Source organism: Maribacter sp. (assembly GCA_020629415.1).
In the GTDB taxonomy this organism is placed as follows: domain Bacteria; phylum Bacteroidota; class Bacteroidia; order Flavobacteriales; family Flavobacteriaceae; genus Maribacter; species Maribacter huludaoensis.
This window is the reverse complement of the sequence record JAHDDL010000012.1, coordinates 1-57,671: the sequence shown is the minus strand read 5'-3', so window position 1 is coordinate 57,671 and position 57,671 is coordinate 1. Positions and strand designations below refer to the sequence as shown.

Here is a 57,671-nt window from a genome sequence, read left to right as displayed (position 1 = left end):
CAATAACAGTTTTAGATCTATCACTGGCAGAGATACCTGTGGTTACACCATTTCCTCTTAAATCTACTGAAACCGTAAATGCCGTTTCAAGGGGGTCGGTATTGGTGCTGACCATCATATGTAATCCAAGATCTTTACAGCGGCCCTCTGTTAAAGGTGCACAAATAAGACCTCTTCCGTGCGTTGCCATAAAATTGACCGTTTCTGGCGTAGCAAGTTCTGCCGCGGCCAAGAAATCTCCTTCATTTTCACGATTTTCATCATCTACAACGATAATTACCTTACCGGCGCGTATATCTTCAATCGCTTCCTCTATCGTATTCAATTGTATAGTATTAAGATCTGTCATTTCTATGAATCAGCTTTATCTTTTTTCTTAAACATTTTTTTAAAGAAATCGGCTATAAAACCAAAATCCATCATTCCTTTATCCTCGGTTGCCCGTTTGGTCAATAAGATACCTAACGGCAACATGATCAGCGTAGAAAGCCACGCTCCTAATATTGGGTGAATATTACCCTCTTTAGCATAGTTTCCTGCAAAAACACCTATAAAGTAATAGATTAAGAACAGTACTATGGCAATAACCATTGGTAATCCTAAACCACCTTTTCTAATAATGGCGCCTAAAGGGGCTCCAACAAAGAATAGAATAATACATGAGAACGCTAATGCGTACTTATTGTGAAGTGAAAGAATATGCATATTGTAGATTTTATATCTTTTTTGCATTTCTTCCTTTTTGCCGCTTACTGTTCCTAAAATACTGGAAGTAGCGTTCTTGGCGCTGCTTAAAATTTGTATTTGTTGCCAATCTGGAAACAATACCAAAAAATTATCCTTTATTGAATCTTGAAGGGCTATATTATTTTTTGCCAAAAGTGCCTTTGATGCTATGATGGAATCTTTCTTGGAAAGCCTTTTGGAAGTGGTAGAATCTTTATTTTTTGCAATTAACGGGGTAAACATACCGGTTCTGCCTTCAATATTTTTGGAGAACGCACGGACTATTCGATAGTTGTCCCCACGCAAAGAATCAATATCTTTAGTTAACCGAGATATGTTCTTCATTTTGTCCGTACTAATGTCTCTTTCTTCCTCAAGTTCGTCATTATTGATTTCAGGAATTTCAATATTCATGGTGTACGTATCAAAATCTGCCTGAGCAAATGGAAACTTCATTTTATTGTCATTGCTCTTGGTCTCAACATCTTGGTACATATGTCCATCTTTAAGTACCAATTGAATGATGTCAGATTCTTCACTACTAATAAGTTCGCCTGTGTTAGATTTAATAACACGAGTATTGATGTTATTGGCAGATTTCGTATGGATTATTACATTTTTGAGAAAGCGATCATTTTCACCGTACTTTTCATCTACTTTAATGTTCATTCCTTCAAAATCACTAAAAACACCTTCAGATACTACGGCTGCAGGTTTAACCTTGGCAATATTTCTGCGCAGGTTGTAAATTTTACGTTGAGAAAGGGGGATTACGTTATTGGCAAAAAAGAAGGTAACACCACCAAGAATAGTAACAAATATGATCAAACTCAGCATAGACCTTTGCAGGGAAATGCCCGAAGCTTTCATTGCCGCGAATTCATAATTTTCTGCAATAGAGCCAAACGTTAATATGGACGACAAAAGAACCGTTAGGGGCAGAACTTTTTCGGTAAGATCTGGCATTAAATAAAATAGGAACTTTCCAATAATTACGATATCTAGACCTTTACCGGCCAAATCATCAATAAAAAGCCAAATCGTTTGAAATATGAAGATAAACATCAATATTACAAACGAACTGACAAAATTAAAGACGAACCTTGATAGAATATATCGGTCTAGTATTCTCAATAGTCCTAATTTCTTATGATGAAATAACCCTCATCCTTATATTTAGCTTCGTCAAAAGTAAATAAGGTTTTGGACAAAGTTTGATCTGTTTTAAAAGAATTAACAGTGATGGTGGTTTTTGTGCCGTTCTTCCCTGTTTCAATTAAGTTGTAAATGTGCTTTGTGCCCATGTCTATACCCAATAATCTTGATTTTATTTCGGTATCTGAATCAATAGGGGTCAACTTTATATACTGTATTTTTCTACCTTGAACATTTTGTAATATATCCCACGCATAATTATGTCCTTCCTGATAAAACGTCAACATTTTTGAAGGGGTCATCGCATTTTCGTCTTCAGACTTGTCCTCAATTGTTACCTCTTCGTTCTCTGGAACGATAGTGTACACCTTATTACCGTCAAATATTTGTTTTGATCCCAGGTAATTGAACATGTATTTATTTCCCGCAAGGGTAACATCTCCTCTTGTCTCCTGGTTTATGCCCGCATCTGCGTTCTTTAGATCAAATTTAAAATCTACGAAGATGTTGTCATAACTTTGAACTTTGTTATAAACTTCGTCAAGCAGGGCTTTTGCTTTATCGGAACTTTGTGCATTTGCAATAGTTGCCGTAAGCATAATCGTCAATACAAAAATAATTTTCTTCATCTTTTTTTACTATTATTCGTTATCCAATATTTGTTGAAGGGCTACCATATCGGCCACGTACACTTGTCTGGCTTTACTACCTTCAAATGGACCTACAATTCCTGCAGCTTCCAGTTGGTCTATAATTCTACCCGCTCTGTTATAGCCTAATTTCAATTTTCGTTGAATCAATGAGGCAGAACCTTGTTGTGCAATTACAATTACTTCAGCAGCTTCGCGGAATTTGGAATCCCTTTCAGACACGTTATTATCAAGACTCGTGCCAGAATCTTCACCAACATATTCCGGCAGTTCATGCGCTTCAGGATAAGCTCGTTGGCTACCAATAAATTCTGTTATTTTGGCAACCTCAGGTGTGTCTACAAAGGCGCATTGAATACGGGTAACATCATTACCTTGTGTAAATAACATATCTCCTCTACCGATCAACTGATCGGCACCTGCAGTATCTAAAATGGTTCTGGAATCTATTTTAGAGGTAACCCTAAATGCTAATCTTGCTGGGAAATTGGCTTTAATGATACCAGTAATAACGTTAACCGATGGTCTTTGTGTTGCAATGATCAAATGTATACCAATAGCCCTTGCTAATTGAGCTAATCTGGCTACCGGTGTTTCTACCTCTTTACCGGCGGTCATGATCAAATCTGCAAATTCATCAATCACCAACACAATATATGGTAAGAACTTATGTCCATCATTAGGGTTAAGTTTTCTAGCCTTAAACTTGGTGTTGTACTCTTTTAAGTTACGAACCATTGCCAATTTCAGTAACTCATATCTATTATCCATTTCAATACAAAGTGAATTCAATGTGTGAATTACTTTGGTATTGTCCGTAATAATGGCTTCCTCTGAATCTGGAAGCTTTGCCAAGAAATGACGTTCAATTTTGTTGTAAAGTGTAAGCTCAACTTTCTTGGGATCTACCAAAATGAATTTTACTTCTGCCGGATGCCTTTTATAAAGCAATGAGGTCAAGACCGCATTTAAACCTACGGATTTACCTTGTCCTGTAGCACCTGCCATTAATAAGTGCGGCATTTTAGCTAAATCTACTACAAAGGTTTCGTTACTAATAGTTTTACCAAAAGCTATGGGTAGTTCCATTTCAGCTTTTTGAAACTTGCTTGAAGCAATAACGGAACGCATGGAAACTATTGATGAATTCTTGTTAGGTACTTCTATACCGATAGTACCTTTACCAGGAATAGGGGCTATGATACGTATGCCTAGAGCTGCCAATGAAAGTGCAATATCATCTTCTAGGTTTTTAATTTTTGAAATTCGTACACCTGCTTCCGGTACAATCTCGTATAAGGTTACTGTAGGACCAATGGTTGCTTTGATCTGGGCAATTCCAATTTTGTAGTTCTTAAGTGTGTCTACAATTCTGTTTTTGTTTTCCTCTAATTCTTCCTGATTGATTGTTATACCACCGGTTGCTCCATGTTGGTCCAAAAGGTCTATGTGCGGAAATTTATAATTTCCTAACTCTAAGGTAGGGTCAAATTCACCAAAATCATCCACTAGTTTGTTGGCTAAAACATCTACTTCTTCTGGTTCTTCTATAACAGATTCTACTTCCATGGCCAAGGTTTCTTCTGGCTCAGGTTCTGGTACGGTTACCTCAAAATCATTTGTTTGTTCCTCTTTTTCTAGATGTGGAATCTCTGCTTTGTGGGTGTAGGTGTCTAGAATTACAGGGGCTTCATCTTCAAGGGAAGTTGTAAGAATCTCCTCTTGTTCTTTATCTGCTCTTTTTTTACTTGCCTTACGTTCTTGGTTGGCCTTAAATTCTGTAGAAATGGCGTCTTTTCTTGATTTAAAAAAAGATGAAATACCTTCTGGGGTTACATTGAACAATCTTACAAGAATGAATATAAGCCCAAATATTAATAATAAAAGTACGCCGATCTTGCCTGCATAGTCTTGAAGGAAATCATTCATTTCAAACCCTATCAATCCTCCTAACAAAGGGCTGGTGGTGGCAAAAAAACCTAGGGCAATGGATATCCAAATAACAAATAGTAATCCCCAAATCCATTTTTTCAATAACTCCTTTAAAGAAAGGCCTAGGAAAAGATATATACCGGTTATGCAAACTAGGAAAGGAAAAATCAATGATGCTACACCAAAGCCTTTATACATGAAAAAGTGGCTAATGCTTGCACCAAATTTGTTCAATAAGTTTTTGGCTAATTCATTACGGTCCTTAAATTCTGTCAAAAGACTTTGGTCATCTTGCCAGTTAAAATAGAATGATATAAACGAAAAGAACAACGCAATACTAAAAAGCATAAGTAAACTACCCAAAATGATCTTATTCTGTTTGGATAATTTAAACGGTGCTCGTTTTTTAGTAGGTTTTGGCTTTGATTTAGTTGCCTTTTTTGCCATTAAAACTTTATTCTGATGCTAAATTACAAATTTACGATGAGCTACGAAGAACTGTATAGACTATCCTATAAAACCTTTGGCAGGTAAATAATAAGACCAATGATTGTAGATGCTATAGAAACCAACATTACGGCTCCGGCGGATATATCCTTTATAAAACCGATTTTAACATCAAATTCTGGCTGAATATAATCTGCAATTTTTTCTACTGCCGTATTCATGCCTTCAATACCTAAAACAAGTGCTATCGCAAATATTTGAAGAATCCATTCGGTACTTGAAATGTCATAATAGAAACCGGCAGCGGTCATTACAATAGCAATGAAAACTTGAATTTTTATACTTGCTTCGGTTCGTATTAAAAGGAAGGCGCCTTTAAGGGCAAAGCCCACACTTTTAATACGATTTACCAAAAAGGATTCTTTAGGCATAAGTGTCCTTTTATTTTTAGTTCATTAAGGCCTCTAGAGCCGCTTTATAATTTGGCTCTTCTGTAGTTTCGGAAACTTGTTCTGTATACAAAACGTTGCCTTTTTCATCAATTACTACAACCGCTCTTGAAAGTAACGGTGCCAACGGTCCGTCTGAAAAAGCTACGTTATAACCTTTTCCAAAATTACCATCTCTAAAGTCTGAAAGCATTTCCACGTTCTCTAATCCTTCTGCACCACAAAACCTTGCTTGTGCAAACGGTAGGTCTTTTGAAATACAAAGTACAATAGTGTTGTCCAATTCTGCGGCTTCTTGGTTGAATTGGCGTACAGATTGTGCACAAGTACCTGTGTCAACACTTGGAAAAATATTTAAAACTACTCTAGAACCTTCGTAGTCCGAAAGTTTTACGGTAGATAAGTCATTCTTAGTTAATTGAAATTCCGGAGCTTTTTCACCATTTGCCGGTAATGTTCCTAATGTGTGTATTTCGTTTCCTTTTAATGTAACCGAAGCCATAACTTTTATCTTTTAAAATTGAGATTGTGAAATTATAAAATATAAAGTTGAAACGGGAGGGAATATGACAAAAAAAAGTCCTTTCATATTTGAGAGGACTTTTTAAATTCTTGTTTTATTATTTGTCAATAGAGCCTAAAACGCGCTGCATAAACTGATTCATGGCATCTTTTTTTGGTGTGCCCTGTTCTATGCTATTGGCTACTTCTATGGCTCCGTACATGTTAGAAATAAGTTCGCCTATTACATCAAGCTCCTCATCTTTTAGTGAAGGCAGCTCAGTGAGTGCTTCTAAAGTCTCGATAGTTTCTAGAACAAAATCGCTATCTTTTTCCTCAATGAACTCTGTCAGTAATTTAATTATGGGTAATCTCACTGATCAAATCTTTTAATAGGTCGTACTTGTTTGTTTGAACCTGATTTTTAATTTTCCCTTTTTCAAAAGAAGCGAAGGTAGGTAGGTTGCTTACATCTGCTAGTTTTCTAGATTCAGGGAATTTTTCTGCATCTGCCAATACAAATGTAATATTCTCATTTTGTGAAGCTTCTTTTTTAAATTTTGGCTTCATAATTCTACAGTTACCACACCATGTTGCAGAATATTGAACTACAACGTTTGGATTGTTATCTATGATTTCCTGTAAATTATCTTGTTCTAATTCTAATAACATAATTAAGGTTGTTTAATGTTAATAAAAATGAACATGAAGTTTTGATACTCCATGTTCATTTAAAATAATATTTTTAGTTAGCGTGCGCAGAAAGGTAACTAGCTACACCATCTCTGTTTGCGGACATGGCTTCTTTGCCTTCTTCCCAGTTAGCTGGGCAAACTTCACCTTTTTCCTGTACATGGGTCAGTGCGTCTATTAAGCGTAAGTATTCGCCAACATTTCTACCTAAAGGCATATTGTTTATGCTCTCATGTTGTACAACACCTTCTTCATCAATAATATATGTTGCTCTGTAAGTAACATTATCACCTTCCACTTGTACAGTTTCTGTTTCTTCGTCATAAACTTCGTTTTGGATATCAAGAATACCTAAAACGCTTGATAGGTTGCGGTTACTATCTGCCAAAATTGGGTAAGTAACACCTTCAATACCACCGTTGTCCTTATCTGTGCTCAACCATGCAAAATGTACTTCAGGAGTGTCACAAGATGCACCGATTACCAATGTGTTTCTTTTTTCGAACTCACCAATGGCAGCTTGGAATGCATGAAGTTCTGTAGGGCAAACAAAAGTAAAGTCTTTTGGATACCAGAAAAGAACTACTTTCTTATTATTTTTTTGAGCTTCTTCTAAAACATTAAGTTTAAAAGTGTCGCCCATGTCGTTCATTGCGTTAACACTAATATTTGGGAATTTCTTTCCTACAAATGCCATAATATGTTTTCGTTTTATAATTAATTTATAAAGCAAAATTAACACTTGAAAGAAGGTTTACAGACTTTCTAAATTAGAATTTTCAATGCTAGAATAACTATTTTGAATAGCTAAAGAAATAATAGAGTTTCAATGAGAATCAAATAATTTTTAGACCGTTAAATTATCAGATCAATAGTTAAAAGTGCTATTGGGTATAAATAGTAGTACCTAAGATTTTTTTATTTAGGCTACCAATTTTTTAATCTTAATATTTAAACCGGCGAATATAAAGGTCATTATAGGGCTTAGCCAATTGAAAATAGCATATACAAAATACTCGGCTACACCCACGCCCAATACTCCGCTATGATAAGCTCCGCAAGTATTGTAAGGTATTAATACAGATGTTACGGTACCTGTATCTTCTAAGGTTCTACTTAAATTTTCTGGTGCTAAACCTCTATCTTTAAAAGCTTTTGAAAACATTTTGCCCGGAACAACGATCGCCAAGTATTGGTCAGATGCCGTACCGTTTAAAACAATACAACTTATACCGGTGCTAAAGAATAGCCCGAAAGTAGATTTTGCCATTTTAAGCAGAGACTTTGTAATTCTTGATAAGGCACCTATGCCATCCATAATTCCGCCAAAAAACATAGCGCAGATAATTAACCAAATGGTGCCTAACATACCTGTCATTCCTTTTGAGGAGAATAAATCGCTCAACGCCTTATTTTCGGTGGGAACATCTGTGCTTACGGTAATGGCCTTTAATATGCCCTGATATCCTGATTGAAACGTAAGTTCTGTTGCTCCCGTAATGCCCGCAACTACATTAGGTTGAAAAATTACGGCAAAAAGCGCGGCTAATAGGGTACCGATCAATAATGCGGCCAACGGAGGCGTTTTTTTAACGATGAGACCAATAACGGCAATAGGTACAAGAAACAACCAACCATTAATATCAAAAGAAGCGTCTATGGAAGCCAGAATAGCGTCAACATCCGCCTCTCCATTAGTTTCTATGCTAAACCCGATTATTAAAAATACGATGAGCGTTACCGATATGGTGGGTACGGTAGTCCATAACATATATTTAATATGTGAAAACAATTCTCCGCCTGCCATTGCTGGAGCCAAATTTGTGGTGTCGCTCAAAGGGGAAAGCTTGTCTCCAAAATATGCTCCTGACAAAACTGCTCCGGCGGTCATACCTAAAGATATCCCTAATGCTTCGCCAATACCTATTAAGGCAATACCTACGGTGGCAGAAGTTGTCCAGCTGCTACCGGTTGCTACAGAAATAATGGCGCATATGATTACACACGCCGCTAAAAATATGGTAGGATTAAGTATCTGAAGGCCATAATAGATCATTGCCGGTATAATACCACTGACCAGCCATGTTCCTGCCAATGCGCCAACCATTAATAAAATCAATAAGGCACCCGTGGTAGATTTAATGTTTTCCTCCACTTCTGCAATCATTTGCTTGTAGGAAACCTTGTTTACAAACCCGACTATTGCTGCAACTGCACCGCCCAATAATAGTATGAACTGATTTGAACCACTTAATGCGTCATCGCCAAATACATATACATTATATGCCAACATGGCCACAAGGGCTATAACGGGTATTAAAGCGGCAAAAATGCTTAATTCCTTATTATCGACGATATGCTCGTTTTCCCTGTGATCATTGGTATTTTGGTAAGACATTAAATGTGAGTTTGGTTTCTAGGTAATATTACGATTTCTGTTACGGATGTGCAAACCCATTTTGCATTTGTAAGGTTAGGCTTTTATGCTTTTGACATCCAGTATATTAAGGTCTTCCAGGCATTTTTTCATTAAGATGTAAGTTCTTTGTATGTCATCGTCCAATCCTATAGAAAATCTAATTAATCCGTTGCCTAGTCCCATTTCTTGTTGTTCTTCTATTGGAATTTCTGATGATGTAGAGCTCCCGGGTGCGCTGAACAATGTTTTGTAAAATCCTAGGCTTACTGCCAAATAACCTAACTTTCTTTCTTGCATTAATTCCATAAGTGCATTGGCATTTTCTAAACTGCCCACATCCAAGGTTATCAATCCGCCAAAGCCGTATTCAGGATTCATTTGATCTTTCATAACTAAATGTCCGGGGTGGGACGGTAGTCCCGGATATACAACCCGTAATCCGTCTTTTTCAAAATTCTCTGCCAAGAATTGGGCATTTTCACTATGTTTTTTCATTCGAATGTGCAGGGTGCGCATATTTTTTAAAATGGATGCAGCGCGCATACTGTCCAGAGTGCTGCCCAGTAACATTCCAGCTCCGTTATTTACATCTTTAAGACCCAAGCAAAATTCTGAAGTACCGCAAACTACACCTGCAACGCAATCACTGGTGCCATTTATAAATTTTGTAAGACTGTGTATAATAATATCCGCACCCAATTTTGCGGGTGATACGGTGAGCGGGGAGAATGTATTGTCTACTACTAAGGGTAGATCATTTTTCTTGGCAATGCCGGATAGAGCAGATATGTCGGCAACTTCTAAAAGTGGATTACTGACACTTTCGCAATAAATCATCTTAGTGTTAGGTGTAATAGCTGCCGCCACCGCATTAAGATCTGTAATGTCCAAAAAGGTAGTTTTAATTCCGAATTTTATCAGGAAATTTTTCATAAAAGCATACGTTCCTCCATAAATGGTTCTGCTACTAATAATATGGTCGCCAGCATTACAAAGTTGCAAGATAACCGCTGTAATTGCTCCCATGCCACTTGCAGTAACGTTGGCACTTTCGGTACCTTCTAAAGCTGCCAATGCTTCGCCCAAATATAAATTTGAAGGTGAGGAGTGTCGGCTATACAAATAGCAACCTTCTGTATTTCCTTCAAATGTATCGAACATGGTTTTTGCCGATATAAAGGTATAGGTAGAAGAATCGGAAATTGAAGGATTTACTCCGCCATATTCTCCAAAATATTGTAAATCTTGTAAGTCGTTACTGTTTTTGTGGCTCATGTGTTGTTGTTTTCAGTAAAAATATTGTTTTGGTGTAAAATTGTCAATACAAAATCATTTTGTTAGTTTATTAATCTATTTTTATTTTTATAATAGATTAATATTCTATTAATGTGTAACTTGTGAGAACTTTACGGAATAATAATCATGATAAAACTTGATCAGATAGATAATAAACTGCTGGAATTGTTACAGGCAGATAGTAAAAAAACAACTAAGGAGTATGCTCTTAAATTGGGGCTTTCAACCACCGCTATATATGAACGTATTAAAAGGCTAGAAAGAACTGGAGCCATTAGAAGTTATGTAGCTTTAGTTGACAAAGCTGTTGTAGATAGGGATTTTACGGTATTTTGTCATGTTAAATTGGTACAGCATGTAAAAGATAACATTGCCCAATTTGAGGCGCAAGTTATGCGTTTGCAAGAGGTAGTTGAATGCCATCATTTAAGCGGTGATTATGACTACCTGTTAAAAATACACGTTCAAAATATGGATGCTTACCGAAACTTTATGGTCAATAAATTGACCGCAATGAGTCATATAGGTAGTACACAAAGTTCGTTTACCATTAAAGAGGTAAAACATTCTACCGCAATACCGCTTTGAGTTTGCGGACTCTTTTTGCAAAAAATCAACGATATATTTGTTGTAAGCGAATTGGAATTTTTAGGGCGTTTTTATATTTAAAGGATTAAAAATGTCGTTAAACTGTTGAAAAAGCTAACATTTTCGCTTCTAAACAATATATTAAAATGAGTTTAGAAAGTAAAAATAGTATTAATTTTGTAAGACATTAGAAAATAAAATTTATGAATCAATATGATGTAGCCGTTATTGGCTCAGGACCTGGAGGATACGTAGCCGCAATACGTTGTGCTCAATTAGGAATGAAAACTGCAATAATTGAGAAATATTCCACTTTGGGTGGAACATGTTTAAATGTTGGGTGTATTCCTTCTAAGGCAATGTTAGATTCTTCGCATCATTATGAAGATGCCATTAAACATTTTGATGAGCACGGTATTGAAATACCAGGAGAAATAAAAGTGAATTTGGAAAAAATGATTGCCCGTAAGCAGGGTGTTGTTGACCAGACCACTAAAGGAATTGAGTTCTTGATGGATAAGAACAAAATTACCGTTTACGAAGGTGTAGGTAGTTTCAAAGATGCCACTCATGTAAACATCAAAAAGAACGATGGTAAAACTGAAGAGATAGAAGCTAAAAATATCATTATTGCAACTGGTTCAAAACCATCAACTTTGCCTTTTATTAAATTGGATAAAGAACGTATTATAACATCTACAGAAGCTTTGGAACTTAAAGAAGTGCCAAAACATATGATCGTTATTGGTGGTGGTGTAATTGGTCTAGAACTTGGTCAGGTATATAAAAGACTTGGTGCAGAGGTTACTGTGGTTGAGTTTATGGATCGCATTATACCGGGAATGGATGCTGCACTTTCTAAAGAGCTTACCAAGGTTTTAAAGAAGCAAAAAGTAAAGTTTGCATTATCGCACAAAGTAAAATCCGTTGAAAGAAAAGGTGATCAGGTAATTGTAAAAGCCGATAATAAAAAAGGAGAAGAGGTCGTGTTTGAAGGTGACTACTGTTTAGTTGCCGTTGGTAGAAAACCATACACCGACGGTTTAAATGCCGATGCTGCCGGAGTTAAACTTGACGAAAGAGGTAAGGTGATCGTTGACGAGCATTTAAAAACAAATGTTGACAACATATACGCCATAGGTGACGTAATCAAAGGTGCCATGTTAGCTCATAAAGCGGAGGAAGAAGGTACGTTGGTAGCAGAAATATTAGCGGGTCAGAAACCACATATTGATTATAACTTAATTCCTGGTGTGGTCTATACATGGCCAGAGGTTGCCGCTGTTGGTAAAACGGAAGAGGAACTTAAGGAAGCAGGTGTGGAATATAAGGTAGGTCAATTTCCAATGCGTGCCTTAGGCCGTGCTAGAGCGAGTATGGATACTGACGGATTTGTTAAGATCCTTGCCGATAAAAAGACCGATGAAGTCTTAGGTGTTCATATGGTAGGTGCGCGTTGTGCAGATTTAATTGCCGAAGCGGTTACCGCTATGGAATTTAGAGCTTCTGCAGAAGATATATCTAGAATGAGCCATGCTCACCCAACATATGCCGAAGCGGTTAAAGAAGCTGCATTGGCGGCTACTGATGATCGTGCATTGCATGTTTAAGTAGATAGAATAATATAGTAATGAAAAAGGCAGCCATTTGGCTGCCTTTTTTTGTGTTGTATAAGCTTCATTTGAGGCTGTTAGTTCTTGGTCAGGCCTAATAAGCGTAATACCTTTTCTGTACCACTTCTTAGCATTTCAAAAACTATGATCGCAAACTGTTCTAAATAAATTCTTGTAGTTGATAGAATGGAACGTACGTTAAATTTAATCTGTGCTTTGTGGTCTTCATATTTTAAGGCTAAATATGTACTTGCAATCATAAATAAAATGGCGCCCGGTACTACAACGTAAGGATTTAATGAGTGATGAAAAAATCGGTACAAACCTAATCCGGTAAAACTACCATATAGGATTATAAAATGTATAATGTATATGGATAGGGTGCTTTGACCTATTCTAAGCCATGTCGCATTCATTAAATATTTTCTTAGGAGAATGAAAATGGAAAAAACAATAAGTACATCTCCTAAGCGTATGAACAAGTAATTATTATTGAAAATAGCTTGAAACAATGTTATACCCGTAGCATCATAAATGGCAAGGAAAAAATCTGAAGAAAGAAATAGTAATGATAGTCCGGTTACTATATATGCTGGTACAATGTAGTTATAAAGGTTTTTGCTGTATTGATATTTGGAAAATATAACCGACATAAAACTACCTATTGTTGCATAGCCTAGCCATGGTATAATGGTGAATACCGAGCCATTGGCCTTTGTTAAGTAGTTTGCTAGTGCTTGCGGCAAAAATTCAAAGCTAGATGTTTTATAAACCGGTTCAAAGACAAATAGCAAAAGTGTTGTGACCATCAGTATGGTGGGGAAAATCCATTTTTGCTTGGCAAAAGTTAAAATGTAAAATCCTATAATGAATAGTAATGAAAGTCCTATGCAATGCAGAACGTCTACCAAATAGAAAGAATCATAAATTTCACCTTTGAACAAACCAAAAATGTTCATTCTTAAAAGGTATGCAATGACCAATAATTCAAATCCACGTTTAATACCCTTTTTAACTCTTGGGTTAGACCAACCCGTTTCTTTTGATCGAATGAGCAAATATGTAAATATGAATCCAGATACGGTAAAGAATACAGGTGCGGTAATTCCTCTAAAATATTTCCAAGTAGAGAACAACATATTAGAGTCGTCTCTAAATACATTATCTAGTAGACCATCAATGAAATGGCCTTGTAACATCATTAAAATGGCCCACGCTCTTATAGCGTCTAGAAAAAACAATCTTGATTTAGAGTTGTTCATTATAACAATTATATCCTATATACTTATAAAACAGTAAGTTTGGATGTTTAAAGCCGTAAAATTAGATAAAATATTCTAAGGATTGCCGTAATTGGGTTAAATTAGCGATCACACATAAAAATAGGTCTATGAGTTACATTTTGGCATTTGCGGGGAGCAATTCTTCAGTATCCATTAATTATAAATTGGTGAAGTATACCGCTAGTCTAATTAAAGGGCAGGAAGTAAAGTTGAGAGATATGTCAAAGTATCCATTTCCAATGTACAGTCAAGATTTGGAAAATGAAAGTAGATTCTCAAATTCACTCGTAGAATTTAAGAATGAAATTACCAATGCAGAAGGATTGATCATTGCCGTAAACGAACACAATAGTTTTCCTTCGGCATATTTTAAAAACACGTTAGACTGGTTATCTCGTTTAGATGTAAAGTTTTTGTCAGATAAGAAAATACTGTTAATGGCTACTTCTAATGGTGGTCGTGGTGCTATTGGTGCGTTGGAAATTACAGAAAAATTACTTGCAAGGTTTCAAGGAACGGTGGTTGCATCTTTTTCGTTACCTAAATATGGAGAAAATTTTGATGAAGTCAACGGTATTACCAATGAAGAGTTGGCCAAGGTTCACGCAGATAAGGTAGCCTCTTTTGTAAAGGCTATTTCATAATTTAATTCAATTTTTTACAAGTTAAATTAATCTTAGGCTTTCCTATTAAATTAAGGGACTTCGTTACCTTTGTCTTGTGTTAAAGGCTTTTAAAAAACATATTGAAGATTCTTTTCCGGAATTGCTGGATAATCATTTCATAATTGCATGTAGCGGTGGTCTGGATAGTTCGGTGCTCGTAGAATTATGCCAGCTGTTAAAATTAAATTTTTCTATTGCACATTGTAATTTTAGACTGCGGGGAAAAGCTAGTGATGGTGATGAAGTTTTTGTGCGAAATATTGCACGGGAAATTGGTAATGAAATTTTTGTAACCCATTTTGATACGCTTGGCTATGTAAATCAGCACAAGGTATCTGTACAAATGGCAGCAAGGGAATTACGTTATACTTGGTTTGCCCAGTTAATGAAAGAACATAATATTTCTTATTTGTTAACGGCGCATCATGCCAGCGATAATTTAGAAACTTTTTTAATCAATTTATCTAGAGGAACTGGTATTGAAGGTTTAACGGGGATTCCCGCTAAAATAAATAATATCAGAAGGCCTTTGTTACCTTTTAGTAGGCAAGAATTAGAGGTATTTGCAAAAGGGCAAAGGTTGAAATGGCGAGAAGATGCCAGTAATGCCGATGCTAAATATTTGCGAAATAAAATTAGATTAGAGATTATACCCAAATTAAAAGAACTGCATCCTACTTTTACGGAAAATTTTAAAAGTACTTTAGATTATTTAGGGCAAACCGAAGTTATTGCATCGGCATATCTACAAAACCTTAAAGATGAACTCTTTGTTAAAAAAGGCGAAAGGGTAGAAGTGAAAATTTCAAAGTTGAAGGAATTAAAGCCTTTGTCTACCTATTTATTTGGTTTGTTCAGTTCATACGGATTTAAGGAGATGAAAAACCTAGAGGCTTTGTTAGATGGGCTTTCGGGTAAACAATTGGTATCTAGTTCTCATGTGCTGGTAAAAAATCGTGACGTATTAATTTTGTCATCCATAGACGAAAGTAAATTAGATAGGCAGGAATATTTTATTACTGAAGAAGAAGTACCTTTGAACTTACCGTTGAATTTAAAATTTATGTCTGTTTTTGAGCGTTTTGATAATACGAATAGTGAAATATTTGTTCAAAAGAATGCTATAAGGTATCCGCTGAGCGTAAGAAAATGGAAATCTGGCGACTACTTTTATCCATTAGGATTAAACAGGAAAAAGAAACTTGCAAAGTTTTTTAAAGATGAGAAAGTTGATGTCTTGACAAAAGAAAAAACTTGGTTGTTATGCTCAGGTGAGCAAATAGTTTGGGTAATAGGCATGCGTGCTGATCATCGGTTTAGAGTGGAAGATGTTAACCAGGAGATATTAAAAATAGAATTACATGATTAGATTTTTTGCTTTACTACTTTTTATTGTCGTTTTGCCACTTGGTACTTTCGCACAAACAGAAGATGAACCCGTAGTTTGGGAACAGCAAATTAATAAAATTTCCGACTCGGAGTATGAATTGGTAATGCAAGCTAAAATTTTAGATGGATGGCACATGTATTCCCAATTTACATCTGAATTTGGCTCTTTACCCAGTGATTTTACCTATAACGGAAATGGTATTGCTTATGAACTTTTGGGCGGAACGACCGAAAGTGAAACTATTAAGGAGTACAGCGAAGTTTTTGAGGTAGAAGAAACGTATTTTAAAGAGTATGCAACATTTAAACAGCGTATTAAAATATTAGATCCTGCAATCAATCAAATAGATGTAGACTTGTTTTTTCAGGTATGTGAGGAGGTTTGTATTCCCATGGACAAAAAGTTCGTGTTTACATTAGATGGTTCCACTGCAGAGCTTGTATCTACTGTTGATGACAGAAGTCTAGGGCTAGGGCAGAAGTTACGATTAGATTTAAAAAATAGAGAGCTACTTACCCAAGGTCAAGATACTATAGCTACAAGCACTAATATCTGGGTTATTTTTGGCTTGGGTTTTCTTGGCGGATTAATAGCCTTGTTGACTCCGTGCGTGTTTCCTATGATACCTTTAACGGTCTCTTTTTTTACAAAACACTCCCAGAAAAAATCTAAAGGAATTGTCAATGCATTGTTGTATGGCTTTTTTATAATACTAATTTACTTTTTATTAAGTCTGCCATTTCATTTGTTTGATTCTGTAGATTCCCAAATACTTAATTCTATTGCAACGAACGTATGGTTAAACCTATTGTTCTTTGTAATCTTCATATTCTTTGCTTTTTCCTTTTTTGGATACTATGAACTAACGTTGCCAAGCTCATGGGCAAATAAAATGGATGATGCCTCTACAAAGGTTGGTGGTGTTTTGGGTATATTTTTTATGGCCGTCACATTAGCTATTGTATCTTTTTCTTGTACTGGTCCTATCTTGGGAGGTCTACTAGGCGGTACAACTTTGGCGGAAGGTGAAGTTGCTTCTAACCTTACCGCAGGCATGACCGGTTTTGGTGTAGCATTGGCATTGCCTTTTGCATTGTTCGCCTTGTTCCCGGCTTGGTTAAATTCTCTACCAAAATCTGGTGGGTGGATGACCACTGTAAAAGTAGTATTAGGCTTTTTAGAAATAGGTCTGGCTCTTAAATTTTTATCTAATGCGGACTTAGTAGGGCATTGGGGTATTTTAAAGCGGGAGATATTTTTGGGTATTTGGTTAGTGCTAGGTATAGCAATGACTTTATATTTATTTGGACTGTATAAATTTCCGCATGATGGTCCGGTTAAGAAGTTGTCTTTAGGTAGAAAAGTAGCTGCTTTTGTAAGTGCTGTATTTACTATTTATATGATTTTGGGAGTTACTAAGATTACCAACTTAAAACTATTAAGTGGATTTCCCCCGCCTGAGTTTTATAGCATTTTTGAACAAGAGAGCGATTGTCCCTTAGGTATAGATTGCTTCAAGGATTTTGATGAAGGTTTGGCGTATGCTAAAGAGGTAAATAAACCTATTCTTTTGGATTTTACGGGTTGGGCATGTGTAAACTGTAGAAAGATGGAGGAAAACGTATGGAGCGATTCTGAGGTTTTCCCGATCATAAAAGAGAACTATGTACTTATTTCATTATATACGGATGACAGACAACAGCTACCGGAAGAAGAGCAGTTTAATTATCAGTTTGAAAGTGGTCGTATAAAAGAAATAAATAACATTGCCCAAAAATGGGGTACTTTTCAAGATGTTAATTTTGGTTCTATTTCCCAACCTTTCTATGTGTTGTTGTCACCAGACTTGAAAGTATTGAATACGTCCATTCAAAATTCTGATGTTCCAACTTATAAGAATTGGCTATTAGAAGGATTAAGGAATAATAAATAGTTTATAGCTTTTGTAAGATGTTGACTACTTGTCAATAAAAAGCAGGGTTGCGAAGTGTTTTATGTAAAAAATAGTTTTAACTTGGGAACAATTCCCCCAAACTGAACTATGAAAAATTTTAAAAAAATAGGAGCCTTCCTATTGGTTATTATTACCCTTCTGATTATTGTTGTCGGAGTATTTGCTTACACTCTAAAACCGGATTATTCAGGTGAAAAAGAGCTTTCCGATCTTGAAAAAGAGGTAAACGTCTATTATGACGATTACGGAGTTCCTCATATTTATGGAGAGAACGAAGAAGATGCCTTTAGAACCTTAGGATATGTTCATGCACAAGATCGTCTTTGGCAAATGGAACTGCTTAGAAGAATTGCTAGTGGTGGTCTGTCAGAAGTATTTGGTGCAGATTTAATAGGTACCGATAAATTCTTTTTATCTCTAGGTATTGCAGATGCCTCTAAACTGACAGCAAATAATGCAGATGAGAGTGATGTTGGTGTTATTTTGGCTAAAGCCTACTTAGACGGCATCAATCAATTTATAAAAGAAGGACCAACACCGGTAGAGTTCTATCTAACCGGTATCGATAAAAAAGAATTTGTACTGGAAGATGTTTATAATACTATTGGTTATATGGCTTTTAGTTTCGCTATGGCTCATAAAACAGATCCTTTATTGACAACTATAAACGCCAAGTTAGGACCTGAATATTTAAATGGTTTGCATGTAGGTTCTAGCGTTGATACGGAATGGATCAAGAACTATAACCCTACTTCATCAGACACTATTCAAAATAATCTTACTGCTTCAGTAAACAAAGCTTTAGGAGCTTTGGATATTCCTTTATTCGAGGGTAGTAATAGCTGGGTTATTGCACCTGAGAAAACAAAGAATGGAAAGGTCATTTTTGCCAATGATCCCCACATTGGGTTTTCTCAGCCATCCGTTTGGTTCGAGGCTCACGTGGAAACCCCAACATATTCTAAATATGGGTATCATATTGCAGGAATTCCTTTTCCATTGTTGGGACATAATCGAAAAGTTGCTTACGGTCTAACCATGTTTGAAAATGATGATGTGGATTTTTATTTTGAAAAGAACAATCCTGATAATGAGAATCAATATTTGTCCGATAACGGTTATGTTGACTATGAAATAATAACAAAGACTTTTAAGGTTAAAGATTCTTCTGATGTAGCTTTTACTTATAAAAAAACGAACCACGGGCCAATTCTTAATGGAATAGCCGATCAAATACAGGGAGAAAGACCTATTGCAATGTCATGGTTATATACCCAAATGGAGAATAAGGTTATAGATGCACTGTTTGGTTTAAGCCATGCCGATAATCTAACGGAGTTCAAAAAAGCATTACCAAAAATTCATGCTCCGGGTTTAAATATTATGTATGGCGATGATGAGGGTAACGTAGCTTGGTTTGCAACGGCGCAACTATATGAGATTCCTGATTCGGTCAATACCAAGATGGTATTTGAAGTCGGTAAAGGGCTTCCGGTAGACAAGAAATTTATACCTTTTAATAAGAATCCGCAGGCTATAAATCCGCCGAACAACTATGTGTATTCCGCTAATAATCAACCAGATTCTATTGCCGGTATGCTATACCCGGGCTATTATTTGCCAGAAAACAGAGGTAAGCGAATAGTACAACTTTTAGAACCTAAGAATGACTGGGACCTAGATGCCGCAAGTGATATGATAACCGACGTTATTTCATCCGTAGATCCAGAAATTGTAACCAATTTATCTAAATACATTGATGTCTCTTTATTAAGCGAAAATGGATTAAAGGCCATTGATAGTTTAAAAATGTGGACGGGCAATTATGAACTAACTTCAATTGAGGCCACAATTTACAATAGATGGGTATATTATTTTTTAGAAAATACTTTTGAAGATGAATTAGGTGAAGCATTGTTCAAGCAATTTTTAGGTACCCATTTTGTAAAGCGATTAATTGCACCACTTTCCAAGGATGAAGAATCTATATGGTTAGATAATGTGAATACGGCCGGTATTCAAGAAGATATAGCTGCTATTGTAAATACATCTTTTATGGATGCCATTATTTCGTTGGAAAAAGATTTTGGAAATAACATGGATTATTGGCGATGGGAGAGGGTGCATAGTATAGAGCATCCACATCCTATAGGTCAAATAGCTGCTTTACGTTCATTTTTTAACGTAGGTCCCTTTTCGGTAAATGGCACAAGAGAGGTAATTAATAATTTGGCGTTTTCCTATGACAAAACGGGGTTTTATAAAACTACGTCAGGACCTTCAACAAGAAGGCTCGTAGATTTTTCGGATGTAGAAAATAGTATAAGTATCTTACCGACCGGTCAATCGGGTAATCCGTTTAGCAAACATTACAGAAATCAGGCCGAAATGTATGTTAACGGTGAGTTTCGTAAAATGATGATGAACAAGGTTGAAATTCAAAAGAGTAAAGAAATCCTTATTTTTAAGCCAAAGGATTAAAAATGCTTACAAAAGTTTATGGGAGTGCGGTATTTGGCGTTGAGGCTACAACCATTGTTGTAGAAGTAAATATCGACAAAGGAATTGGTTATCATTTGGTAGGACTGCCAGACAATGCAATTAAAGAAAGTAATTATAGAATAGCTGCTGCACTCCAGAACAACGGATATAAAATTCCTGGTAAAAAAATCACTATAAATATGGCTCCGGCAGATCTTCGAAAAGAAGGTTCCGCTTATGACCTTACCCTGGCTATCGGAATTTTGGCTGCATCTAGTCAAATAAAATCAGAGGACATTGAAAAGTATATCATCATGGGCGAGTTGTCTTTAGATGGTAGCCTACAGCCTATTAAAGGGGCGTTACCAATTGCGATCAAAGCACAAGAAGAAGGGTTTACAGGTTTTATTTTACCAACGACCAATGCCAAAGAAGCTGCTATTGTTGGAGATTTAAAAGTTTACGGGGTAGATAATATTAAACAAGTTTTAGATTTCTTCGATCAAGGCACTGCACTTGAACAAACCATCATAGATACAAGGGAAGAATTTTATAAAAACCTGGATTTTCCTGAATTTGATTTTTCCGATGTTAAGGGGCAAGAAAGTATTAAGCGTTGTATGGAGATTGCAGCTGCGGGAGGTCATAATATAATTTTAATTGGTCCGCCCGGAGCAGGTAAAACAATGCTGGCAAAGAGATTGCCATCAATTTTACCGCCAATGACCTTGCATGAAGCGCTGGAGACCACCAAAATTCACAGTGTTGTTGGTAAGATTAAAAATATGGGGCTAATGAGTCAGCGACCATTTAGAAGTCCCCATCACACCATTTCAGATGTAGCATTGGTAGGTGGTGGAGCATATCCGCAACCAGGTGAAATATCCTTATCGCATAACGGGGTTTTGTTTTTAGATGAATTGCCAGAATTTAAGCGTGGAGTATTAGAGGTAATGCGCCAACCTTTAGAAGATAGGGAAGTAACCATTTCCCGTGCCCGTTTTACGGTTACCTATCCAAGTAGTTTTATGTTGGTAGCCAGTATGAACCCTAGTCCGGGCGGATATTTTAACGATCCGGATGCTCCGGTAACTTCATCACCTGCAGAAATGCAACGCTACTTAAGTAAGATATCGGGTCCTTTACTGGATAGAATCGATATTCACATTGAAGTAACTCCAGTACCGTTCGAAAAATTATCGGAAGAACGAAAAGGGGAGAGTAGTGTAGCTATAAGAAAGCGGGTAACTGCTGCTAGAGAAGTACAGACGGCAAGATTTGCCGGTTTGGAAAATGTGCATTATAATGCTCAAATGAATACAAAACAGATTCGTGAATATTGTAAGCTAGATGATAATTCTAAAGCTTTGTTGAAAAACGCCATGGAAAGATTGAACCTTTCTGCTAGGGCGTACGATAGAATATTAAAAGTGGCACGAACCATTGCAGACCTTGGTGGTGCAGATAATTTAGATGGCAACCATATTTCTGAGGCCATTCAATACCGATCTTTAGATAGAGAGGGTTGGTTGGGGTAGTATTATGGTAATCGTCAATATACTTGGAACTTTGAAAAAAGTAGATTGAAAAAATGAACAAGATTTGAATGGTAATAATATTTCAAAAACCATTCAAAACTGTTCACCAACTTGAGAGGGTTGGTTGGGGTAAAATTATATATAATAAAAAGTAATCACTATTAAGAGTATAGCCCTTCATTATTTATATCGTCTTCGTTGCTTTTTGGAGCGGTAAAAATGTCTTTAAGAATATAACTTGTTACTATTGTAAGGCCAAGTGTAAGTACAGGTATAGAGTAATCCCACGTTAATAAATGCATTAGGCCGCCACAGATTAGGGTTATGACACCTATTACCATAACAAAGTTCCAAATAATTTCGGTCATGCTATTGTTTACATCTCCGTCTCTGGACATGAAATATGAAGTGCCTTCCATGGCAAACCATGCGATAAAGGTAAATGCCGTACCAATTTGAAAAAATAAGGTATGGGTAAAGTCTAAAATTGTCAATATTCCGTTGGTGGTCCAAAAAAGTACCAAGGCCATTTTAATTAGGTCTACAGATTTTTTTTCTTTTTTTCTAGAAAAACGTACGGTATATAGTATTAATATAGCGGCAAAGGATATAAAAATTATTCCTTCAGAAAACGGATAATGAAGTATTCGCATTACCATACCCATCAAAAGAGTTGCAATAGCTGCCCTAATGGGGTTTCTAAATGCTTTTTTAGAATTTTCCATATCTAGTTTTTTAGTTAATAACTTTAATGTTGGCTTTGAGACCTTCCATTATTCCAATAATATTGTTCACTGTTTCATTTAAATAATAGCGCACAACAATATGCGGAATTCTAATGGTAGTAAAGCCATTTTTAAATGAGTGCATGGCCTCTTCTAAATTGTTTATAGCTTCGTGTTCCGTAAGCTTTTCATATTCAGAATCTATCTCAATATTGAGTTTTACACGAGAAATGGCAATGTCAATAGACTTTTTGCCGTCCCACCATTCTAACATAGAATTTACACCTGCTTCTTTTAGCGCATAATAAAGCTGTATAGCTTCTAATGGTGTATTGTGTTTGTTGATCAATAACTTAATTCGCTCATGGTGTTTGGCACAAAGTTCTACACCTGCACTTTCCATTGCATTTTTGTGATCTAAATAACCGAGTTCTTTCTTACATTCTAAACAAATCATTAATAGGTTAAGTTTAAGGTTTGGGGATAGCTATAACCGTGTTCTTTTTGTATTATTATGTAATCTCGATAAACGACATCCAACTTTTAGATGAACTGCATTTTTTTAGATAAACTGCATTTTAAAATGTTAAAATTGTGGTGAAAATGATTTTGGGTATGGTGAGAAAAGACGGATTTAGTAATTATATTTACAAGAACGATAATTTTACCAAATGTTTAAGAAATTAGGTCCGGGAGTACTGGTAGCTGCGGCGTTTATTGGCCCGGGAACGGTTACGGCATGTACCTTGGCAGGTGTTAATTTTGGGTTTAGCTTGCTGTGGGCCATGCTGTTATCTATAATAGCAACCTATATTTTACAAGAAATGTCCGCCCGTTTGGGTATTGTAACGCAAAAAGGTTTGGCAGATGTTATTAAGCAAGAACTTCACAATCCTTTAATTCGCAATAGTGTTATCGTACTTATCTTTTCTGCTATTATAATAGGTAATGCTTCTTATGAAGCTGGTAATATTGGCGGTGCTACCTTAGGTATGGAGGCCTTGTTTGGTATGGAATATGGTCATTTGTATCCCTTTATATTAGGAAGTCTTGCTTTTCTCTTATTATATCTAGGTAGTTATAAAGCCTTGGAGAAGGTATTTATAGTGTTGGTGCTTATTATGAGCCTTTCTTTTGTTATGACGGCTATATTGACCAAGCCGGATATGTGGGAGCTGCATAAAGGGCTGTTAATACCTACGGTACCGGAAAAAGGTATTCTTACTATAATAGCTTTGGTAGGTACTACAGTTGTTCCCTATAATCTTTTTTTACATGCTGCCTTGGTCAGTGAGAAATGGAAATCTAAAGATGATTTGAAATTAGCAAAGAGAGATACATTGGTTTCTATTATTTTAGGCGGACTCGTTTCTATAAGTATTATTATTTCTGCTGCGGCTATAAATTCATCTGAGGTCAATAATGTAATTGATATGGCAAAGGCCTTAGAACCATTGTACGGGTCTGCTGCTTTATATTTTTTAGGAATAGGAATGTGTGCAGCCGGTATTACTTCGGCTATAACGGCGCCTTTGGCTGCAGCCTATGTTGCAAATAGTTGCTTTGGATGGAATGCAGAATTTAAAGATGCTAAGTTTAGAATGATATGGATGATAATTTTAGGGCTAGGTGTTTTCTTTTTGTCCTTCGGAATTAAACCTATTGAGATTATCAAATTTGCCCAGATTACAAATGGATTGTTATTGCCTGTTATTGCGGTCTTCTTATTATGGGTTGTAAATAGAGCGGGAGTAATGGGGAAATATAAAAACACTATGTTGCAGAATGTTTTCGGCGGACTAATTATTCTCCTTTCCGTTTTATTAGGTGCTAAAAGTATACTAACCGTTTTAGGTGTTTTGTAGATGACAAAAAGAAGTATAGATATTAATTGTGATGTTGGGGAGGGTGTAGGTAATGAGAAAGACCTGTTTCCAATGATAAGTTCGTGTAATATTGCTTGTGGTGGTCATGCAGGTTCAAAAGAGACCATTAAATTATGCTTAGAACTGGCAAAGAAACATCAAGTTAAGGTGGGTGCGCATCCTTCATATCCAGATATAGAGAATTTTGGGCGTGTGAGTATGTCAATTTCCAATGATGTACTTATTAAAAGTATTAAAACTCAAATGCAGGCATTTGAATCTGTACGTGAAGAAATAGATATACCATTGCACCATATTAAACCACATGGTGCTTTATATAACGATATAGCAAAAGATGTACAATTGGCAGAAACATTTTTAACAGCTATAGCACCTTATAAGCATACTGTCCTGTTATATGTTCCTTATAACAGCATCATTCAAAAATTGGCAATTAAAAATGGATTTGAAGTTTTAGTAGAAGCCTTTGCCGATAGAAATTATAATGATGATTTAAGTTTGGTGTCAAGGAAAGAGAAAGACGCCTTGATTACGTCTGGTGAAGAGGTCTTAAATCATATTTTACGCATGTATAATGATAAGGTCGTAAAAACCATAACAGACAAGAATGTAAATATTAAGGCTGATACCTATTGTATTCATGGAGATACTCCTGCTGCTTTACAAATTTTAACGTATCTTTCTAATGAATTGCCTTATCATAATCTACAAGTAAAACCGTGAATTCCCCTAAAATAAATATTAAACCGTTCGGAGTCCATTCTGTGATGATTGAATGGCCAAATGAGGTCAGTGAAATTATTTTGGAAAAAATTTTACATTTCGAAAGATTTTTAACCAAAGAAATATTTATAGATAAGGAATGGGAATTGGTGCCTTCATATAACTCTTTGTTGATCACAAACAGGATAAAACAACTAGATTTTCTAAAATTATCTTCCCGTATTCATAATTGGTACGCGCAATTAAAGGAGTCGCCAAAACCGGATAGATATTTATGGCGACTACCAGTGTCATATGATTTGGAGTTCGGTCTAGATTTAGAAGAAGTTGCAAACAGGCTTCAGAAAACAAAAGAAGAAATTATTGCGATGCATACAGCCGCTAGCTATACTGTTTTTGGAATTGGGTTTTTACCTGGTTTTATGTATTTGGGTGGTATAGATAAAGATTTAGAGGTGCCAAGAAAAGCTATACCAAGATCAAAAGTGGTTAAGGGTGCTGTTGGTATTGCTGGTAAGCAAACAGGAATTTATCCGCAAGAGTCACCTGGTGGTTGGAATATTATAGGTAATTGCGCGGTGCCAATTTTTGATGCAACCAAAGAGAATCCGTGTTTTGTGAGTGTAGGTGATAAAATTGAATTTTATAGAATTTCCAAGGCGGAGCATGATCTTCGTAAAATAGAAGCTGAGGTAGGCATTTATAAACCTGAAAAAATTAAAATAGATGCTTAAAGTCTTAAAAGCAGGTTTTTATACTACTATACAGGATGCCGGTAGATTTCATTATAGAAACAAAGGTGTTCCCGTTTCAGGTGTTATGGATGAAATATCGGTATTTAAATTAGATTCTCTTTTAGAAAATAAGGAACCGTCCGCGGTCTTGGAAATTACTATGACAGGACCAACGCTTGTCTTTGAAAAAGAAACATATATGGCACTTGGTGGAGCAAAATTGTCTGCAACGCTAAATAATTTGCCTATACAGAATTACAAGGTTTATAAAATAGAGAAAGGCGATATTATTTCTTTTGGTAAATTAGAAAAAGGTTTTAGGTCTTACTTGGCCGTAAAAGGCGGATTTACTTCTGAACAAGTATTGGGCAGTAGATCTTTTTATAGACCCATTACAAAGAACAACAGGCTGAATGATAATGATATAGTACCATACTCTACCCAATTAAATTTTCAACCTAAAATATCTGAGATTAAGGTAGATTCATTTTTAGACGATACTGTTCTAGAAGTAACTAAAGCTCCAGAATTTGATTTGTTGACCGATAAGCAGTTAGAAGATATTTTCTCTAAAACATTTACTGTAGCTCATGAGAATAATAGAATGGCATATCAATTGACCGAAACTATACGGCCGCATACCATTTCAATGCTTACTTCTGCTACCATTCCCGGTACGGTACAATTAACACCCGCAGGCAAACTTATAGTATTGATGAAAGACGGCCAAACCACCGGTGGTTACCCTAGGGTAGTGCAGTTGACGGATAAGGCTATTTGTATTTTGGCTCAAAAAAAAGGTGGTGATTCTTTAAGTATCAAATTAGTGTAATTTGATACTTTTTATATCAATTTTGTGAAGGGGGTATCTGTAAGCCATTTTTTAAGTACTATTGTAAAATGATGTTAATAAACCTAAATATTGAAATAGTCAGTGTCGTTCCTGTTATGGGATGATATAGCTTTTCATTATGTAGAGAAACCTGTATCAGAATTATTTGATGCAGGTTTTTTTATGATACTATAATAAAACAGGTCACTTTTGAAGTATTGAATATGATATGAAAACACTATTTAAGTTATTGATAATTAGTTGTTTGTGTATTATTTCGATAAAATGAATTTGGATTGTTAATTGTAGTTAAAAACAGAAATTTTTATAAACTTATATCTTTGGTTTAACGGTATCAGAAAATCAAGATAAGCATACGAGATTTACATTATGGAATTAAATAAATACAGTAAGAACGTTACTCAAGATCCTACACAACCGGCAGCACAGGCAATGCTATATGCAATTGGTTTTAAAGATGAGGATTTTAATAAACCATTAGTTGGTATTGCAAGTACTGGTTACGAAGGTAATCCTTGTAATATGCACTTAAATGATTTGGCAAAATTAGTTAAAGAAGGGGTCAACTCTAAAGAAACTGTAGGCTTGATTTTTAATACTATTGGTGTTAGCGACGGTATATCCATGGGTACACCAGGAATGCGTTTTTCATTACCGTCTAGGGACATTATAGCAGATTCTATGGAAACTGTTGTACAGGGAATGTCTTATGATGCTTTGGTGACAGTTGTAGGTTGTGATAAGAATATGCCAGGTGCATTAATGGCAATGTTACGTTTAAACCGTCCGGCAATATTAGTATATGGTGGTACCATAGCTTCTGGATGCCATGAGGATAGAAAGTTGGATATTGTTTCTGCTTTTGAGGCATGGGGAGAGAAGGTAGCCGGTACCATGGACGAGAAAAATTATAAATCAATCATTAAAAAATCCATACCAGGAGCTGGTGCTTGTGGTGGTATGTATACAGCAAATACAATGGCTTCTGCCATAGAAGCTTTAGGTATGTCCATGCCATATAATTCTTCTAACCCTGCAATTAGCAACAATAAAGAAGAAGAGTGTATCGCAGCGGGTAAACAAATGCGTATTCTTATTGAGAAAGATATTAAACCTCTGGATATTGTTACCCGTAAGTCTTTGGAGAATGCTATTCGTCTAGTAACCATTATGGGAGGTTCTACCAATGCGGTTTTACATTTCTTGGCAATTGCAAGAGCTGCGGATATAGATTTTACGCTAAAGGATTTTCAACATATTAGTGATACTACACCGTTTATTGCAGATTTAAAGCCTAGTGGTAAATATTTAATGGAAGATGTCCATAGAATAGGCGGTATACCGGCAGTCTTAAAGTATTTGTTAAAAAATGGTCTTTTACATGGAGATTGTTTAACGGTAACAGGAAAGACTTTAGCTGAGAATTTAGAGAATGTCCCAGATTTGGAAGAAGGTCAGGATGTTATTATGCCTTTAGATAAACCAATTAAGGCAACAGGGCATTTAAGAATGTTGTATGGTAATTTGGCAGAAAATGGTTCTGTAGCAAAAATTACAGGAAAAGAAGGTTTGTTGTTCAAAGGAACAGCAAAAGTATTTAATAGTGAGTATGATGCCAATGATGCTATACGCGGAGGTAAAGTAGAAAAAGGAAATGTAGTCGTCATTAGGTATGAAGGTCCTAAAGGAGGTCCGGGAATGCCGGAAATGCTAAAGCCTACAGCGGCCATAATGGGAGCAGGGTTAGGTAAAGATGTGGCGTTAATTACAGATGGTCGTTTCTCAGGTGGTACACACGGTTTTGTGGTAGGGCATATTTCGCCAGAGGCACAAGAAGGAGGTACTATTGCCTTAGTTAAAGATGGAGATACAATTACGATAGACGCAGAAACAAATTCTATTAATGTAGAAGTGTCAGACGAGGAATTGGCAAAGCGTAAAGAAGCATGGGTGGAGCCAGCTTTAAAGTTTAAAAAAGGAGTATTATACAAATATGCTCGTTCCGTATCTTCTGCTGCGCAAGGTTGTGTAACAGATGAGTTCTAAATAACACCGGCTAGATTTTTAGTATTTCTAGTGGGATTTTAATATCAGGTAATTGTAACTCTTATATGCAATGCTTGAATTTGATTATTAATTATGGAAACAGTAAAAGAGAAGAAAAAAGGTACAGATTCCAAGAAAACGATTAAGATTTCTGGAGCAGAGGCAATAATTCATTGTTTGTTGGCAGAAGGTGTCGAAACAATGTACGGCTACCCTGGTGGGGCAATTATGCCGGTGTACGACGAACTATATAAGTTTCAAGATAAATTGACCCATATTCTTACTAGGCATGAGCAAGGAGCTACACATGCTGCCCAAGGGTATGCCCGTGTATCCGGTAGAGTAGGTGTCGCTATTGCTACTTCTGGTCCCGGTGCCACAAATTTAGTGACAGGTCTAGCAGATGCACAGATAGATTCAACCCCAATGGTGTGCATTACCGGTCAAGTAACCAGACAATTGTTGGGTACCGATGCTTTTCAAGAGACTGATATTATAGGTATTTCTACTCCGGTAACGAAATGGAATTACCAAATTACCGAAGCTTCTGAAATTCCAGAAGTTATGGCAAAAGCTTTTTACATTGCCAAATCTGGTAGACCAGGACCGGTTTTAGTAGATATTACCAAGAATGCGCAAATAGATGCGTTTGATTTCTCTTATGAGAAATGTACAGGGGTTAGAAGTTATAAACCTGTACCTAAACCAAAAATGAGTGCAATTCAGGCCGCTGCTGATTTAATCAATAGCGCTAAAAAACCTTTTATAGTTTGGGGACAAGGTGTTATCCTTGGTCAGGCCGAACAAGAATTGAAGGATTTGGTAGAGAAAACAGGGATTCCGGCCGCTTGGACCATTATGGGAGCATCGGCTTTAGATACTTCTCACCCTTTAAATGTAGGTATGGTAGGTATGCACGGTAATTACGGACCAAACCTAATGACTAATGAATGCGATTTATTAATTGCCATAGGCATGCGTTTTGATGATCGTGTTACGGGTAGATTGGAAGATTATGCCAAACAGGCCAAAGTTATTCACTTTGAGATAGATCCTGCCGAGGTCAATAAAAACGTACATGCAGATGTTGCAGTGTTGGGTAACTCAAAAGAAACTTTAGGTTTAATTTTGCCATTGCTTAATGAGAACAAGCATGAGGATTGGCATAATGGGTTCAAAGAAAAATATAAAATAGAGTTCGATACCATTATAAAAAATGACATTCATCCAACCAAAGAAGGTTTGACAATGGGTGAGGTTATCGAAGAAATCAATTTAGCATCTAATAACAAAGCGGTTATTGTTTCTGACGTGGGCCAACACCAAATGATCGCTTGTAGATACGCTAAATTTTCACAATCTAAAAGTAATATTACTTCTGGCGGATTGGGTACCATGGGGTTTGCATTACCTGCTGCCATTGGAGCAAAAATGGGTGCTATGGAGAGGGAAGTAGTCGCTATCATTGGTGATGGTGGTTATCAAATGACCATTCAAGAACTAGGAGTCATTTTTCAGCATAACATTCCTGTAAAGATTGTTGTATTGAATAATGAGCATTTAGGGATGGTACGCCAGTGGCAGGAACTATTTTTTGAAAAAAGATACGCTTCAACGGTTATGGTGAATCCTGATTTTGTGAAAATAGCGGAAGGGTATAGCATTGAGGCCAAGCGCATTTCTGAACGTAAAGATTTAAAATCTACCATTCAAGAAATGATGGCTTCTGACAAACCTTATTTTCTAGAGGTAAAGGTAGAACAAGAAGATAATGTGTTTCCAATGATTCCTTCCGGAGCTTCTGTTTCTGAAGTTAGATTGAAATAACGTCGACGTCGGTACAGTTATGAACGATACTAACATACAGGATATTCCAAAAATACATTCGGAAATTACCCGTAAATCAGAAGAAATCGGGTTTACGATGCCTTCGGACCTGTATGTAGGTAGTTTTTTAAAAACGCTCATTGCTTCTAAACCAAAAGGTAGATTTTTGGAATTAGGAACCGGTATCGGTCTTAGTCTTTCTTGGATGATAGAGGGTATGGATGATGATTCACAATTGATTTCAGTGGATAATGATCCAGAGTTGATTTCAATTGCATCTAATTACTTTGGTGAAGACACTAGGGTCAAGGTAATATGTAAAGATGGGTCTGATTGGATTACGGAGTATACAGGTGCCAAATTCGATTTGATCTTTGCCGATGCATGGCCAGGAAAGTATAGTGAAATAGATGAGGTTTTAGATTTGTTGAACGTGGGCGGGTTCTACATTATAGATGATATGACCAAACAGCCCAATTGGCCAGAGGGTCATGAAGATAATGTAATTGAATTGACCGCGTATTTGGAACAGCGAGAAGACTTGCAATTGACCAAGATGAATTGGTCTACTGGCTTAATAATGGCCGTAAAGAAATAGTAAAGATTAATTATAATGACACCATAAAGTCCTTTTGTAAAAAGGAATAGGTAATTAAAGCTTATGGAAAATAAATGGTTTACAATATCGGTATATTCAGAAAATAACGTTGGATTACTGAACAGAATATCAGGTATATTTTTAAAGAGACATATCAATATAGAAAGTTTAAACGTCTCTAAGTCAGAGATTGACGATGTATCTAAATTTACGATCGTAGCTCATACAACTGAAAAATGGGTACACAATATCGTCGGTCAAATAGAGAAACAAATAGAGGTAATAAAAGCATATTACCATACTGATGATGAAACCATTTATCAAGAATCGGCTTTGTTCAAAATAGCATCGGGGCTTTTGTTCGACGAGCGTCAAATTCAGAACATTATTAAGGATAATAATGCTCAGATCGTAACAGTATCAAGAGATTTCTTTGTTATTGCAAAAAGTGGTAGAAGAAGTGAAATTGATGAAATGCACGATCAATTAAAGCCTTATGGAATTATGCAGTTTGTACGCTCTGGTCGTATTTCCGTTACTAAGGATGAAATGAAAATTTCTTCAATATTAAAAGAATTTTAAATAAAGAATAAAACAATAATCAAATAAAGTAAATACAAAATGGCCAATTATTTTAATACACTATCATTAAGGGATAAGTTAACGCAACTTGGAAAATGCCGCTTCATGGATTCGTCTGAGTTTGCAGATGGTGTAAATGCTTTAAAAGGCAAAAAAATTGTAATCGTAGGTTGTGGTGCACAAGGTTTAAACCAAGGTTTGAACATGAGAGATTCCGGTTTGGATATTTCTTACACGTTGCGTGATGCTGCTATAAAAGAAAAAAGACAATCTTTTGTTAATGCAACGGAGAACGGTTTTAACGTGGGTACGTATGAAGAATTGATACCTACTGCCGATGTTGTAATCAACCTTACACCGGACAAACAGCATACCGCTGTAGTTGGTGCGGTAATGCCATTAATGAAAAAAGGGGCTACCCTTTCTTATTCTCATGGTTTTAATATTGTGGAAGAAGGTACTCAGGTACGTAAAGATTTAACCGTTATCATGGTTGCACCAAAGAGTCCTGGTTCTGAAGTTAGAGAAGAATATAAAAGAGGTTTCGGTGTACCTACATTAATTGCTGTTCACCCGGAAAATGATCCGGAAGGCAAAGGTTTAGCGCAGGCTAAAGCATATGCCGCGGGTACTGGGGGACATAGAGCCGGTGTTCTGGAGTCTTCTTTTGTTGCTGAGGTAAAATCAGATTTAATGGGTGAGCAAACTATTCTTTGTGGTCTGCTACAAACTGGTTCTATACTTTGTTTTGATAAAATGGTTGAGAAAGGTATTGATGCCGGTTATGCTTCTAAATTGATACAATACGGTTGGGAAACTATAACAGAGGGTATGAAGTATGGTGGTATTACCCATATGATGGACCGTCTTTCAAATCCTGCCAAAGTAAAGGCGTTTGAACTATCTGAAGAATTAAAAGATATTATGCGTCCGTTGTTCCAAAAGCATATGGATGATATTATGACCGGTCATTTCTCAAAAACTATGATGGAAGATTGGGCAAATGATGATAAGAACTTGTTAACGTGGAGAGCTGCAACGGGTGAAACTGCTTTCGAGAAAACGCCTGCTGGTAGCCAAGAGATTACGGAGCAAGAATTTTATGATAACGGCGTATTAATGGTTGCTATGGTAAGAGCAGGTGTAGAACTTGCTTTTGAGGCTATGACAGAATCTGGTATTATTGCCGAGTCTGCATACTATGAGTCTTTACATGAAACGCCATTAATTGCAAATACTATTGCACGTAAGAAATTGTTCGAGATGAACCGTGTTATTTCAGATACTGCAGAATATGGTTGCTACTTGTTCGATCACGCATGTAAGCCGTTGTTAACTGACTTTATGAAGAATATTGACACTGATGTTATTGGTACAAATTTTTCTGGCGATATTGACAATGACGTTGATAATGCCCAGTTGATCGCTATTAACAAAGCATTGCGTACGCATCCGGTAGAGATTGTTGGTACACGTTTACGTGAGTCAATGACAGCTATGAAGCCTATCGTATAGACTTAAAAAAATTCATAGATATACTAATTGTCCGGTTGAGTGTATTCTTAAAAATTGTAACCCTTTTTGGTAGAGCAATTTTAAAGGAACTGCCCTTAAGCGGACAATTTAGTTTTTATTTCAGCTCTAAAACAATAGTAACAAACAAATAACATGAAAGGGACCAAGCCAGCATATTTTCCGGTATTAGATGATGTTTTGCAGGCAGCACAGACTATTTCTGAAATTTCAGAAGTTACACCGTTAACTGAAAGTATTAGACTTTCAAAAGAGTTTAACTGTCACGTAAGATTAAAACGAGAAGATTTGCAAAGGGTGCGTTCCTACAAGATAAGAGGGGCATTCAATAAAATAAGTTCTTTAACAGAAGCCGAAAGAATTAAAGGAGTTATATGCGCAAGTGCCGGTAATCATGCCCAAGGTGTTGCTTTTGCTTGCTGTCATTTAAAGATCAAGGGTACTATTTATATGCCATCGGTTACACCAAAACAGAAAGTGGAACAAACCAAGCTTTTTGGTGGCAAATGGGTAGAAGTGGTTTTGGAAGGCGATACGTTTGACGATTCATCATTTGCAGCTAAAATACATGGTGACCAAACTGGTAAAATATTTGTACATCCATTTGACGACCCTAAAATTATTGAAGGCCAAGCTACGGTTGGTCTAGAGTTAATTGAACAGGCAAAAGAACCTATAGATTATCTTTTTGTCTGTATAGGCGGTGGTGGTCTGGCATCTGGACTCATAAGTGTTTTTAGCCAGCTTTCGCCTAGTACCAAGATAATAGGGGTAGAACCTAAAGGTGCTCCTTCCATGAAAACAGCTATTGAATCTGGTGAAGTAATTTCCCTTGATCATATTGATAAATTCATAGACGGGGCGGCGGTTAAGAAAGTTGGTAGTTTCACTTATTCGATCTGTAACTACTACTTGGATAATATGATTACCGTAGATGAAGGGAAAGCATGCCAGACTATTTTAGATCTTTATAATAGAGATGCCATAGTGGTAGAACCTGCGGGCGCATTATCAATAGCTGCATTAGATGATTATAAAGCGGAAATCGTTGGCAAAAATGTGGTCTGTGTTGTTGGTGGAAGTAATAATGACATAACTAGAACAGCTGAGATAAAAGAACGAGCTTTATTATATGCCAAATTAAAGCATTACTTCATAATTCGCTTTCCTCAACGCCCAGGGGCCTTAAAAGAGTTTGTGGTAGACATTTTAGGACCTAATGATGACATTACCCATTTTGAGTATTCCAAAAAATCAAGTAGGGAGAATGCACCGGCAGTTGTAGGTATAGAATTAAAGCACCCAGATGATTTACAACCATTGATCGAGCGTATGAAAAATAACAATTTCTATGGCGATTATATAAATGATAAACCAGATTTGTTTGAGTATTTGGTTTAAACTACTTTTAGTTTATCAGATTCAATTTCTTTCTTTTATAGAAATCAATCTGTACTACAATTATCAATCATAGTGCAAAATAGAAAATGAAATGAGCGATATTAAAATTCCAGAAGAATATCAAATTACATCAACTATAGACCAAAAACAGTATTTGGTCAACGGAGAACTAAAAGAATGGAAAGGAGACACTACAAATGTGTATTCTACAATTTCTTCAACTAAAGAATACAAGCCAACATTATTGGGCAGTATTCCAGATTTACAGGAAGCTGAAGCTTTAGATGCCCTAGACGGTGCTCTGCAAGCGTATGACAAAGGTCAAGGTGTTTGGCCTACCATGCACGTAAAAGATCGTATTGAATGTATGGAAGTTTTCGTTTCAAAGATGAAAACGAAAAGAGAAGAGGTAGTGAAACTTTTAATGTGGGAAATTGGTAAGTCGTTACCAGATTCCCAAAAGGAGTTTGATAGAACGGTAGAGTATATTGAAGATACTATTGAAGATTATAAGCAATTGGATCGTGATGCTGCCAAATTTACAAAGCACGATGGTGTATACGCACATATTAAAAGAGGACCTTTAGGGGTTGTTTTATGTTTGGGACCATACAACTATCCGCTGAACGAAACATTTGCATTACTGATCCCTGCAATTATAATGGGGAATACCACCATTTTCAAACCTGCTAAACACGGTGTTCTGTTGATAACACCACTTTTAGAGGCTTTTCAAACAAGCTTTCCTAAAGGTGTAGTAAATGTATTGTTCGGTCGTGGTAGAACGGTTGCTGCGCCTATTATGCAAACAGGCAAAGTAGATGTACTTGCCTTAATAGGTAATAGTAAATCTGCCAATGCTTTACAGGACCAGCATCCTAAAAGCAATAGATTGCGTTTAGTCTTAGGTTTAGAGGCTAAAAACCCTGCAATAATATTACCGGATGCCGATTTAGATTTGACCATTAACGAATGCTTGGCAGGTACGTTGTCGTTTAACGGTCAACGTTGCACCGCATTAAAAGTGGTGTATGTTCACCAAGAAATTAGTGCCGAGTTCAATAAGAATTTTGCAAAGAAAGTAGATGAGTTGAAATTTGGAAACCCTTGGGAAGAAGGGGTTAAATTAACTCCGTTGCCAGAACCCGATAAGGCGGCGTATATTCAAGGTTTAATTGACGATGCGGTTTCTAAAGGTGCTAAGATCATTAATAAAAAAGGCGGTCAACATTTTGATAATTACATTTGGCCAGCAGTGCTATATCCTGTGACCAAAGAAATGCGCGTGTATCAAGAAGAGCAATTTGGTCCTATAATACCTATTGTACCATTTTCTGATATTGAAGAGCCTTTGGATGATATGGCTGAAAGCAATTATGGTCAACAAGTAAGTTTGTTCGGTAAAGATGTATATGCACTTTCTCCGTTAATAGACACTTTGGTGAATTTGGTCTGTCGTGTTAATTTGAACAGTTCTTGTCAAAGGGGACCAGATGTTTATCCGTTTACCGGAAGAAAAGACTCTGCCCAAGCAACCTTAAGTGTACATGATGCCTTACGCTCGTTTTCAATAAGAACTTTCGTTGCTTTTAAAGACAATGAATTGAATACTGAAATTATTGAAAATCTATTAGAAGCTAAACTTTCTAATTTTGTAAGCACAGACTATATATTGTAATAGTCTATTATTTAGACCTTAAAAAAACCTCTCCTTTTATTTAGGGGAGGTTTCTTTTTTGCAATTGTTGCTAATTTCTTTTGCTCTTTCTACACCTGAATACGGGTAGTACGGTATTGTCTGTTCTTCTGCTTCAAATAAATCTATTGCGCGTTCAATATCTTCACAGTAGGGGGCTGTAGATTTACCAAAGAATTTGGCCGTTCCCATATCCCATTCGGTCTTACCTAATAATACTCTAGGGTTATTAGGTGCTATAGCTTGTGCTTTTTGGTAGATAGCCACATTTTCACCTGATAAGGTCATGCCATATTTTGCACAATCAAAAGCAATATATGCAGTATTTAAAAGGGCATATGAAATCATAATTTCCGGGTTGTCTTTTGATATAGCCGATGCGCTATCCAAAAATTCTTTTGCCCTTGTTAATTTAGTGTTCAATAATGTTTCATCTTTTAGACCAAAACAGCTTATTATTTCAATTAGTCCTACATAATAAGAGGGTAGCCAATTATCTTTTTCTACAGATGCTATTCTTTCAAATAGCTGAGCGGCCTCCGTGTTTTTTTGTTGCTCCCATAATGTAAAGGCTTTGTTCATTCCTTTCTCGTAAGGAGTTTGTGCGGTTAAGCTAAGAGTGAAAATTAATGTGGCAATTAATACTACTGATTTCATGGTATATAGATTTATACGTTAATTATTGTTGCTCAAATATCTTTTTAATCTCCTGGTTTAAATAAAATAGATGACCGAGTTGTTAGTTCTTTGTAGTGAATTGTTATTTCTAGAGCTTATCAAGTTGATTGTCGTTTTTGTTGTCACTGATCGTCCAAAAGAAACCTATAAAAAAGAAGCGGTCTGCCGCTGGTGTAATTGTTCTTCTGTTGAACACGCCATCCATATTTGGTTGATCGGCGTATTGGTACCCGTTTACATTTTTGGTTCCTAATACGTTACTTACAGACAGATATAAGATTTTCTGTGGGCTGATCAAGTAGGCATAGTTTACATTTAACGAATTGAAACTTTTAGCTTGTTCGGTTAAAAAACCTCCTTTATTTGGATCTGTATAAGTTCTACCGGATGCATAGTTGTAGCTCAGGCCTAATTGACTTTTCCAATCTTCTATCCATCGCTTCACAACCAAAGATGCATTGTGTTTAGATGCAAAGTCAGGTGTTGCAGATGTTGGGTAATTCTGGTAATCCCTTTCCGTATCTAAGTAAGAGTAAGACATCCAGTACTCTGTATTTTTAATTGATTTATTATCTCTCCAGAATATATCCAATCCTTTTGCAAAACCACTTCCGGTATTATTAAAAGTAGAAGTTGGCAATACAAACGGAGTATCATATTTGACCAGATTTCCGTAATTTTTATAATACGCTTCTGCTCTAAATATTTGTTTGTTTTTGGAATATTGATAGTTGGCAATGTAATGCGTTGTATTCTCAGCTTTAAAATCAGAATTAAATTTTAAGTACTGGTTTGTGGGGTTTTGAAAAAATTCGCCATACGCCAATGAGAATTGTGAATTTTCACCAGCCTTATAGGCTAATGATAGTCTTGGTGATAGGGTAAACTCTTGCAGAAGCTCAGAGTGTTCACCTCTTAGTCCCACCTTGGCGGCAAATTTTTTTGAGAAAAATACATCTGTTTCTATAAAGCTGCTAAAAATATTATTATTGAACTTAAATTTGTTGGCAAAACTGGAATCTTGGTAGTCCTCTTTAAAATTGGTCAGAAAATATTCTGCTCCAAAATTTAATTTATAGCGGCTAGAAAAGTATTTTTTAAACACAAGTTTTAAATGTGCCGAGTTTTCTATGTCTGTAATGTTCGCTTCATTTAATTTAATTACAGAACGATCCCTGGCAAAACTAACACCGGTATGTATACTCCAGTCTTTTTTCATAAAGTCTTGATATGAGGTGTTTATGTATAGATTCTCATTTTTTAATCCAAAACGAACCCCATCGGCTACATTAATGTCTTCTTGAGTTAAGTCAAAATCGGCAGAGCTATATGCGCCATAAACTTTTAACAATCCTTCATTATTGAACTTATACCTGTATACGGCTTCACCACCTATAGATTCTACGGGTTTGTGCCATTCATTATTATCAGGATACAGTTTCTGATAAGGAGCCAAATTAATGTAAGATGTATTTAAACTAAGGGAACTTTTTTTCCATTTTTGAGTATTACCTAATCCTAGACCAACGGTCATAACTGAAATTTCGGTTTTTTCTACCTGGGGTTGGTCAATACTATTTAAAAGTAGAACGCTTGATAAGGCCTGTCCATATTCTGCTGAGTAACCACCGCTAGAAAAAGCTATGCCCTTAAATAGAAAAGGCGATAGTCTGCCCCTTACCGGAATATTATTTGCAGAAGGGGAGTAGGGCGTAAAAACACGCATACCGTCCACAAAAATTTGAGTTTCCTCTGCACCACCACCTCTAACGAACAGTCTGCCATCTTCTGCAACATTAGAAGTACCCGGTAGTGTTTGTAAAGCTCCCACAAAATCTCCAAGTGCACCTGCCGTAGTTACAATATCCAGAGGTTTTAGCGCATTTACCTTGGCATTATCACCAGCATTGAAAGTTCCGGCAATAACCGTTACCGCATCCAATGCATTTACATCATCCTTTAATTTAATGGTGATATTCTTAAAATTGCCGATTTCGGCAGTTTTTGAATAGGTTTCAAAGGAAATAAATGATGCGATCAATGTCTGTATACCTGTAGATGTTGTTTCAAATGAAAAAGTACCGTCATCTGTAGTTGCAGTGCCGTCATAAGTTCCGTTCAAATAAACATTAGCTCCTATTATGGGAACGCCCTGTTGGTCAATAATTTTCCCTGAAATTATGGATTGGCCAAATAAATTGTAACAGAAGAATGTAAGTAACAAGAATAAATTCGTCTTCATTATTGATTATATTTTTTTGATTGATATCACAAATATGAATCGTAAACGAAGGTTTAAATAAAATGGCTTTCCCAATTGTAGAATTGCTATCCTGAATTGCACAAATTAGCTAATGGTTGCTATTTTAGAAGGTTAATTATTTACATAAATATGGTAATTAATGCGTGTTTTAACCCGTATTATGGTTTTAACTTTGCCTTTATAAATTGATTGAGAACCTATAGTATATATGTTAAACTTAAAATTTATAAGTTATGGATGCTATAAAATCAAATAAGAAAGCATTATTTGCTTTAGCTATTGGTGGTTTTGGAATAGGACTTACCGAATTTGTTATCATGGGAATTTTGACCGAAGTTTCTGGGTCATTAGGAATAACAATTCCGCAGGCCGGTCACTTTATTGCAGCTTATGCATTGGGCGTTGTAGTAGGTGCTCCATTATTAACAGGCTTAGGTTCTAAACTTACGCCTAAGAAAATGCTGTTCTTATTAATGATATGGTTTACAGTATTTAATACCTTGTCCGGTCTTGCCACTGGGTATACCAGTTTGTTGTTTATGAGATTTTTATCTGGTATTCCGCATGGTGCTTTTTTTGGTATTGGTGCCGTTGTAGCTACAAAATTGGCTAGAAAAGGGAAAGCGGCTCAAGCAATATCTATAATGTTTTCTGGTCTTACGGTTGCAAATGTAATAGGAGTGCCCATTGGTACTTATTTAGGGCAACAGTTTAGTTGGAGTGTTTCTTTCTACTTAGTAGGTTTTGTTGGTTTATTGGCTTTAGGAAGCATTTATCTATGGATGCCAAAAATTGAAGTTGAAACGGCAGAAGAGAAAGTCAGCGTTTCTAAGGGATTGAAAAATACAGAGCTTTGGGCATTGATTGCGCTGACAACTATTGGTACAGGCGGGTTCTTTGCATGGTACAGTTATGTAGCTCCATTAATTACCGATGTTGCCGGTTTGCCTAACCATTTTATTGGGTATGCTATGATGTTGGCCGGTTTAGGTATGGTAGTAGGTAATTTTTTAGGTGCGAAGATGGCAGAGTTATTTTCTCCATTGAAAGCAGTAATCGTCAGTTTATCGGTAATGAGTGGTATTCTTATTTTAAACATGTTTTTAGCAACCAATCCATATTTATTAATGTCACTTACATTTATTATTGGGGCAATATCCTTTACCGTGGCAACCCCAATTCAGATGGCTATAATAAACACATCTAAAGGTTCTGAGATGTTGGGTTCTTCTATGAACCAAAGCGCATTTAATATGGGTAATGCTTCTGGTGCTTACTTGGCCGGATTACCGATTGCATTTGGCTACGGAATTATTTACTCTAGTTTAGTAGGTGCTATTTTGGCATTCTCAGGCGTGGTCATTGCCGTTGCTATTTTGATTGTTAGAAAGAGAAAGGAAATAAAATATAGAAAAATGGCGATGAGCTGTTAATGGTTTATTTTCAATATAATTTAATAGAGGAACTTAAGAAACAAGTTCCTCTTTTTTTTGTTGGAATATTTAAGCGGAGCTAAAATGTGTTTTTCTTTTTACCTTATAGACAGTCCGTTTGGATGTTAAAATTTTTAATTTCTGCAGTTCATCGGTAATTTTCTTGATTTTAGCACGTTGTAAAAGAACCAAAACTTACAATGCTGTGTCACGTACCAAACTATTTCTTGGAGCCGTTATGATGGTTCTTTTACTCTTTGTTCTTACGGCTTCTTCTTTCAGGCCAGAACATTCCAAAGCTATTATTACTGATGCCAATGCCATTAAGGCACTGGCAGAGAAAAGGGAAATCAAAATATATAACATACGGCAAAAAGCGCTTAAAGATGCGTTATCAGATTACTTTAATGAAGCTATCAACTCTGGCGATATTGTTGGTGCCGGTGTCAGTATTGTTAATGGAGATTCCGTTATTCTTTCTGATGGATTTGGAAAAAGAAAATATAATGGTAGTGAACCTGTTGATGGAGAAACCTTATTTAGGTTAGGATCAATTTCAAAAGGATTTACAGGTGTTTTGGCAGCTAACTTGGCAAGTGAAGGTAAATTACATTTAGATGATAAAGTTGCCGATTTTTTGCCGAATTTTCATTTTGGAGATCAACGGAATACAGAGAAAATTGAAGTGGCTCATTTACTTTCCCATACCACAGGAACGCCGTATCATAGTTATACGGATTTGGTAGAGGCAGGTTATACGATGTCATCTATCAGTGAGAAATTCGATAAAATAAAACCAATAGCTGCACCTGGGGCACAGTATAGTTACCAAAATGCAATGTTTTCCGTATCACAAGAAGTAATGCTAAAAGCAACAGGGAAAGATATTAAGACCTTGTTGACGGATAAGTTCTTTGAACCATTAGGAATGAATTCTGTTTCTATGGATCATAAAACATTAATCAATACAGAAAATATTGCTTTGCCGCACGTAAGACGAGAGCATAGGTGGAGAACGGTTTTACCAAGGGATAATTATTATAACGCAATTGCTGCTGGCGGAATCAATGCAAACTCAGAGGATATGGCAAAATGGATGCGATTTCTATTAGGTCACAATCCTGATGTAATGTCCAAAGATGCTATGGCACAAGTATTTAAACCTTTTGTTGAATTAAAAGGACATCACAAGTATTATCAAAGATGGCCGGGACATGTGAGTTCTGGTTACGGATTGGGATGGAGAATACATACTGTTAAAGAAAATGATAACGCACCAGAGGAAATTATTTGGCACCATGGAGGTAGTGTAAACAACTATAGAAATGAAATTGCTCTCTTTCCTGAATCTGATTTAGGTATTTGTGTGTTGATCAACGGACCTTCAAAATTGGTGAAGACCGTTATACCGGATTTAAGGGCTATCGTAAAAAGTATTTACGAACAAGAAATTACAATGGCAACAAGTATATAGGTGAACTATAATAATGTGATATAAAAAAAATCCCTTTAATCAATGATTAAAGGGATTTTCATTTTAAGTACATTTCTTAAATGTTGCTGGCCAACCAATCGCCAACTTCACTTGTTTTATAACTTTTTCCACCTTCAGCTAAATCTTCGGTGACATAACCTTCTGCCAAAGATTTGTTCACTACGCGTCTAATTTCTTCGGCTTCTTCTGTCATATTCATATCTTCAAAAAGCATGGCTGCAGAAAGTACCGTTGCCAATGGGTTGGCAATATCCTTACCTGCCGCTTGGGGATATGATCCGTGTATAGGCTCATATAATGAAACTTTACTACCAACCGATGAAGATGGCATTAACCCCATAGATCCTGCAATTACAGAAGCTTCGTCCGTAAGAATATCTCCAAATAAGTTTGCCGTAATGATTACATCGTATCCTTTTGGCCATTGAATTAAACGCATTGCTACTGCATCAATAAATTCATAAGTAACCTCTACTTCCGGATAGTCTTTTTCCATGGCTTGTACGGTCTCTCTCCAAAGTCTAGATGATTCCAATACATTTGCCTTATCTACACAGCATAATTTTTTAGAACGCTTCATAGCAAATTTAAAGCCCTTTTTAGCTAATCTTTCTATTTCAAAACGTTGGTAGGTCATGGTGTCAAATGCAGTATTGCCATCATCTTTTCTACCACGTTCCCCAAAATAAACTCCTCCGGTCAATTCTCTTAGAATAATTAAATCCGTTCCTTCTATACGATCTCTCTTTAAAGGAGATTTGTCTATCAATGAAGGAAATGTAAATGTTGGTCTAACGTTAGCAAATAAGCCTAATTTTTGTCTCATTTTCAACAATCCCTGTTCTGGACGCACTTTTGCAGTTGTGTCATTGTCAAAACGGGGATGACCTATAGCACCGAATAAAACAGCATCTGCATTTGCACAAATTTCGTGGGTTTCATCTGGGTAAGGCTCTCCAACGGCATCAATAGCTGCCGCACCGGTAAGCGCTGGCTGCCAAGTGATATGGTGCTCATATTTTTTAGCAATGGCATCACATACCTTTACTGCTTGATCAATAACTTCAGGACCGATACCATCACCGGCCAATAAGGCAATATTTAATTTCATGGTTAATCGCTTTTTCGCTTTTCGCTGTACGCTAAACGTTATACTTTAATCGTATATAGTTTAGGCTATTTATAATTATATCTTATTTATTAAACTATTTAAACTTCTTCTTACTTTATTTACTTTATCATGAATGCTTAAAAATTCTTGATTCATAATATAGTCAAGGTCTTTTGCTAATATTGTAAAATACTCTAATTCACTTGCCGAGCCTTGAGCTATAATTAAAAATCTTTTGAATTCAGCATCAGATTCTCTTCCGCATCCTTCAGCTATATTTGCTGGTATGGATGAAGAAGCTCTTCTCATTTGACTTGTTAATCCAAAATTTTCATCGTTTGGGAAGTTCTTGGTCAATTTATACGTTTCTAAAGTAATTTCATGACCTAATTCCCAAACTGTATATTTTTTATAATCTCTCATTTTTGGCATTAGCGCTTAACGAACAGCGTCAAGCGCTTTGCGCTATATTATATTCAACATTTTCTCGGTAGCTTTTATAGCACTTACCGTTTGGTCAGAATCCAATCCTCTTGAGGTGAATTCTTTTCCGTTCAATTCCCAAGTGATCACTGTTTCGCACAAGGCATCAGAAGTACTGCCAGGGGGAATTCTAACTGCGTAATCCGTTAATTTAGGTAATGCTATCTTCTTTGCTAGGTATACTTTTTTCAGGGCGTTCATGAAAGCATCGTACTGTCCGTCACCTTGTGCATGGGCTTCAATAACTTTACCATCTATTTCGACTGATAGCGTAGTAGAAGGCATTAATCCCATGGCATGTGTTAATACATATGACTTTATAAAAACTTTCTGTTTATAATCCGCAGTGTCCAAAACATCGGAAATTATGAAAGGAAGATCATCTTTGGTAACACGTTCCTTTTTATCGCCTAGCTCTATAATTCTGGTAGTTACTTTTTTTAACTCATCATTGTTCAAAGTTAGGCCAAGTTCTTGTAGGTTTTTCTGTATGTTGGCCTTACCGGACATTTTGCCTAGGGCATATTTGCGTTTTCTGCCAAAACGTTCTGGCATAAGTTCGCTAAAGTACAAATTGTTTTTACTATCACCATCGGCATGAATACCGGCAGTTTGGGTAAATACATTATCTCCTACAATAGGCTTGTTCGCCGGTATGGTAAACCCTGTAAATGCTGAAACCAATTTACTTACCTTGTAAAGCGATGTCTCGTTAACATTGATTTCAACTTCTGGTAGAAAATCGTTGATAACGGCTACGGCGCTTGCCATAGGTGCATTACCGGCACGTTCTCCCATGCCGTTTACGGTTAAATGTAGTCCATGACAACCTGCTTTTACAGCTTCCATGATATTGGCTACGCCTAAGTCATAATCATTATGTCCATGAAAATCGAAATGAAGCTTTGGAAATTTTTGTATGATTTCGGATAAATACGAGTAGGTTTCTGTATGTGTTAAAATACCTAAAGTGTCCGGTAATAGAATCCTTTTTACGTTCTGGGTAGAAAGAAATTCTAAAAACTCAAAAACATATTCTTTTGAATTTCGCATTCCATTGCTCCAATCCTCCAAATAGATGTTATTGATGATACCTTTTTCAGTGGCCTGTTTAAATATTTCCGCTATTTCAGAAAAGTGTTGTTCGGGTGTTTTTTTTAATTGATACTTTAGATGGTTCATGGAACCTTTGGTCAACAAGTTCTGGGATATTGCTCCAGATTTTTGCATCCAATCCAAAGAAATACCGCCATCTACGAAAGTTAAAACTTCTACACGTTCAAGAAAACCTTTTTCCGCAGCCCATGTAGTAATCTTTTGAACAGCATCTAGCTCTCCATCAGATACACGAGCAGATGCAATTTCTATTCGATCTACTTTTAGTTCTTCTAAAAGCAATTTTGCCAAGGTCAGTTTTTCCGATGCAGAAAAGGATACTCCAGAGGTTTGTTCACCATCCCTAAGGGTGGTATCCATTATTTCTAACTTTCTTTTTTTCATGTGATCTAATTGCCGTTTCATCTTATATCAGGAAACGGCAAATGGTTAGTTAACGTAAATGATGTTGGTACTTTGATTATTGAGGTTATAACGGAGTATTTTCCGCAAATGTCTCAATATCCTTTTTGATGTTCAATAAGTAATCAATATCATCAAAACCGTTCAACATGTTGTTTTTCTTGTAATCGTTAATGTCAAAAGACTCACTTTCACCCGTTGGCAATAATGTAATTTTTTGCTCAGGAAGGTTAATTTCCAATTGGGTAGAAGGGTCATTTTCTATAGCATCAAATATCTTTTGTAAAAAAGCAGCACTTACTTGAACCGGTAACACCCCTATATTTAGACAGTTACCTCTAAAAATATCTGCAAAGAAGCTAGAGACTACACATCTAAACCCATAATCATAAACTGCCCATGCAGCGTGCTCACGAGAGGATCCTGAACCAAAGTTTTTTCCACCTACTAAAATTTTTCCACTGAATTTGTCCTGGTTAAGAACAAAATCTTCTTTCAGGGTATTGTCTTGATTGTATCTCCAGTCCCTAAAAAGATTATCACCGAAACCTACACGTTCTGTAGCTTTTAAGAATCTTGCCGGTATAATTTGATCTGTATCTACATTTTCAATTGGTAACGGTACTGCCGTTGATGTTAATATATTGAATTTATCGTATGCCATTTTTATTTACTTTTTTGTTGATAATTGTTCGTTGTTGGTGAGTTGGTTTATAATTGTTAAAATCAACAATTAACCAACAACCATTAACCAGCAACCATTTCTTCCATTAATTCCCTTGGGTCTGTTACTTTACCGGTTACGGCAGCCGCAGCAGCAACTAAAGGACTGGCCAACAAAGTTCTTGATCCAGGACCTTGTCTTCCTTCAAAGTTTCTGTTAGATGTACTTACGGCCAGTTTACCGGCAGGTATCTTATCATCGTTCATTGCCAAACAAGCAGAACAACCAGGCTCACGAAGTTCAAAACCGGCTTCGGTCAAAATATCCAAGATGCCTTCTTCTTTAATGGCAGTTTCTACTTTGTGAGATCCAGGAACCAACCATGCGGTTACATTATCCGCTTTTTTCTTTCCTTTTACTATAGATGCAAAAGCACGGAAATCTTCTATACGACCATTGGTACAACTTCCAAGGAAAACAAAATCAATAGGCTTGCCCATCATACTTTCACCTTCGTTGAAATCCATATATTTCAATGATTTTTGATATGTTGATGCACCACCTTGTACGGCATTTGCCATAGGTATATCATTTGATATTCCCATTCCCATACCTGGGTTGGTACCGTAGGTAATCATAGGTTCAATTAACGAACCGTCAAAAGTCAATTCTTTATCGAAAATAGCATCTTCATCCGTATACAATGTTTCCCAATAAGCCATTGCCTTGTCCCAGTCTGCACCTTTTGGTGTAAACTCACGACCTTTTATATATTCAAACGTTTTTTCATCTGGAGCGATCATACCACCACGGGCACCCATTTCTATACTTAGGTTACAAACGGTCATACGACCTTCCATACTCATATCCCTAAAAATCTCACCTGCATATTCTACAAAGTATCCAGTAGCCCCTGAAGTAGTTAATTGAGAGATAATAAATAAGGCAACATCTTTAGGAGTAACCCCTTTACTCATTTTTCCGTTAATATTGATACGCATTCTCTTTGGCTTAGGCTGCATAATACATTGTGTAGCCAATACCATTTCAACTTCAGATGTACCAATACCAAAGGCAATAGCACCAAAAGCACCGTGAGTAGAGGTGTGAGAATCTCCACAAACAATAGTTGCACCTGGTTGGGTAATCCCATATTCAGGGCCTACAACGTGTACAATACCGTTTTTAGCATGACCTAATCCCCAGTAAGAAATACCATACTCATTGGCATTTTCTTCTAGCATTTTTAATTGGTTTGCAGAAAGCGGATCGGCAACCGGTAAATGTTGGTTAATTGTTGGTGTATTATGATCGGCCGTTGCAAAAGTTTTCTCTGGATGCATAACAGGAATATTTCTATTCTTAATGCCTAGGAAAGCAACAGGACTGGTTACCTCATGTACCATATGTCTGTCAATGAACAGTACATCTGGACCATCTTGTATTTTATGTACTACGTGGGAATCCCACACTTTGTCAAATAATGTTTTTGTTGCGCTCATATTCTATATAATCTAAGTTCACAAATCTATTAAAATCAAGGATTTCTTGGAAATTAACACACTTGAAAATTACGATGTTCAACGATAAAGTTGTGATATTTTGACGGCTTCATAATACCGTTTAGAATGATAAATTATCTTTTTATTTAAACTTTTTTTGATATGTTTCATAAATGTTTTTTTAATGCTAAATTTCAGACATGAAAAAACTGACCGTACTAGTATTAGCCATTTTGATTATTTCTTGTAGTGATGATATTACTGATTCGGTAAACCCAGATGTTGTTGTTGAAAAGGAATTAGTAGAAGAGGAGCAAGAATCAAATGAGGAAGATGATTCTTTACAAGCAGAAAAGGTTTTCACTAATTCTATAGCTGTGTCATTTGGTCATACAAACGACGATGGAGCTAATGACTTTCTTTTAAAAAAATATAAGCAAGGTAGTCAGGTAATAAATGAATCTGAACCAATTAATATGACAACTAATTTCGATATTGAAAGCTACAATCGTTATAGGATAGTCCAAAATGATATATATTTTTGGAAATCTATATGGGGAAATAATCACTTTTTATCCTATAGTTTACAAAATAACTCAATAGAAATTATAGATAATCATATTTTTCTTACTGAGGATGAATTAACTACAGGAGCTCACCAGCTGTGTGGTTTTCCAAGTTTAAATTACTTTATTTCATACCATACCATAATTACAAGTCATAATCAGTATCAAAGTTTTATTAATTTTTTTAATAGAGAATTGAATAGTAGTCATGAAATTATGCTTTTAGATGAATCGGGTCGAGATTGTTTTGAAGATCAAAATAAAATTTATGATGATTTTTATATTTTTAAAAGTGAAAAGAATGAGATTACAGGTGTTGATGGTTATAAATGGTGGAATGTTTTAGATTTAAAAAATAATCAACTCATTTCTAGTTTTCAAACACCAATTAGAATTAATGATGGAAACTTTAGTGTTTATAATAATGCTATACTATTTGCAGATGGCAGTGTATTTGATTTTATTAATGGGGTGCCAATTAATGGATATGATTTTCCATTTGAAATGGGTCTACCAGATATGACCGAAGCAATTTTCAAAAATGATTTGATGGTTACTATTAGTCAAGGAGTAGTTAATGATAATTTTATATCTTCAAAAGGAGTCGTTTTGTATGATTTTGAAAGTCAAAAGTACAAATCAGTATCAATAGAGGAGCTAAGGGCAGAACTTCTTAAATTAACTGACAATCAAAAAGTATTAAATGATATTTATGATGTAGTTTATGATTTTGAAAATGAAGTTTTCGCTGTAAGTTTTCAAGCAATATGGCCAGAATTTGGGGTCATGTTTGTTGATTTTGATGCAAATATCTTGGAATATCATGTTTATGAAAACGATTCCGCTCCGAGAGACTTATTTAAAATAAAATAGATCATTAATTAATTTATCTTTATTAACTAATATACGTCCAGATATTCTTATGCTTTACCAACTGGGCGTACATGTGTCTAATAATTAGATTCTCTGGTTTGCTTAGTGAAGGATCTTCTTTTAACAATTGTAATGCGTGGTAGCGAGCCGATTTTAAGATGTCGTTATCCTTTACGATATCAGCTATTTTAAGATTTAATAACCCACTTTGTTGGGTGCCCATAATATCACCAGGTCCGCGAAGTTTTAGATCTACTTCTGCAATTTCAAACCCATCATTGGTGGCTACCATGGTTTCTAGTCTTGTTTTTGCTTCTGTAGATAATTTATGACTTGTCATTAGTATACAAAAACTTTGATCTGCACCACGACCAACACGGCCACGTAATTGGTGTAGTTGCGATAAGCCAAACCGTTCTGCACTTTCAATTATCATAACCGATGCATTGGGAACATTAACCCCAACTTCTATAACTGTAGTGGCCACCATAATTTGAGTTTCTCCCTTTACAAAACGCTCCATTTCAAAGTCTTTGTCCGCCGGTTTCATTTGTCCATGAACAATTGAAATCTGATATTTTGGCTGAGGAAAATCACGTGCAATACTTTCATAGCCATCCATTAAATCTTTATAGTCCATGGCTTCAGACTCTTGAATTAAAGGATAGACCACGTATATCTGTCTTCCTTTTTCAATTTCATCTCGTATAAAGCGAAATACCTTTAATCTGTTACCGTCATAGCGATGCACTGTTTTAATGGGTTTTCTGCCAGGTGGTAATTCGTCTATTACTGAGATATCCAGATCACCATACAAACTCATGGCCAATGTTCTTGGTATGGGCGTTGCCGTCATGACCAGTATATGTGGCGGAAATTCATTCTTATGCCATAATTTGGAACGTTGGGCTACGCCAAACCTATGCTGTTCATCAATAATTGCCATTCCTAAATTCTTATATTTTACCTTATCCTCTAAAAGGGCATGGGTGCCAATAAGAATATTTAATTCTCCATTCTCTAATTGCTCGTGAATTGGTTTACGAGCCGATTTCTTAACGGAACCAGTGAGTAAAGCACAGGTAATTTCAGTGCCTTCAAGTAACTCGGAGATGCCTTGAAAATGCTGGTTGGCAAGAATTTCTGTAGGTGCCATTAAACAGGCTTGAAATCCGTTGTCAATGGCCAACAACATGGTCATTACCGCAACTATGGTTTTTCCCGATCCTACATCGCCCTGCAATAATCTATTCATTTGGGCATTGCTGCCAAGGTCTGCTCGTATTTCTTTTATGACACGTTTTTGTGCTCCCGTTAATTCAAAGGGTAGTTTGTTGCTATAGAAGTCTTTAAAATATTCACCAACTTCAAGAAATGGAAATCCTTTAATCTTCTTCTTTCTAGAAACATTTTTTCCTATCAGTTGCAACTGTATATAAAAGAGCTCTTCAAATTTTAAACGCCATTGGGCCTTTGCCAATAATTCTTGGTTTTTTGGAAAATGTATATTGAACATTGCCTCGCTTTTGTTCAAAAGCTTTAGGTTTTGTAGTAATTTATCGGAGAGGCTTTCCGTGAATTTACCATTGATTTCAATAAATAGCTGCTGCATCAATTTACTGATAACTTTATTGGTAATACCCTTGTTGCTTAACTTTTCTGTAGATGGGTATACGGGTTGCATATATACCTTTGTTCCTTGCTCGTGGGCTTTTAGCGGTTCCATCTCTGGGTGCGGCATTGAAAATGTACCGTTGTACCAGTTGCATTTTCCAAAAATGACATAAGGTACATTTATTTTTAAATTCTCTCGTAACCACTTTTGGCCACGAAACCAAACCAATTCTATTTCCCCGGTATCATCTTTAAAACGAGCTACTAAACGCGAACCTCTTTTTTGCTCTACTGTTTTTAAATGAACAATTTTCCCAATAATCTGAACATCGGCACTACTTCGTTGTAACTGGTTAATTTTATAATATTGGGTTTTATCGATATAGCGATTTGGGAAAAGATTCAGCAAATCTTGATAAGTATGTACTCCTAATTCTGACTTTAATGTATCGGCCCTATTGGGACCAACACCTTTTAAGTACACAACGGGAGTTTGCAAGAAGTTTGCGTTCATGGCACTAAAATAGGTATAAGCCCCTTAATCCCCAAAGGGGCTAATATCATTACTGCTGTTATAAATACGGTTCTTCTAGTAACTAGCGAAATAAGTGTTGTTTAGCATCACAATCAAAATATAATAAGGTTAGGGAAGTGCTCCCCAAAACATTAAATTTGAAATGTTATTTTTTTGGTTTGCTGTATGAAGAAATTGATTCTCACCCTTTTTTTATTCTTATCCCTTTATGCTTTTGGGCAACATCAAGACAAAGTAGATTTTATAAGAGCCAAGGTTTACTTAGGTTTTTTGCCTAAAGAGAAAACGATTAAAGGGGGGGTAATCTATCGTTTTAATGTTTTGCAAAATGTTGATTCTGTATTTCTTGATGCAAAGAATATAGCTATTTCAAAAGTAGAACTCAACGGAGAAAAGGCAGATTTTACGACCACAGAAAAGACGATTTCCATTAAACATAAATTTAAAGAGGGAGAATCGCATAAACTGATGATTGAATATTTAGCTAAGCCTAAACAAACAGTCTATTTTATTGGTTGGGATGATGATTTAGAAGGTAATGAACAAGTATGGACGCAAGGGCAAGGAAAATATACCAGCCATTGGCTTCCTAGTTTTGATGATATGGAAGAAAAGGTTGAATTTGATTTAACCATTGAAGCCGCTAAAAAATACCAGGTAATTGCCAATGGTAAGCTACTTCTAAAAACTGATAATGATGAAGAAGATGCTATTTGGTTATTTGATATGAAAAAACCTATGAGCAGTTATCTATTGGCTTTTGCTATTGGCAATTATGATAAACAAGTTTTAAAATCTGAAAGCGGAGTAACGATTGAAAACTATTATTATCCAAATGATAGTCTAAAAGTGGAACCAACATATAGGTACACTAAGAAAATATTTGATTTTTTAGAAAATGAAATAGGTGTACAATACCCTTGGCAAGATTATAAACAGGTGCCTGTACATGATTTTTTATATGCAGGTATGGAGAATACAAGCGCAACTTTTTTCTCAGATGCCTATGTTATTGATTCCACCTCGTTTATAGATAGAAATTATGTAAATATCAATGCGCATGAATTAGCGCACCATTGGTTTGGTAATCTGGTTACGGAAAAGAATAGCGAACAACATTGGTTACATGAAGGTTTTGCTACTTATTATGCTTATTTGGCTGAAAAAGAAGTTTTTGGTGATGATTATTTCTATTGGAAATTATTCGAAACAGCTAAAACATTACACGAGATATCTGAAAGGGGGGAGGGAGAGAGTTTATTGAACCCCAAAGCTAGTAGTCTTACGTTTTATGAAAAAGGTGCTTGGGCATTGGCTATCTTAAGAGATAAAATAGGAGAATCTGCTTTTAAAGAAGGTGTAAAAATATACTTGGACAAATATAAGTTCCAAAATGTGACTGTTGCCTATTTCATGGATGTGATGGAAGAGACGAGTGGAAAAGATTTGAGTGAATTTAAGGAGGTTTGGTTGAAAGGAAAAGATTTTCCTGAAGACAGCGCTAAATACTTTTTGATGAAAAATAACGCTTCATTAAAAATGTTTTATGTCTTAAAACATGATGATCAGAAAAATTTTAATTCCCCTAAAATTTTGAACGATTCAGAATTAGCTACAGAATTGAAATTAGAATTGCTTCAACAAAAAGATGATTTTCCTGAATTGGAACTTATACCTTTAATTGCTAATGAAGATATAAGAATACGGCGATTTGCTGCTCAGAAAATGGGTGTAATTCCTGAGGCTTTAAAAGAGTATGCAGAGCCGTTGTTATTGGATGATAGTTATAGTACCAAAGAATTAATGCTATATAATCTTTGGTCTAGTTTTGATTATGATAGAAGTGTTTTTTTAGAAAAGACGAAAGATATTATTGGGTTGCCAAATAATAATGTGCGTTTACTTTGGTTAACCTTGGCATTGTTCACTCCTGACTATAGACCTACAGAAAATGTTTATTTTCATCGAGAACTTGTTGGTTATACCAGTGATATTTATAATCCAGAAATACGACAAACAGCTTTTCAATACCTTTCAGAAATAAAAGCGCTAAATGGAAATGCGTATGCTAATCTCATAAAGGCGACCAACCATCATTCTTGGCAGTTTAGAAATTATGCGAGAAAGCTATTTGATGCCTTGTGGAACGACCAAGAACAGAAAAAAGAAATTGAAAAGATTGTAAATCAACTAAATTCATCAGATTTGCGTTATCTTAAAACGAAATTAAAGTAATAATGAAAGCATTGGTTATTTCTGGTGGTGGTAGTAAAGGAGCCTTTGCGGGTGGCGTTGCCCAATACCTTATTCAAGAAGAAGGAAGAAAGTATGATATTTTTGTGGGTACTTCTACCGGTAGTCTACTTATCTCTCATTTGGCACTAGGTAAACTAGATAAAATCAAAGAAATATATTCTAATGTCAATCAAAAAAGTATATTTAATAACTGTCCTTTTTTAGTGAAAAATATTCGTGGTAATGAAGAAATTTCAATTAATCATTGGAATGTATTCAGAAACTTCATGACCGGTAAGAAGACCTTTGGCGAAAGCGAAAATCTTAGAAAGCTTATTGAGAATAGCTTGACCATTGAAGAATTTGAAACTTTAAAAAATGGAGATTCTGATGTTGTAATAACCGTTTCTAACCTCTCATTAAATCAAGTAGAGTATAAGTCAATTAAAGATTGTACTTATGAAGATTATTGTGATTGGATTTGGATATCAGCCAACTATACACCATTTATGAGTTTGGTGCGCAAAAACTATTGCGAATATGCCGATGGTGGTTTAGGTAGTATTGTACCTATAGAAGAAGCAATAAAAAGAGGTGCTACAGAAGTAGATGTCGTTGTGCTTCATACGGAGGTCAACTACATGAATAGGGTAGCTTCGCGTAATCCTTTTGAGCTGATCACAACAATGATGAGTTTTATTTTAGATAGAATTGAGCATCAAAATATTAGAATAGGAAAATTGGTTGCCAATCAAAAGAATGCCATTATCAATCTGTTTTATACACCTACGATATTAACGACCAATTCTTTAATTTTTGATAAGGCAAAAATGACTCTTTGGTGGAAGCGGGGTTACCTTTATGCAAAGAATAAGAATGAAGAAACGAATCCTATTGAACCCAATGAGCATGAATAATTATTATAATGTAGTTCATTAGTAATTATATTAAACGAAAAATGCTTTCCATATGGAAAGCATTTTTTTCTTTTAAAGACTATTTAATCAACTACCATAAATCGCCAATTTCCTTTTTAACAAAGGATAAAGCTGTTGCTGATGGTGAAGTTTTGTCCATGGTCTCATTTAAGATATCTTCTCTTAATTTATCTGCAGTTTCGGTATTGCTCATGGCTGCTTTTCTGATCATCTGTATGGTGGCACTTTTTGCAGCTTTTATAACGTTCCAGCATTCATCTGTCATATAAATTTGCTGAGAAAGGTTATGCTCAAATTCGGTCTCTACGCTTTTGATCAGCAAGTTTTCATACGCATTTTTATCATCACCAATTGGCGATACACGAACAACCAAGCTTGGTATGGCAATACGTTCTAAAAATAAGGCCATTCTTTCATAAGCCTGTAAACGTACGGGTAAAGTATCTTTTTGAGAATCCTTATGTAATAGAAAACGTCTTCTGCCTTCTTCATTATTGGTATGCATTCTAAAGAAATAGAAGGCTATGGCACCTGTTACTACTGAAGGTATTAAATAAGCGAATAGTTGAAAAATTTGGTCAGAGTTCATTTTATAATCAGTTAATATTTATGAAATAAGAACGTCCAAATTTTTCAATTAGTATAGTACTTCATCGATGAAATGCAAGTTTTTAATTTTTAATGTCTCCCTTGGCCATATCATAAAATGCTTTATAATCTGGTTGGAACTTTACTTGTAGAGATTCGTGCAAGCCACCATCTTGACCTACAGCAATAATCCGTTCTCCATTCACTCCAAAATCCTTGATTAAAATACTGGCAATTGCCGTAGCTTGTTGCAAGGCAATATTCATTTCGCCCGTAATGTTCAAACTTGCAATAGTGATAACACTTTTAGGGTTTGCATTGATTACTTTGGCAACGTTTTCAATCCAAGTTCTAGATTCGTTGGAAACATTGATACCTACACCGTCGGTAAAGAAAAAATCTAATTTTTCTGAAATTATTACTGATCCATCTGTAACACCAACTTTAGCGTTTTCCCCTAAGACTTGCTTTGCATTTGTCAATATAACAACAGCGGTAGAATCATTACTGGCAACGGCATCGGTTATTCCTTTTAACTGTTTTTCCTTGCGTTCTAATGTTGCTAAGGTTTTGTTGATATTCTCTGAATTTTGACTGGATAATGCTGCAAAACTATTTAAGTTTTTCATTAAAGTTGCATTGGCATCTTGCAGTTCTGTAACTTGAGATTGATATTCATCTGAACGTTGATTTGCCAATTTCTCATTGTGTTGAGAGGTGCTCACCATTTTTGAAATGGAATCCAGTTTAAATTTTAAATCTTGATTTTGTTCGATCAATTCACTTTTTTTCTGGGCTTGAATTGTATTTAATCCTAAAAGGATTAAAACCGAACATATAAAAAATCGTTTCATAGTAATATGCATTGAATAGGTTAATCTAAATTTTGCCGCCAAGATACGAACAGTCTTTTAAATCTTGTACTCCCGTGAAGGGTACTTTCGCTTTATTGTAACCGTACGTAGAAGCTAAGCTTTTGTTAAGGTCGTTGTCATCTACGTTTACTTGAACATCGTCCATAGTAATTTGACTAGGATGTTCATAGCCTGCAGCATGGGTTATCTCTAATAGTTCTTTTCTGAATGTATTAAAATACTGTGCCAGTCTATCTGATTTTAATGGTACGTTTATGCCTTTTTGTAACCATTTGCTTTGCGTGGCAATACCGGTTGGGCATGTGTTGTTATGGCAAACTTGTGCCTGAATACAACCAATACTCATCATAGCCTCACGGGCAACATTAATACAATCTACACCCATAGCGAAGGCCATGGCCGCTTTTGCCGGAAAGCCTAATTTGCCAGAGCCAATGAAAACAATACGTTCCGTAAGTTTTCTGTTCAAGAAAACCCTATATAAACTAGAAAAACCGTATACCCAAGGTAAAGAAACATGGTCTGCAAATGATGGGGGAGCGGCACCTGTACCACCTTCACCACCGTCTACCGTAATAAAGTCAGGACCTTTTCCGGTCTCCAGCATTAAATCTGCCAACTCTTCCCATTGGTCCAATTTCCCTATTGCTCCTTTGATACCTACAGGTAAACCAGTTTCATTTGCAATATCTTCAATTAGGGACATAAGCTCTGTTACATTGGAAAATGCCTTATGTGTTGCGGGTGACAAGACATCTTTGCCCACTTCAACACCTCTGATCTCTGCAAGTTCAGGAGTAATTTTTGCACCAGGTAATACTCCACCTTTTCCTGGTTTTGCACCTTGTGACAGTTTTATCTCTATGGCTTTAATACACGGATTGTCTTCAACCAGTTTTTTCATTTTCTCCATAGAGAAATTGCCGTCTTCTGTTCTTACACCAAAATAACCGGTGCCAAAGTGAAAAACAATATCACCGCCATGCTTGTGATAAGGAGATAAACCGCCTTCACCAGTATTATGATAAGCTCCTGATTTTTGTACTCCCTTGTTCATTGCTTCTACCGCGGCGGCAGATAAAGAACCAAAACTCATGGCAGAAACATTTACGATACTTCCCGGTCTAAAGGGCTTACGACGATTATTGTACGCACCCATAACTTTTGCACATGGTATAAAGTTGGGCTCGGTCTTGTTAGGGTGATCGGAAGGTACTTGATAGCCTATCATCCTATTTTTAATAAAAATATGCTGGTGGGCATATAAGTCCCGGTCAGATCCAAAACCTTCATAATTGTTTTCTTTTTTTGCAGATGCATAGATCCAACCTCTTTCTATTCTATTAAAAGGAAGTTCTTCTCTATTATTGGCTACAAAATATTGACGCATTTCCGGACCAATACTTTCTAACCAATATCTTAAATGCCCTACAACCGGAAAGTTATGTTTAATGGTATGGCGTTTTTGTATGAAAACATCATAAATAGCGACAATGAAAAGAAACAAAAAAATCCAAGTCCACCATGGTAGACTTGGAATGGCATTTAAAAAATCGTTCATCAAAATTATCCTTTTGGTTTAATATCTAAAACAGGTGTTTGGTCACTGTTTAAAAAATCGATGCTCATTTCTGTTAGTGTGCGGACACCTAACAATAACCCGCTATCATCGATCAGAAAATCGGGCGTGTGGTGTGGAAATGATTCTGTTGTACCAGGTGTCATTCCTCCTAGGAAGAAGAAAAATCCTGGTGCTTCTCTCTGAAAATAAGAGAAATCTTCTGCACCTGTAACCGCTTTTTGAAAAAGTACATTGTTTTCACCTGCAACCCTTTTCATGGTCGGTAACATTTGTTCTACCAATTCTGGGTTGTTATAGGTAATATCCGTAGCATCTGTAATTACACATGTAGCTT

49 protein-coding genes (1 of these 49 running past the window's edge) are annotated in these 57,671 nt (G+C 36.1%); 23 read left to right on the top strand and 26 right to left on the bottom strand.

The window, feature by feature from the left end; translation table 11 throughout:
* From ribB to QZ657_RS06955, 11 genes are all read right to left on the bottom strand, one after another.
* Positions 1–349: the 5' portion of a 3,4-dihydroxy-2-butanone-4-phosphate synthase gene (ribB, locus tag QZ657_RS07005; RefSeq protein ID WP_276473231.1), read on the bottom strand. The gene continues 788 nt to the left of window position 1, outside the view; the window shows 349 of its 1,137 coding nt (coding positions 1–349); the start codon lies at positions 347–349; its stop codon lies off the left edge, out of view.
* A gap of 2 nt (positions 350–351) precedes the next feature.
* Positions 352–1,791 (bottom strand): LptF/LptG family permease, encoded by a 1,440-nt coding sequence (locus tag QZ657_RS07000; protein ID WP_412759680.1) that lies wholly within the window; start codon positions 1,789–1,791, stop codon positions 352–354.
* Between the two features lie 74 nt (positions 1,792–1,865).
* Positions 1,866–2,510 (bottom strand): LolA family protein, encoded by a 645-nt coding sequence (locus tag QZ657_RS06995; RefSeq protein WP_276473232.1) that lies wholly within the window; start codon positions 2,508–2,510, stop codon positions 1,866–1,868.
* 12 nt (positions 2,511–2,522) lie between these two features.
* Positions 2,523–4,910 (bottom strand): FtsK/SpoIIIE family DNA translocase, encoded by a 2,388-nt coding sequence (locus tag QZ657_RS06990; protein ID WP_291959532.1) that lies wholly within the window; start codon positions 4,908–4,910, stop codon positions 2,523–2,525.
* A gap of 65 nt (positions 4,911–4,975) precedes the next feature.
* Positions 4,976–5,341: a diacylglycerol kinase family protein gene (locus QZ657_RS06985; RefSeq protein WP_276473234.1), complete on the bottom strand. Its 366-nt coding sequence runs from the start codon at positions 5,339–5,341 to the stop codon at positions 4,976–4,978.
* 16 nt (positions 5,342–5,357) lie between these two features.
* Positions 5,358–5,861 carry a thiol peroxidase gene (gene tpx / locus QZ657_RS06980; RefSeq protein WP_291965841.1) on the bottom strand — a complete coding sequence of 168 codons (504 nt, stop codon included), beginning with the start codon at positions 5,859–5,861 and terminating at the stop codon, positions 5,358–5,360.
* Positions 5,862–5,979: 118 nt separating this feature from the next.
* Entirely contained in the window at positions 5,980–6,237 is a 258-nt protein-coding gene (locus tag QZ657_RS06975; protein ID WP_027066683.1) for a DUF6952 family protein, read from the bottom strand.
* On the bottom strand, positions 6,218–6,532 hold the full coding sequence (locus QZ657_RS06970; RefSeq protein ID WP_073246691.1) for a thioredoxin family protein: 315 nt from the start codon (positions 6,530–6,532) through the stop codon (positions 6,218–6,220). The genes QZ657_RS06975 and QZ657_RS06970 overlap by 20 nt, the downstream gene beginning before the upstream one ends.
* Positions 6,533–6,605: 73 nt before the next feature.
* Positions 6,606–7,250: a peroxiredoxin gene (locus tag QZ657_RS06965; RefSeq protein WP_210708983.1), complete on the bottom strand. Its 645-nt coding sequence runs from the start codon at positions 7,248–7,250 to the stop codon at positions 6,606–6,608.
* 225 nt (positions 7,251–7,475) lie between these two features.
* Positions 7,476–8,951 carry a Na+/H+ antiporter NhaC gene (nhaC, locus tag QZ657_RS06960; protein ID WP_291959537.1) on the bottom strand — a complete coding sequence of 492 codons (1,476 nt, stop codon included), beginning with the start codon at positions 8,949–8,951 and terminating at the stop codon, positions 7,476–7,478.
* Positions 8,952–9,026: 75 nt separating this feature from the next.
* Positions 9,027–10,247 (bottom strand): aminotransferase class I/II-fold pyridoxal phosphate-dependent enzyme, encoded by a 1,221-nt coding sequence (locus tag QZ657_RS06955; RefSeq protein WP_291959540.1) that lies wholly within the window; start codon positions 10,245–10,247, stop codon positions 9,027–9,029.
* Positions 10,248–10,397: 150 nt separating this feature from the next.
* Here QZ657_RS06955 and QZ657_RS06950 point away from each other — a divergent pair, with 150 nt between their 5' ends.
* Together QZ657_RS06950 and lpdA are read left to right on the top strand one after the other, a co-directional pair.
* A complete protein-coding gene (locus QZ657_RS06950) occupies positions 10,398–10,856 on the top strand; it encodes an Lrp/AsnC family transcriptional regulator (protein WP_291965879.1) in 459 nt (152 codons plus the stop codon).
* Between the two features lie 203 nt (positions 10,857–11,059).
* Complete coding sequence (gene lpdA, locus QZ657_RS06945; protein WP_291965838.1) at positions 11,060–12,466, top strand: dihydrolipoyl dehydrogenase; 1,407 nt, start codon at positions 11,060–11,062, stop codon at positions 12,464–12,466.
* Between the two features lie 80 nt (positions 12,467–12,546).
* On the opposite strand, the gene QZ657_RS06940 is transcribed toward lpdA, so the two are convergent.
* Complete coding sequence (locus tag QZ657_RS06940) at positions 12,547–13,731, bottom strand: heparan-alpha-glucosaminide N-acetyltransferase domain-containing protein (RefSeq protein ID WP_291965836.1); 1,185 nt, start codon at positions 13,729–13,731, stop codon at positions 12,547–12,549.
* A 128-nt stretch (positions 13,732–13,859) separates the two neighbouring features.
* Here QZ657_RS06940 and QZ657_RS06935 point away from each other — a divergent pair, with 128 nt between their 5' ends.
* The 5 genes from QZ657_RS06935 (at position 13,860) to QZ657_RS06915 (ending at position 21,780) form a co-directional block, all read left to right on the top strand.
* Positions 13,860–14,396, top strand: coding sequence for an NADPH-dependent FMN reductase (locus QZ657_RS06935; protein ID WP_291965834.1), 537 nt, complete (start codon positions 13,860–13,862; stop codon positions 14,394–14,396).
* A gap of 76 nt (positions 14,397–14,472) precedes the next feature.
* Positions 14,473–15,786, top strand: a complete 1,314-nt coding sequence (gene tilS, locus QZ657_RS06930; protein ID WP_291965832.1) for a tRNA lysidine(34) synthetase TilS — start codon at positions 14,473–14,475, stop codon at positions 15,784–15,786.
* Complete coding sequence (locus QZ657_RS06925) at positions 15,779–17,740, top strand: protein-disulfide reductase DsbD family protein (protein ID WP_291965830.1); 1,962 nt, start codon at positions 15,779–15,781, stop codon at positions 17,738–17,740. Before tilS ends, QZ657_RS06925 begins: the two co-directional genes overlap by 8 nt.
* Before the next feature lie 108 nt (positions 17,741–17,848).
* Entirely contained in the window at positions 17,849–20,242 is a 2,394-nt protein-coding gene (locus tag QZ657_RS06920; RefSeq protein ID WP_291965827.1) for a penicillin acylase family protein, read from the top strand.
* A gap of 2 nt (positions 20,243–20,244) precedes the next feature.
* Positions 20,245–21,780, top strand: a complete 1,536-nt coding sequence (locus QZ657_RS06915; RefSeq protein WP_291965826.1) for a YifB family Mg chelatase-like AAA ATPase — start codon at positions 20,245–20,247, stop codon at positions 21,778–21,780.
* A gap of 161 nt (positions 21,781–21,941) precedes the next feature.
* Here the strand turns inward: QZ657_RS06915 and QZ657_RS06910 are convergent, their stop codons facing one another.
* Positions 21,942–22,505, bottom strand: a complete 564-nt coding sequence (locus QZ657_RS06910) for a hypothetical protein (protein ID WP_276473246.1) — start codon at positions 22,503–22,505, stop codon at positions 21,942–21,944.
* A gap of 10 nt (positions 22,506–22,515) precedes the next feature.
* A complete protein-coding gene (locus tag QZ657_RS06905) occupies positions 22,516–22,962 on the bottom strand; it encodes a hypothetical protein (protein ID WP_036153892.1) in 447 nt (148 codons plus the stop codon).
* 214 nt (positions 22,963–23,176) lie between these two features.
* Here QZ657_RS06905 and QZ657_RS06900 point away from each other — a divergent pair, with 214 nt between their 5' ends.
* From QZ657_RS06900 to QZ657_RS06850, 11 genes are all read left to right on the top strand, one after another.
* The gene (locus tag QZ657_RS06900; protein ID WP_291965823.1) at positions 23,177–24,370 is read left to right on the top strand and encodes an Nramp family divalent metal transporter; all 1,194 of its coding nucleotides are present in this window, start codon (positions 23,177–23,179) and stop codon (positions 24,368–24,370) included.
* The gene (gene pxpA / locus QZ657_RS06895; RefSeq protein WP_291965821.1) at positions 24,371–25,114 is read left to right on the top strand and encodes a 5-oxoprolinase subunit PxpA; all 744 of its coding nucleotides are present in this window, start codon (positions 24,371–24,373) and stop codon (positions 25,112–25,114) included.
* Positions 25,111–25,848, top strand: a complete 738-nt coding sequence (gene pxpB / locus QZ657_RS06890; RefSeq protein WP_291959555.1) for a 5-oxoprolinase subunit PxpB — start codon at positions 25,111–25,113, stop codon at positions 25,846–25,848. Before pxpA ends, pxpB begins: the two co-directional genes overlap by 4 nt.
* Positions 25,841–26,680, top strand: a complete 840-nt coding sequence (locus tag QZ657_RS06885) for a biotin-dependent carboxyltransferase family protein (protein ID WP_291959557.1) — start codon at positions 25,841–25,843, stop codon at positions 26,678–26,680. Before pxpB ends, QZ657_RS06885 begins: the two co-directional genes overlap by 8 nt.
* Before the next feature lie 390 nt (positions 26,681–27,070).
* The gene (ilvD, locus tag QZ657_RS06880; RefSeq protein WP_276473251.1) at positions 27,071–28,747 is read left to right on the top strand and encodes a dihydroxy-acid dehydratase; all 1,677 of its coding nucleotides are present in this window, start codon (positions 27,071–27,073) and stop codon (positions 28,745–28,747) included.
* A gap of 93 nt (positions 28,748–28,840) precedes the next feature.
* Positions 28,841–30,574, top strand: coding sequence for a biosynthetic-type acetolactate synthase large subunit (gene ilvB, locus QZ657_RS06875; protein ID WP_291959560.1), 1,734 nt, complete (start codon positions 28,841–28,843; stop codon positions 30,572–30,574).
* A 19-nt stretch (positions 30,575–30,593) separates the two neighbouring features.
* On the top strand, positions 30,594–31,172 hold the full coding sequence (locus tag QZ657_RS06870) for an O-methyltransferase (protein WP_291965819.1): 579 nt from the start codon (positions 30,594–30,596) through the stop codon (positions 31,170–31,172).
* Positions 31,173–31,235: 63 nt separating this feature from the next.
* Positions 31,236–31,754 (top strand): acetolactate synthase small subunit, encoded by a 519-nt coding sequence (ilvN, locus tag QZ657_RS06865; RefSeq protein ID WP_276473254.1) that lies wholly within the window; start codon positions 31,236–31,238, stop codon positions 31,752–31,754.
* 39 nt (positions 31,755–31,793) lie between these two features.
* Positions 31,794–33,269, top strand: a complete 1,476-nt coding sequence (gene ilvC, locus QZ657_RS06860) for a ketol-acid reductoisomerase (RefSeq protein ID WP_291965817.1) — start codon at positions 31,794–31,796, stop codon at positions 33,267–33,269.
* Positions 33,270–33,422: 153 nt separating this feature from the next.
* On the top strand, positions 33,423–34,688 hold the full coding sequence (gene ilvA / locus QZ657_RS06855) for a threonine ammonia-lyase (RefSeq protein WP_291965816.1): 1,266 nt from the start codon (positions 33,423–33,425) through the stop codon (positions 34,686–34,688).
* A gap of 91 nt (positions 34,689–34,779) precedes the next feature.
* Positions 34,780–36,366, top strand: a complete 1,587-nt coding sequence (locus QZ657_RS06850; RefSeq protein ID WP_291959568.1) for an NADP-dependent glyceraldehyde-3-phosphate dehydrogenase — start codon at positions 34,780–34,782, stop codon at positions 36,364–36,366.
* 36 nt (positions 36,367–36,402) lie between these two features.
* Here the strand turns inward: QZ657_RS06850 and QZ657_RS06845 are convergent, their stop codons facing one another.
* Positions 36,403–37,041, bottom strand: coding sequence for a hypothetical protein (locus QZ657_RS06845; RefSeq protein WP_291965814.1), 639 nt, complete (start codon positions 37,039–37,041; stop codon positions 36,403–36,405).
* Between the two features lie 109 nt (positions 37,042–37,150).
* Positions 37,151–39,304: a TonB-dependent receptor gene (locus tag QZ657_RS06840; RefSeq protein ID WP_291965812.1), complete on the bottom strand. Its 2,154-nt coding sequence runs from the start codon at positions 39,302–39,304 to the stop codon at positions 37,151–37,153.
* Positions 39,305–39,558: 254 nt separating this feature from the next.
* On the opposite strand from QZ657_RS06840, the gene QZ657_RS06835 reads away from it, so the two are divergent.
* Positions 39,559–40,758, top strand: coding sequence for an MFS transporter (locus QZ657_RS06835; RefSeq protein WP_291965809.1), 1,200 nt, complete (start codon positions 39,559–39,561; stop codon positions 40,756–40,758).
* 205 nt (positions 40,759–40,963) lie between these two features.
* On the top strand, positions 40,964–42,232 hold the full coding sequence (locus QZ657_RS06830; protein ID WP_291965807.1) for a serine hydrolase domain-containing protein: 1,269 nt from the start codon (positions 40,964–40,966) through the stop codon (positions 42,230–42,232).
* A 76-nt stretch (positions 42,233–42,308) separates the two neighbouring features.
* Here the strand turns inward: QZ657_RS06830 and leuB are convergent, their stop codons facing one another.
* The 5 genes from leuB to leuC form a co-directional block, all read right to left on the bottom strand.
* Complete coding sequence (gene leuB, locus QZ657_RS06825; RefSeq protein WP_291965806.1) at positions 42,309–43,364, bottom strand: 3-isopropylmalate dehydrogenase; 1,056 nt, start codon at positions 43,362–43,364, stop codon at positions 42,309–42,311.
* 75 nt (positions 43,365–43,439) lie between these two features.
* Positions 43,440–43,787: a four helix bundle protein gene (locus tag QZ657_RS06820; protein ID WP_291959578.1), complete on the bottom strand. Its 348-nt coding sequence runs from the start codon at positions 43,785–43,787 to the stop codon at positions 43,440–43,442.
* 42 nt (positions 43,788–43,829) lie between these two features.
* A complete protein-coding gene (locus tag QZ657_RS06815; RefSeq protein WP_291965804.1) occupies positions 43,830–45,347 on the bottom strand; it encodes an alpha-isopropylmalate synthase regulatory domain-containing protein in 1,518 nt (505 codons plus the stop codon).
* Between the two features lie 85 nt (positions 45,348–45,432).
* Positions 45,433–46,029, bottom strand: a complete 597-nt coding sequence (gene leuD, locus QZ657_RS06810; protein WP_276473264.1) for a 3-isopropylmalate dehydratase small subunit — start codon at positions 46,027–46,029, stop codon at positions 45,433–45,435.
* Between the two features lie 83 nt (positions 46,030–46,112).
* A complete protein-coding gene (gene leuC / locus QZ657_RS06805; protein WP_276473265.1) occupies positions 46,113–47,531 on the bottom strand; it encodes a 3-isopropylmalate dehydratase large subunit in 1,419 nt (472 codons plus the stop codon).
* Between the two features lie 200 nt (positions 47,532–47,731).
* Between leuC and QZ657_RS06800 the strand changes: the two genes are divergently transcribed.
* On the top strand, positions 47,732–48,970 hold the full coding sequence (locus QZ657_RS06800; protein WP_291965802.1) for a hypothetical protein: 1,239 nt from the start codon (positions 47,732–47,734) through the stop codon (positions 48,968–48,970).
* Between the two features lie 22 nt (positions 48,971–48,992).
* Here the strand turns inward: QZ657_RS06800 and recG are convergent, their stop codons facing one another.
* On the bottom strand, positions 48,993–51,098 hold the full coding sequence (gene recG, locus QZ657_RS06795) for an ATP-dependent DNA helicase RecG (protein WP_291965800.1): 2,106 nt from the start codon (positions 51,096–51,098) through the stop codon (positions 48,993–48,995).
* 186 nt (positions 51,099–51,284) lie between these two features.
* Between recG and QZ657_RS06790 the strand changes: the two genes are divergently transcribed.
* Both QZ657_RS06790 and QZ657_RS06785 read left to right on the top strand, forming a co-directional pair.
* Positions 51,285–53,354, top strand: a complete 2,070-nt coding sequence (locus QZ657_RS06790) for a M1 family metallopeptidase (RefSeq protein ID WP_291965798.1) — start codon at positions 51,285–51,287, stop codon at positions 53,352–53,354.
* A gap of 2 nt (positions 53,355–53,356) precedes the next feature.
* The gene (locus tag QZ657_RS06785; protein ID WP_036153933.1) at positions 53,357–54,271 is read left to right on the top strand and encodes a patatin family protein; all 915 of its coding nucleotides are present in this window, start codon (positions 53,357–53,359) and stop codon (positions 54,269–54,271) included.
* A gap of 91 nt (positions 54,272–54,362) precedes the next feature.
* On the opposite strand, the gene QZ657_RS06780 is transcribed toward QZ657_RS06785, so the two are convergent.
* The 4 genes from QZ657_RS06780 to QZ657_RS06765 form a co-directional block, all read right to left on the bottom strand.
* Complete coding sequence (locus tag QZ657_RS06780) at positions 54,363–54,881, bottom strand: hypothetical protein (RefSeq protein ID WP_276473269.1); 519 nt, start codon at positions 54,879–54,881, stop codon at positions 54,363–54,365.
* An 82-nt stretch (positions 54,882–54,963) separates the two neighbouring features.
* The gene (locus tag QZ657_RS06775) at positions 54,964–55,734 is read right to left on the bottom strand and encodes a hypothetical protein (RefSeq protein ID WP_291965796.1); all 771 of its coding nucleotides are present in this window, start codon (positions 55,732–55,734) and stop codon (positions 54,964–54,966) included.
* Positions 55,735–55,759: 25 nt separating this feature from the next.
* Positions 55,760–57,316 carry an FMN-binding glutamate synthase family protein gene (locus QZ657_RS06770; protein WP_291965795.1) on the bottom strand — a complete coding sequence of 519 codons (1,557 nt, stop codon included), beginning with the start codon at positions 57,314–57,316 and terminating at the stop codon, positions 55,760–55,762.
* A gap of 5 nt (positions 57,317–57,321) precedes the next feature.
* A partial coding sequence (locus QZ657_RS06765) for a M20/M25/M40 family metallo-hydrolase (RefSeq protein WP_366934159.1) occupies positions 57,322–57,671 on the bottom strand: 350 nt, incomplete at its 5' end.

Bases quoted from the DNA above. Each gene is read 5' to 3' on its own strand.
- QZ657_RS07000 (WP_412759680.1), bottom strand. From the start codon at position 1,791: ATGTTTATCTTCATATTTCAAACGATTTGGCTTTTTATTGATGATTTG.
- QZ657_RS06995 (WP_276473232.1), bottom strand. From the start codon at position 2,510: ATGAAGAAAATTATTTTTGTATTGACGATTATGCTTACGGCAACTATT.
- QZ657_RS06990 (WP_291959532.1), bottom strand. From the start codon at position 4,910: ATGGCAAAAAAGGCAACTAAATCAAAGCCAAAACCTACTAAAAAACGA.
- QZ657_RS06985 (WP_276473234.1), bottom strand. From the start codon at position 5,341: ATGCCTAAAGAATCCTTTTTGGTAAATCGTATTAAAAGTGTGGGCTTT.
- tpx (WP_291965841.1), bottom strand. From the start codon at position 5,861: ATGGCTTCGGTTACATTAAAAGGAAACGAAATACACACATTAGGAACA.
- QZ657_RS06970 (WP_073246691.1), bottom strand. From the start codon at position 6,532: ATGTTATTAGAATTAGAACAAGATAATTTACAGGAAATCATAGATAAC.
- QZ657_RS06965 (WP_210708983.1), bottom strand. From the start codon at position 7,250: ATGGCATTTGTAGGAAAGAAATTCCCAAATATTAGTGTTAACGCAATG.
- nhaC (WP_291959537.1), bottom strand. From the start codon at position 8,951: ATGTCTTACCAAAATACCAATGATCACAGGGAAAACGAGCATATCGTC.
- QZ657_RS06955 (WP_291959540.1), bottom strand. From the start codon at position 10,247: ATGAGCCACAAAAACAGTAACGACTTACAAGATTTACAATATTTTGGA.
- lpdA (WP_291965838.1), top strand. From the start codon at position 11,060: ATGAATCAATATGATGTAGCCGTTATTGGCTCAGGACCTGGAGGATAC.
- QZ657_RS06940 (WP_291965836.1), bottom strand. From the start codon at position 13,731: ATGAACAACTCTAAATCAAGATTGTTTTTTCTAGACGCTATAAGAGCG.
- QZ657_RS06935 (WP_291965834.1), top strand. From the start codon at position 13,860: ATGAGTTACATTTTGGCATTTGCGGGGAGCAATTCTTCAGTATCCATT.
- QZ657_RS06925 (WP_291965830.1), top strand. From the start codon at position 15,779: ATGATTAGATTTTTTGCTTTACTACTTTTTATTGTCGTTTTGCCACTT.
- QZ657_RS06920 (WP_291965827.1), top strand. From the start codon at position 17,849: ATGAAAAATTTTAAAAAAATAGGAGCCTTCCTATTGGTTATTATTACC.
- QZ657_RS06915 (WP_291965826.1), top strand. From the start codon at position 20,245: ATGCTTACAAAAGTTTATGGGAGTGCGGTATTTGGCGTTGAGGCTACA.
- QZ657_RS06910 (WP_276473246.1), bottom strand. From the start codon at position 22,505: ATGGAAAATTCTAAAAAAGCATTTAGAAACCCCATTAGGGCAGCTATT.
- QZ657_RS06905 (WP_036153892.1), bottom strand. From the start codon at position 22,962: ATGATTTGTTTAGAATGTAAGAAAGAACTCGGTTATTTAGATCACAAA.
- QZ657_RS06900 (WP_291965823.1), top strand. From the start codon at position 23,177: ATGTTTAAGAAATTAGGTCCGGGAGTACTGGTAGCTGCGGCGTTTATT.
- pxpA (WP_291965821.1), top strand. From the start codon at position 24,371: ATGACAAAAAGAAGTATAGATATTAATTGTGATGTTGGGGAGGGTGTA.
- QZ657_RS06885 (WP_291959557.1), top strand. From the start codon at position 25,841: ATGCTTAAAGTCTTAAAAGCAGGTTTTTATACTACTATACAGGATGCC.
- ilvD (WP_276473251.1), top strand. From the start codon at position 27,071: ATGGAATTAAATAAATACAGTAAGAACGTTACTCAAGATCCTACACAA.
- ilvB (WP_291959560.1), top strand. From the start codon at position 28,841: ATGGAAACAGTAAAAGAGAAGAAAAAAGGTACAGATTCCAAGAAAACG.
- QZ657_RS06870 (WP_291965819.1), top strand. From the start codon at position 30,594: ATGAACGATACTAACATACAGGATATTCCAAAAATACATTCGGAAATT.
- ilvN (WP_276473254.1), top strand. From the start codon at position 31,236: ATGGAAAATAAATGGTTTACAATATCGGTATATTCAGAAAATAACGTT.
- ilvC (WP_291965817.1), top strand. From the start codon at position 31,794: ATGGCCAATTATTTTAATACACTATCATTAAGGGATAAGTTAACGCAA.
- ilvA (WP_291965816.1), top strand. From the start codon at position 33,423: ATGAAAGGGACCAAGCCAGCATATTTTCCGGTATTAGATGATGTTTTG.
- QZ657_RS06850 (WP_291959568.1), top strand. From the start codon at position 34,780: ATGAGCGATATTAAAATTCCAGAAGAATATCAAATTACATCAACTATA.
- QZ657_RS06845 (WP_291965814.1), bottom strand. From the start codon at position 37,041: ATGAAATCAGTAGTATTAATTGCCACATTAATTTTCACTCTTAGCTTA.
- QZ657_RS06840 (WP_291965812.1), bottom strand. From the start codon at position 39,304: ATGAAGACGAATTTATTCTTGTTACTTACATTCTTCTGTTACAATTTA.
- QZ657_RS06835 (WP_291965809.1), top strand. From the start codon at position 39,559: ATGGATGCTATAAAATCAAATAAGAAAGCATTATTTGCTTTAGCTATT.
- leuB (WP_291965806.1), bottom strand. From the start codon at position 43,364: ATGAAATTAAATATTGCCTTATTGGCCGGTGATGGTATCGGTCCTGAA.
- QZ657_RS06820 (WP_291959578.1), bottom strand. From the start codon at position 43,787: ATGAGAGATTATAAAAAATATACAGTTTGGGAATTAGGTCATGAAATT.
- QZ657_RS06815 (WP_291965804.1), bottom strand. From the start codon at position 45,347: ATGAAAAAAAGAAAGTTAGAAATAATGGATACCACCCTTAGGGATGGT.
- leuD (WP_276473264.1), bottom strand. From the start codon at position 46,029: ATGGCATACGATAAATTCAATATATTAACATCAACGGCAGTACCGTTA.
- leuC (WP_276473265.1), bottom strand. From the start codon at position 47,531: ATGAGCGCAACAAAAACATTATTTGACAAAGTGTGGGATTCCCACGTA.
- QZ657_RS06800 (WP_291965802.1), top strand. From the start codon at position 47,732: ATGAAAAAACTGACCGTACTAGTATTAGCCATTTTGATTATTTCTTGT.
- recG (WP_291965800.1), bottom strand. From the start codon at position 51,098: ATGAACGCAAACTTCTTGCAAACTCCCGTTGTGTACTTAAAAGGTGTT.
- QZ657_RS06790 (WP_291965798.1), top strand. From the start codon at position 51,285: ATGAAGAAATTGATTCTCACCCTTTTTTTATTCTTATCCCTTTATGCT.
- QZ657_RS06785 (WP_036153933.1), top strand. From the start codon at position 53,357: ATGAAAGCATTGGTTATTTCTGGTGGTGGTAGTAAAGGAGCCTTTGCG.
- QZ657_RS06780 (WP_276473269.1), bottom strand. From the start codon at position 54,881: ATGAACTCTGACCAAATTTTTCAACTATTCGCTTATTTAATACCTTCA.
- QZ657_RS06775 (WP_291965796.1), bottom strand. From the start codon at position 55,734: ATGAAACGATTTTTTATATGTTCGGTTTTAATCCTTTTAGGATTAAAT.
- QZ657_RS06770 (WP_291965795.1), bottom strand. From the start codon at position 57,316: ATGAACGATTTTTTAAATGCCATTCCAAGTCTACCATGGTGGACTTGG.